The sequence below is a fragment of the Variovorax sp. GW458-11-26-14-LB1 genome (assembly GCF_059423965.1).
The window spans coordinates 57672-115342 of the sequence record NZ_JBWKYW010000006.1 but is presented as its reverse complement, the minus strand read 5'-3'; the positions used below and the strand labels follow the sequence as shown (position 1 = coordinate 115342).

The following is a 57671-nucleotide window of genomic DNA, read 5'->3' as shown; positions in this document are numbered from 1 at the left end:
TGTCGTCCGCTGGGACGGCCACGTCGTAGTCCAAGTCCTTCGGGATCTCGAAGGTTTCGAACTCCGCGTTTCTGCGGGAGGCCTTTGATGTGGATTCCCACGCTCATTGGCCCCACTTTTCCATCGAACGCTGACCCGCTTCTGCGCACCGATGCGCAGAACCACAGGCGTGCGCGTTGGAATACAGGCGGTTCAAGCGTCAGCGAAAATGTGGGTCCACGCGTCGATGGCCGCACCGATGCCGCTAGATGCGCCGGTCACCAGCGCGCGCTTGCCGATGCGGGCGGTTGTGTATGAACTCAAGGTCGATCCCCTGGTCATGCAGAGCGGGTACAGAACGCCAAGGCCACCGGAGGCTTGCGCGTCGGCCGTGCGATGGCCTGAGTCGGCGGGGCAAGGGCCTGATCAAAGACGCTAGCGCAGGCAGGCGGCAGCTACACCACTTGCACCACGACCTTGCCCTTGGCGCGCCCACTGTCGACGTAGGCCAACGCTTTGTGGGTGTCCTGAAATGGGAACACTTTGTCGACGATCGGGCGGATGGCGCCTGACTCGATGAGGGCGGTGATCTCTCGCAACTGCGCCCCATCGGCCCGCATGAAGACGAAGGTGTAGTGGCCCCCGTTCTTCTTTGCCTTGTTCCTGATGCCGAAACTCAACAGGCGCAGCACTTGCCTGAGCGGCCAGACCAGTCCTCGCGCGATGGCGAACGCCGGGGTGGGCGGCCCCGAGATGGAGATGAGATGCCCGCCCGGCTTGAGAACCTGGAGGGATTTGTTCAGCTCGCCGTTGCCGAGGCTGTTCAACACCACGTCGTAGTCGCGGAGCACCGTGGCGAAATCCTGCTGCTTGTAATCGATGACGACGTCCGCGCCCAAGGCCTTCACCCAGGCGACGTTGGCCGTGCTGGTGGTCGTGGCCACGAATGCCCCGAGATGCTTGGCAAGCTGGATGGCGATGGTGCCGACGCCGCCGGAGCCGGCATGGATCAGGACCTTCTGCCCCTTTTTCAGCTTGGCGGTTTCGACCAGCACCTGCCAGGCGGTCAGGGCCACCAGAGGAACGGATGCGGCCTCGACCATGCTGAGATTCTTGGGCTTCAGCGCCAGCGACGATTCCTTGACGGCGATGAACTCAGCGAAGGTGCCGATGCGATCGTCGTCGGGGCGCGCATAGACCTCGTCGCCCGGTTTGAAGCTGCGAACGCGAGCGCCGACCCGCTCAACCGTACCGGCCAGGTCGTTGCCCAGGATCAGGGGGAAGTGGTAGGGAAGAATCAATTTGAATTCGCCGCTCTTGATCTTCGAGTCCAGGGCATTGATGCTCGCCGCGTGGATCTGGATTAGGACGTCATCGTCCCGCACCTCGGGCTCGGGCGTTTCGCCGATGCGGCCAACTTCATTCTTTCCGTAACGATCGATGATGAACGCTTTCATGGGCGACTTTTTTCCAGAGTGTTTGATTGAATGCGCTTCGGGCAGCCCCGCCCCACAGGGGGCGGTCGGGAAAGTCGGCCTGAAGCCGGTTGCAAAAGATGCCGTCGTTCAGTCATTGAGAAAGGCCAGCGCCTTGGGCACGAATTCGCCGTGATACTGGAAAATCCCGCCATGCCCAGCGTCTTTGTAGATGACCAGTTGTGAGCCTGGGATGCGACGCGCCATGTCGTGACTGTTCACGGTGGGAACCATGATGTCGTTGTCGCCATTGGCGATCAACACAGGGATGCGGATGCCGCCCAGATCCTGGGGCGCCTGCTGGCCCCAGGCCTTGATGGCCTTCAGCTGTCGCAGGAAGGCAGGGGGCATCGGTTCCTTGTCCCGATCCGCCTTGCGCTCCTTCAGTCGCTCCAGGAAGGCTTTCGCGGCTTGACGACCGTTGGCCGTGGAGGTGAAGAACAGAAAGGTCTTCGGATCCCGCAGCGTCAGCAGGCCTTTGACTATCAGCGGCCAGGAGACCGCTCCGACCCGTTCGATGCCTGTGCCGCCTGCCGGCCCTGTGCCGGTCAGGATGAGTCGGCGCACCAGGCCGGGGGCTTTCAGCACGATGTCCTGCGCCACGAATCCTCCGAGGGAGAAGCCAAGCAGATCAATCTTCTCGAAGCCCAGTGCGTGGACCAGCGCGATCGCATCCCGCGCCATCGCATCGATGGTCACAGGCGCTGTTCCGCCTGAAGCGCCGATCCCTCGGTAGTCGATGGCGATGATGCGATGCCTGCGGGCAAGTCCATCGACGATCCGCGGGTCGAAATTGTCGAGGACCGCGCCCCAGTGGTTGAGCAGGACCAGAGGCACGCCATCGCGCGGCCCCAGGTCGCGGTACGCGAATGCAGTCCCGTCGACATCGATCGAGAGGTTGGGAGCGTCGATGAAGGGCATGCGCGATCCGGTCAGGCGTTCACATCCACGATGGTGCGCCCCTGGACCTTCCCTGCGAGTACCTGGCTGGCAACGTCAGGAACCTCTGCCAATCCGATCACCTTGGTGGTCCGTGCCAGCTTGTCCAGGTCCAGGTCGCTGGCCAGACGCGACCACGCCTGCAGCCGCGCAGGCTGCGGCGCATTGACCGAGTCGATACCGGCGAGGGTGACGTTGCGCAGGATGAAGGGCAGGACGGATGCCGGCAGGTCCGCGCCCTGTGCGAGCCCGAAGGCCGCGACCACGCCGCGATACCGGGTCTGCGCCAGGACGTTTGCCAAGGTATGGCTGCCGACCGAATCGATGGCCCCGGCCCATCGCTCCTTGGCGATCGGTGCGCCCGCTTCGGACAGGGTGTGACGGTCGATGATGTCCGCCGCGCCCAGCGCACGCAGGTAATCGGATTCCTCGAGACGCCCGGTCGACGCGATCACGCGATAGCCCAGGCTCGACAGCAGCGCGATCGCCACGGAGCCGGCGCCGCCATTGGCGCCCGTCACCAGGATGTCGCCGTGCTCGGGCGTCAGGCCACCATGCTCGAGCGCGAGCACCGACAGCATGGCGGTGTACCCGGCGGTGCCGACGGCCATGGCATCCCGGGTCGAAAACACCTCGGGAACCTTGACCAGCCAATCACCGCTCACCCGCGCCTTTTGCGCAAAGCCGCCGTGGTGCGTCTGGCTCAGTCCCCAGCCGTTGGCCAGCACACGGTCGCCGGCTGCGATGCCGGGATAAGTCGACGACTCGACGACACCGGCAAAGTCGATGCCCGGAATCAGCGGAAACTGGCGAATGACCGGTGACCGGCCACTGAGCGCCATCGCGTCCTTGTAGTTCACCGTCGAGTACTCGACCGCGACGGTGACGTCGCCCGGCATCAGGTCCTCTTCCTTGAAGTCGACCAGGCTGCTTGAAATGGTGTCGCCGGTCTTGCTGGCGAGCAGTGCCTTGAATGTCATGTGCTGTTCCTTCCGTTCTGGCGTTCTTGCCGTTTCAGGCGGCGGTTCGATAGCGCTCCGCCACGTGCGCCTGCCGAATGTCCGCGACCAGGGCCTGACGTGCCGTGTTCAGCACTTCCCAGCGCGCGGCATCGTGCAACGGCGGGATGGTCACGAGTTCACGGCGGTCGAATCCGGTCAGCGCGGCATCCACCAGCTCTTCTACTCCCATCAGGTCGGGCATCGCACGGGTATCGATGCCCGCGCGCTCCCAGATCTCGGTGCGGGTGCCGGCCGGCAACACCGCCTGCACGTAGACGCCCTTGGGCGCGAGCTCCAGGCTCAACCCCTGGGACAGGAACAGCACGAAGGCCTTGGTCGCGCCGTAGACCGACATGCCGAACTCGGGCGCCAAGCCGACCACCGAGCCGATGTTGACGATCGCGCCTTTGCCGGCCTGCACCAGGCGCGGGGCGATGGCGCTCGCCAGCCTCACGAGTGCGGTGGTGTTGAGGCTGACCAAGCGGGCGACATCGTCTGTCGACTGGTCGATGAACGGGCCGGACAGTGCGGCCCCGGCGTTGTTGATCAGGGTCTCGATCCTGGCGTCCTCGCGCAGTCGCGTCTCGACGGCGGCCAGGTCGCCGGGTTGGGTCAGATCGGCCGCAAGGATATCGACGGCAGCGCCGGTTTCCTCACGCAGGCGCGCCGCGAGCGTTTCCAGCCGCGCCTTGTCGCGCGCCACCAGCACGAGGTCGTGGCCGCGGCGTGCGAAGCGGTCGGCATAGATGGCGCCAATGCCGGTCGAGGCGCCCGTGATGAGAACAGTGGAATGAGAGGTCATGTGTTTTGCTCGTGATCGAAAGGGTGAGTCCATGCCGCGATATGCAGCGTGGAAAAACGACTACCGGACGCTGGAATCAGCGAGGGTCGGATAGTCGATGTAGCCTTTGGCGCCACCGCCATACAGCGTGGTGGGGTCCAGCGCGGCGAGGGGTGCGCCGATCTCCAGCCTTTCGACCAGATCGGGGTTGCTGATGAAGGGGCGGCCGAAGACGAACAGGTCGGCCTTGTCCTCGATCAGGCGGGCGTTGGCCAGTTCGAGGTCATACCCGTTGTTGGCCAGGTAGGTGTTCTTGAAGCGAGTGCGCAAGGCGTCGAAATCGAACGGTGCGGCATCGCGCGGACCCCCGGTGGCGCCTTCGACCACATGCAGGTAGACGATGCCCATCGCATTGAGTTGCTCGGCGATGTAGTCGTACTGCGACTGCGGATCGCTGGACGAAATGGCGCCGGCCGACGACACCGGCGAGAGGCGCACACCGGTGCGCTCGGCACCGATTTCCTTCGCCACGGCGGCCGTGACTTCGAGCAACAGGCGCGCGCGGTTCTCGATGGAGCCGCCGTACGCGTCCGTCCGGGTGTTGGCACCGTCCTTGATGAACTGCTCCAGCAGGTAGCCGTTGGCACCGTGGACCTCGACGCCGTCGAACCCCGCAGTGATTGCATGGGCCGCAGCCTGGCGGAAATCCTCGACGATGCCTGGAATCTCATCCAGGGTCAGGGCACGTGGCTCAGAGACGTCATGAAAACCGTTGTTGACGAAGGTCTTGGTCGCGGCGCGGATGGGGGAGGGGGCCACCGGCGCGGTGCCACCAGGGCGCAGGTCGACGTGGGAGATACGGCCCACGTGCCACAACTGCACGAAGATCCGCCCGCCCTTGGCGTGAACGGCGTCGGTCACCTTGCGCCAGCCGTCGATCTGCTGCGGCGTGTACAGACCCGGGGTGTCCTGGTAGCCCTGGGCATCGGCCGAGATCTGGGTGGCCTCGGTGATGATCAGGCCCGCCGAGGCGCGCTGACCGTAGTAGGTGGCGGCGTACTCGCTGGGCACCAGACCCGCGCCTGCCCGATTGCGCGTCAGCGGCGCCATCACGATGCGGTTGGACAGTTGGAGTGAGCCAAGTGTGTAGGGCTCGAAGAGCGTCTTGTCAGTCATGCTTGTTTGCTGTGTCGTCGTTGATCGGGCGGGGACGGGATGCGCTACGGCATCACTCCTCGAGGAACTGGATCGCGTGTTGCAGGAAGCGCTCGGGATACTGGAACTGCGCGCCGTGTCCGGCGTCGGGATAGATCAACAGCTGCGCGTTGGGAATGTTCTGCGACAGATGCCAGGAGTTGATCGTGGGAATCATGATGTCGTCGACGCCGTTGAGCACCAGGGTCGGCTGCGTGACGGCGTTCAGGAAGGCATAGGGGTTCGCACCCGGCAGCGGCTGCAGGTAGGCGGCGTGCGCCTCGGCTTGGGCTTGAGCGACGGCCATCGAGCTGGGCGGGTCCTGGTCGGCGCGCTGGTGGCGGCGCTCCCAGAAGGCCAGACCCGCCTGCTTGGCAGCTTCCGAGCGGCCGAAGAACAGGTAGAGAAAGTCATCCGCGGTCGGCACGGGGTTCGGCGCGACCTCCAGCACCCTGGGCTCCATCTTCGGATCGCCGCCGCGCAGTCCGGTGCCGAGCAGGACGAGCTTTCGAACCAGTTGCGGGTGACGCAGCACGACCTCCTGCACCTGGAAGCCCCCGATCGAGAAACCAAGCAGATCGACCTGGGACAGACCCAGCGCCCGGATCACCAGGGCGATGTCGTCCGCCATGTCTTCGATCCGGTTGCGGGGCGTGCCGGTCGAGGAGGCAATGCCGCGACCGTTGTAAAGGATGACCTCGCGGCCTGCGGCCAGACCATCGGTCAACAGGGGATCCCAGTGGTCCAGGCCGCCGCGGAAATGCTGGACGAAGAACAGAGGGGGCTGTCCGCTGGAGGTGTTGCCCCAGCGGCGATGGGCGAATTTGTCGCCATCCACTTCGACGAAGCGGGTGGGTGCGGTCAGGTGGGTATCGCTCATTTTCGGAAGCCTTCCAAGGTAAGTTGGCCTAATGATGTCGATCATCATCTTTGATGTCAAGGACTTTGATGATGATCGACATCAATGTATATTCATGGCTTCACCGATGGCACATCTAGAGAGGTCCTGGACATGAAGGTCACCAAGGCGCAGGCACAGGCGAACCGGGCGCACATCGTCGAGACGGCCTCCACGCTGTTTCGCGAGCGTGGTTACGACGGGGTGGGGATTGCGGACTTGATGGCGTTCGCAGGCTTTACCCACGGCGGGTTCTATAAGCACTTCGAATCCAAGGCCGACCTGATGGCGCAAGCCGCGACTTGCGGTTTTGCGCAGACGGCCGCCAAGGCCGAAGGCGTCGATGCGATGGCATTTGTCCATCACTATCTGTCCCGTGAACACCGAGATGCACCGGGTGACGGTTGCACGATGGCCGCCCTGTGTGCAGATGCTGCGCGCCAACCGGAGTCGATCAAGACGGCGTTTGCGACCGGCATTGAAAACCTGCTGGTGACCCTGGGAAACCAGTTCGACGCGCCAGAGGAGGACGATCAGGGCGGCGACGCACGCGCCAGGCGGATCGACCTCATTGCGCAGGCAGTCGGTGCCATCGTGCTGTCGCGGGCGTGTCCTGACGACTCGCCACTGGCCGATGAAATTCTGGATGTCTGCCGCAGCGCCGTACTGTCGAGGCTTTCCTCGATGACGCCTGGCGCTTCCGGTTCCCAGAGCACCTAGTCGCACAATTTCCGCGACAGCCCACGACAGAGGTCGGCGGCATCTCATTGCTGCAGACGCTGCGGGTCCCCTGAGGCCGCATCCTGCACAGCGCGAAACGCGCTTATAAAGAGCTCGCCCCACCACTGATTCTTGAGCGAGTGCGTATGAAGTCTGCAGGCTTGAAGGGAACCGTGTCCATTGAACTGGTGCACGAGGCGATCCACGCCGCGGCGCTGAGAAACATGGACATCAGCAGCGTCCTCGAAAGCGCCAAGATTGATCGTGAGCTGTTGAACGCGCCGCGCGCGCGCATCTCGGCGGCGGCGTACTCGCAGATGTGGGTGGCGCTGGCCGACCTGATGGACGACGAGTTCTTCGGCCTGGACAGCCACGGGCTTCGCCGCGGCAGCTATGCGCTCATGACGCGCGCCGCCGTCAACGCCGACAACCTCGCGCACGCATTGCGCCGCATCCTGAGGTTCCTCCACGCCACGCTGGACGACTTCCGCGGCGAGCTGGTCTGCGATGGCGACGAGGCGCGCATCGTCCTGCATGACGGCGGCGTGCTGCGCCGGCTGTTCGGCTACGGCACCTGGTTCATCCTCGTTCATGGCCTGGCGTGCTGGCTCGTGCACCGGCGCATTCCCCTGCGCGAGATGCAGTTCCGGTGCCCGCCGCCCGGCGACGACAGCCACTACCGCACGCGCTTCTGCGAGAACGTGAAGTTCAACGGAGAGACTACGCACATCAGCTTCGCCAGCGATCTGCTGGACCTGAAGATCGCGGAGTTGCCCGCCACGGTCAACAACTTCCTGAGGGAAGCGCCGGCCAACCTGCTGGTCAAGTACCGCAACGATGCAAGCACCAGCGCCCAGGTGCGCAACAGGTTGCGCAGCCAGATGCCCGAGGCGTGGCCCGAACTCGAAAAGCTCGCACAGGAACTCTGCGTTTCCGGCACCACGCTGCAACGCCGCTTGCAGCAGGAGGGCGTGAGCTACCAGCGCGTGAAGGACGACCTGCGGCGCGACATCGCCATCGACCTCTTGTCGAGTGCGTCGCTGACGGTGGCCGAAGTCGCTGCCCGCACCGGCTTCCAGGAAACCAGCGCCTTCCATCGCGCCTTCAAGAAATGGACAGGCGTCAGCCCGGGCGCCTATCGCTCGTCCGCGCCCGCGCCGCAATAAGCCGAAGCTCCGGCGTCCGGCAGGGATGCCGACATGTCCGAACGCCCCATCCAGATCGAGACGCGCGGGCATGGAAGCGTGCCGCCTGCAGAACTAACCTCCCGTCGACATCGCATCTCGCGACAGATCAAACGACAGGAGACAAAAACATGCAGCAGGCCGGCAAGCAGGTCGATATTCACGCGTTGGCGGGGCACTCCCGGTTCAACGGCTTTCACGGGCTCGTGCTCTGGTGGTGCGTGTTGATCCTGGTCATCGACGGCTATGACCTGGCGGTCGTGGGTGCCGCGCTGCCATCGATCATGAAAGACATGGGCGTCGACGCCACGAGCGCCGGCGTCATGGCCGGGTCGGCGTTGTTCGGAACCATGCTGGGCGCGATCTTCCTGGGCACCTTGGCAGACCGCATCGGCCGCCCTCGCATGATCGCGGTGTGCGTGGCGCTCTTCAGTGTCTTCACGGCGCTGACCGGGCTGGCCACCGAACCCATCGGCTTCAGCGTCGCCCGCTTCATCGCGGGCCTCGGCATCGGCGGGGTGTTGCCCATCGTGACCGCGCAGATGGGCGAGTTCGCCCCGGTGAAGCTGCGCACGCGCCTGGTGACGATGGTTTTCGCGGGCTACTCCGTAGGCGGCATTCTGGTTGCGCTCACTGCCAAGCAGCTCATCGAGAGCCACGGATGGCAATGGGTGTTCTATGTGGCCGGCCTGCCCGTGCTACTGATTCCGCTCATCCTGAAAACGATGCCCGAATCGCTGTCGTTTCTTCTCAAGAAGGGTGACCAGCGGCAGCTCGGGGAGATCGCGGCCAAGCTCGCGCCGGAGCAGCCGAACGCAGCCGGCATCGTGTATGTCGGCGCGTCCACCGACTGCCTGCACGACGCGCCGGTGCGCACCCTGTTCGACGCCGGACGCGCGTTCAGCACCGTGATGATCTGGGTGGCTTTCATGACGGGGCTGTTCATGGTCTACGCGCTGAACTCCTGGCTGACCAAGCTCATGGCCATGGCGGGATACAGCCTGGGCTCGGCCCTGAACTTCGTGATCGTCTTCAACGTCGGTGCGATCGTGGGCGCGATCGGCGGCGGCTTGCTGAGCGACAAGTTCAACATCAAGCATGTGCTGGTGGCGTTCTACGTGGTCGGGGCTGCGTCGCTGGCCGCGCTCGCATACACGAAATCGACCGAGCTGCTGTTCGTTGCCGTGTTCGTGGTGGGGGCGTCCACGCTCGGAACGCAACTGCTGGCCTATGCCTACGCCGGCGATTTCTATCCACCGGCCGTGCGTTCGACGGGTGTCGGCTTTGCCTCGGGTGTCGGCCGTATCGGCGCCATTGCCGCGCCGATCCTGATCGGCTGGCTCGTGTCGCTGAGCCTGCCCATCGAGCAGAACTTCATGGCGATCGCCCTGGCCGGCGTCATCGGCGCGGCAGCGGTGTCGTTCGTGAACCAGTCGCGCGCCGCGTCGACCCAGGCCAAGGCCGCGCGCGCGGCCACCGGCGAAGTGGGCCGTGTGGACGGGGCGATTCGCCCGGCTTCGAAATAGCAAGGAAACCTCAATGAACCGAATGATGGCGCCACCGCTGGAGGCACACGCGCTGCAAGGAGCGGTCGACTGGGCCATTGCCACCCGGCGCAGCGTCAGGGCGTTCTTGCCCCGGCCGGTGCCCCGGGAAGAGGTCGAGGCGATCCTCTCGACGGCGCGCTACAGCGCCTCCGGCATGAACATGCAGCCCTGGCATGTGCATGTGCTGACGGGGCCTGCCAAGGCCCGTCTGTCGGCGGCGATTGCCGTGCTCGACGACGATCCCGGCCGGTCGGGCGAGCTGCTCGAGCCCTACGACTACTACCCGCGCGAATGGTGTTCTCCCTACCTGGAGCGGCGCCGCAAGGTCGGCTGGGACCTCTACGGATTGCTCGGCATCGCCAAGGGCGACAAGCAGCGCATGCACCTGCAGCACGGTCGCAACTACCGCTTCTTCGATGCGCCCGTGGGCCTGTTCTTCACGGTGGACCGCGAACTCGAGGAGGGCAGCCTGCTGGACTACGGCATGTTCCTGCAGAGCGTGATGGTGGCCGCGCGCGGCCGCAACCTCCACACCTGCCCGCAGGCCGCGTTCCTGAAATTCCATCGCCAGATCGCGGACCTGCTGGACATTCCCGCCGGCCAGATGCTGGTCTGCGGCATGAGCCTGGGCTACGCCGACACCTCGTCGGTCGAGAACTCGCTCGTCACCGAGCGCGAGCCAGTCTCCGCGTTTACGACCTTCCACGACACCTCCAAGGAGACCACCGCATGAGCGCGCCATCCTATGCACGGGGCCTCGAACGCTGCGCGGCAAATCATGTGCCGCTCACGCCGCTGGGCTTTCTCGACCGCGCGGCGCTCGCGCATCCGAACCGCGTGGCGGTGGTGCACGGCGAGCTGACGCGAACCTGGGCGCAGACGCGCGAGCGCTGCCATCGCCTGGCGTCCGCGCTGGCGATGCGAGGCATCGAACCGGGCGACACCGTCTCGGTGCTCGCGCCCAACACGCCGGCCATGCTGGAGGCCCACTTCGGCATTCCGCTGGCCGGCGCGGTGCTCAACGCAATCAACCATCGCCTGGATGCCGAAGGCATCGCGTTCATCCTGCGCCACGGCGAGTGCAAATTGCTGATGGTCGATCGCGAGTTCGCCGCCACGGTGGCCGCAGCGCTGAAGCTGCTCGACCGTGCGCCTGCGGTCATCGACATCAACGACCACCTCGCACCACCCGGCGAACCCATCGGCGAGACCGACTACGAATCGCTGCTGGCGAACGGAGACCCGGACTTTGCCGGTCGCTGGCCCAGCGACGAGTGGCAACCCATCGCCCTGAACTACACCTCCGGCACGACCGGAGACCCCAAGGGCGTGGTCGCCAGCCATCGCGGCACCTACCTCATGAGCCTGCTGCAGATCACGAACTGGGCGATGCCACGGGCGCCGAAGTACCTGTGGACCTTGCCCATGTTCCACGCGAACGGATGGTGCTTCACCTGGGCCGTGACTGCGGCGGCGGGCACCCATGTCTGCCTGCGCCGGGTGTCTGCCGACGCCGTGCTGGAGGCCATCGAGCGCCATCAGATCGATCACCTCTGCGCAGCGCCGGTCGTGATGGCGATGCTCGCGGACGCGGCGAAAGATACCCGGCTGCCGCGCCCCGTGCGCGTGCTCACGGCCGGCTCACCGCCGCCGCTCGCCGTGCTGAACGCGGTGCTGGCGATGGGCTTCGACGTGGAGCACGTCTTCGGAATCACGGAGGTTTCCGGCACGCCGGTGAGTTGCGTGTGGCAGGACGGCTGGGACGACCTAGCGCCCGCCGAGCAGGGGGCGCTGCGCGTGCGCCAGGGCGTGCGCGCCGCCATGTTCGAAGGCCTCATGGTCGGCGATGCCGACACCCTCGAACCCGTCGTGCCCGACGGCAAATCGGCGGGCGAGCTCATGTTGCGCGGCAACACCGTGATGATGGGCTACTTCAAGAACGAGGCGGCAACGCGCAAGGCGCTCGCCGACGGCTGGTTCCGCACCGGTGACGTCGCGGTCCTGCATGCCAACGGGTATGCGCAGATCACCGACCGGTCGAAGGACGTGATCATTTCGGGCGGCGAGAACATCTCGTCGGTCGAAATCGAAGACGTCATCCATGGACACCCGGCGGTGCTGCATGCCGCCGTGGTGGCGCAGCCCGACCCCAAGTGGGGCGAGGTGCCGTGCGTGTTCATCGAGCTGAAGGCCGGTGTCGCCGCGCCCAGCGAGCAGGAGATCATTGCGTTCTGCCGCGAGCGGCTGGCGCACTTCAAGTGTCCGCGCCGCGTGATCTTCACCCCCTTGCCGAAGACGGCCACGGGAAAGATCCAGAAGTTCCGCTTGCGCCAGCAGGCCGGAAGTCAGGACGCCATCACCCGGCTCGCGAGCCATGGCTGAGTGCGAAGCGGCCGCGGCCCTGGGGCCTGTCGGGCCCGGCTATCGCTTCTCGCGACCCCACACCTTCGACGAAGCGCAAGTGCGTGCCTTCGCGCTGGCCGCGGGAGACGAGAACCCGCTGCACCATGATGCCGCGTTTGCACAGGGCACGCGCTTCGGCGGCTTGATCGCCAGTGCGACCCACACCACCTCGCTGCTGATGGGGCTGACCGCCAGCCACTTCGCTACGAGGGGGAAGGTGCTGGGCATGAACTTCTCGGTCGACCTGCTGCGTCCCGTACGGGCGAGCGAGACGGTACTCATCGAGTGGCGCGTGACGTCGATGGCCGCGCATTCGAAGGGCGGCTGCGTTCTCGAATTGCAAGGTGCGATCAAGAGCGCAGACGACAGGACCAGCGTGCTCGCGCAGGGCACGGTGCTTTTCACGCCCGCCGCATGAGTGCTTTCCGCGCCAGCGTGCGCGTTCACGGGGGCATTGCCCCAACAAGGAGACAAAAGATGAAGATGGCCCCTCTCACATGCCGACGCAACACCCACCGGCGCATCACCTCGTGGTCCGTGGTGGCTGCTGCGGCGCTGCTTGCTTCCTGCGGCGGCAGCGGCAGCGGTGGTGGCAACTCGCCACCCGCGCTGTTCCCGTCCGCCGCCGGAAGCGCGCAGGCCGCGTGCAACAGCTTCCTGAGCCGGGCCTTCGAAGGCGCCACGATCACGCAGGCGACGCTGACGCCCCAGACAGACACCACGCCGGAGACCTGCACCGTGCGCGGCGAGATGCGGCCGGAACTCGCCTTCGAAGTCAAGCTGCCCAGCAGCTGGAACCAGCGTGTCCTGTTCATCGGCGGCGGCGGCTTCGACGGCGCCATCTACCCCAGCGCCTACAGCCCTGGCGTCGCGGAAAGCGGCTACGCGACCATCGCGACGAACCATGGACACGATGCGGCCAAGCATCCCAATGGCTCCTTCGCTATGGACCCCCAGTTGCTTCAGGACTACGCAGACGGTGCCGTGCCCAAGGTGCTTGCATCGGCGAAGGCCGTGCTCCGCTCGCGCTATGGCGAATCGGTCGGCCGCTCGAAGTTTGTCTACGAGGGCTGTTCGGGCGGTGGGCGTCAGGCGTTGATCCAGGCGCAACGGCATCCCGATCTGTTCGACGGCGTGATTGCGCGCGCCCCGGCCAATGCCTACACGGGCCAGTTCCTCTGGTATCAAAAAATACTCAAGCAGCTGGCCCAGCCCGAGGCGGGCCTGAGCATCCCGAAGGTCAAGACCCTCGCGAACTTCATGCAGTCCCAATGCGATGCACTCGACGGCCTGAAGGACGGCATCATCAGCCACCCCGAGGCCTGCAAGCCCGATCTGGCCAAGCTCCGATGCACGGGCGCCGACGCAGACTCTTGCCTGACCGACGCGCAGCTGGCGTCCGCCAAGGTCCTGTACGAGCCCACCGATGTGGCGGGTGGTCGCTACACATGGCCGGCCTTTCCCTATGTCGGCGGCGAGACCGCCGACGACGCATCGTGGCAGGCCATCGGAGGCACCACGTTTCAGATTCTCGGCGGCGACTACATGAAGTACTTCGTGGCGCAAGACCCGTCCGCAGACCCGCTGAACGTCGACCCGCTGCAGTACACGAACCGACTCGACCACCTCGCCCGATTGATCGATGCAGTCAACCCCGACCTGAGCGGGTTCCGGGCCCGCAACGGCAAGATGCTGCTCATGCACGGCACCACCGACTGGCTGATCACGCAGAACAACACCACGGACTACTACCGCAAGGTCGTCGCCGCAGCGGGCGGGCAGGCCGCGGCCGACCGGTTCGTCGAGTACTACGTGCTGGCAGGCAACGACCACTGCGCCGCCACGCCGGCAGGCGGCAAGGGCCCGGACAGCGTCGACCTCGTCACCCCGATGTTCGACTGGATCGAAACCGGCACCCATCCCAGCGCCCGCGAGATCGTGGCCACGCGCAGCGTCGAGCCGGGCAAGGGCATGCAGCGGCCGATGTGCAGGCACCCGCAGTTTCCAAAGTACAACGGCACCGGCGATCCCGAGGCGGCGTCCAGCTTCACCTGCACGTCACCTAGCTAGGCGTCGTGGCGCTGTGTACGCAGCAGTGTTGGCACAGGCTGATCTGTGAAGGCATTCGCGAAGAGAACGCGCGTCGCCCGTTCTGGGTGGCGCGGGAAGGATTCGACACGCGCTGATGCATTCAATGGATACAGTGTCCTCCTGCTGGTTTCTCGCACCCTCTGGCCGCCGAAGCGCGCAACTTCGGCGGGCGCCGAAGGCATGCGTCGGCGTACTGACCTTACCTACGAAGCCCGATCTGGACTGAGCCCCGCAGCGATTCACACTGCCTTGGTTGTCGGATATTGGCCTCGTTGCAGACATCGATTGTTCCGATCCCGACTACGGCAATCGCTGCATAGCTGTCCTTCGTGTACGCCCCCTCCAGACAGGTTGCTGTCAGTGTGGCCCGCTGAACGTCTGCTGTGCGTCGCAACCGAACCCTCCGATAACCGAAGCAACCAGTTGCTGGTGCGTCCCTCGCTGCAGACAACGCTCGATCCTTCCATTTATGCTGTCGGCGACTGCGCGAGCCTAGTGCCTATCGGCGGTGATCTGCCGTTGCCGCCCACAGCACAGGTGGCGCATCAGCAGGCGCAGCACCTGATTCGTCACCTGCCTGCTGCGCTTGAGTACTGCACGCAGGTGCCGGATTTCAGCCACACCGACTTCGGTGCCCTGGTTTCCTTGGCCGATTACGACGCCTATGGTTCGCTGGGAAAAACGGGCATGTTCAAAGGTGTGACCTTCAAAGGACGTTTGGCCCAGCTCAGCCACGTGCTGCTGTATCGGAGCCATCAGGCCAGGCTGCATGGCTTCGCTCGAGGCAGCCTGCTGTGGCTGGTGGACCTGCTGAATGCACGACTGCGCCCTTCAGTGCGATTGGACTAGATAGGAAATTCATAGGAAGCCGGAACCCGTGGGGCTGTGGTCTTGCTCGTTCCGCGGAGAAGACCGGCCCTTGGTCTGATCCCGCTGTGGCGCATCGGCGGCCTTGTTCGTCGCTCATGCATTCGCAAAACGATCGTTGTAAAAAATCATGTGATTTGCTAGTCTTTGACTTTTTGCTTTGAGTTGGGAGGTCGCGCCATGCAAGCATCAGACGGGAGATTCCACTGGGAGCGAAGCTGCCCTCGTCGAGGTCGCTTCACTTCGATAGTTGCCATGCAGGGGAGAAGGGGCATGCGGTGGGACCAAGAGAATGGGACATTGCCTCTTTGCAGAGGGATGAGATGCATCGATCGGCTGTTCGGCATGACCAGGAATGAGGCAGCATGAGCGCTGTCTTCCACCAAACCGATCCTTTAACTGCCGTCAGCCGCATTGATTTTGGCCGCGTCTCGGTTTTCTTCGGCGAGAAGAATGGCAAGTATCCCGATGGCAACCAAGTGCTCATACGTGGCACCGATACGCGCGCCGCTTTCGATACGCCGATCGTTGCCAACCACATCGGTCCCGAGTTCGACGCCACCGAGTTGGTGGTCATGGGGCATGTGCACGAAGACCACATGGCTGGGCTGCACCGTCTGCCCGCCGCGGCGGTGCATGTGCACGAAGCAGACTTGCCTGCGGCGCAAGGTTGGGACGGCATGCTCAAAGCCTTCGGCATGACCGATCCGGCCGTCATCCAAGACATGCTCGCCAAGTTCCAACGCGACTTCTTCTATGCTCCGCGACCTGATGCAAGAGGCTACGTGGACGGTGCGAGGTGGGACCTGGGCCGGACGGGCATCCGGGCCTTTCACATGCCCGGCCACACGGCCGGCCACACCGTGCTGCTGGTCGAGCCGGAGGGCGTTGCATTCATCGGCGACATCGACTTGACCGGCTTCGGTCCCTACTACGGCGACGCCGGCTCCAGCTTGCGGGATTTCCGCCGCAGTCTGGCGCGGCTGCCGGACATTCCGGCCAAGGTGTGGGTCACCTCGCACCACCGTGGCGTGTACACCGAGAGAGAGCGATTTCTGCGCGATCTCGCGGCCTTCGCCGCCAAGTTCGACGAGCGCGCGCAGCGGCTGCTGGACCTGCTGCGCGAATCGCCAAAGACGCTGGCGCAGCTGGCCCAGCATCGGATGCTGTATCCGCCGGGCTATGAAAGCCCCTGGGTGGTCGATGCGGAGACCCGCACCATCTCGCAACACCTGGTCGAGTTGCTGGCCGACGGGCAGGTGCAGGTCGACGGGCGGGGTGTCTATCGCACCGCTTGATGGCAGTCTTCGTGGTGCCCATGGGCGCCTACTAAACTGAGTACCGTGGGATCTTGGCCGACGAAACCGATCGCTTCGGTCCACGAGGAATGGATATGGATGTGCAAGTTGTTCGTGGATGACCTCAACGATGTCAGATAAGAAGACCAAGCCAGCGCACGGCGCCGGGGAGCGTGGGCAGACGCCGACAAGGGGGCGCCCCGCCGGCGACCCCGAAATCAAGCGCAAGGAGTTGCTCAGGGCTGCGGCATCGGTGATCGCACGGGAAGGCTATGCGAAGGCATCGCTGCGCACGGTCGCGCAGTACGCCGGGCACTCGACCGGTGCCGTGACGTACTACTTCGCAAACAAGGAGGAGCTCATCGTCGCGTTGCTGGAAAGCGCGTTCGATCGCTTCGATGCCATGCTGGAGTCGGTCCGGGAAAAGGGTGACATCCGGTTGCTCTTCGAACACTGGCTGCAGCTGAACGAGCGCAACACACGGTTCTGGCCTGCGACTTCTGAGTTGCTGGCGCAGGGGCGGTATGAGCCCGCATTCGCCGAGGTGATCGCCCGGCGCTATGCGCAATTTCGCAAAATCCAGACGTCGATCCTCAAGGAAGCGCAGGAGCAAGGGAGCGTTCGCTGCGACATTCCGGCCGACCTGCTTGCCGATCAACTCAGCGCGATGGGGGACGGCTGGATGCTGATGTATCCCGTCGAGCCCAAGCGCTTCACTTCCAAGCGGATCCGGGCGCTCATCGACGCTATAGGCGTCCTGATCGCTCCGGCATCTGGCGTGCAACCCGCACCCGGATCGCGCAGCGCGAACGCCGGCTAGGCCGCACTGTCATCTCTGCGCGCGCAGCGATGCTGCGCGTCGCTTCGGCGCCGGCCGCGATGGTGCCGTGGGGGCCGATTGCCCCTGATACCCGACACGAGAATTCGCAGCGACCCCTCGCTGCGGTGCAGTCGTGGCCGTCATGTTCTGGCAACAGCTTTCCTCGCGTCAGCTTCGTTTCCCCTTAGGGGGGTCTAAATATTACACAACGAGTGTCATGTAAATATGGGATTTCATTAACAGAACGACTGTTGTGTAAAATTGGATGGATGGCTACAGTGAGGCATCCAGGGCAAGGAAATTTCTGCTGCCCGATCACAAAGGAGCCTCACCATGCTGACCACCCCCGAGATGCGCGACCAGTTCCGCAACGACGGTGCCACCGTCTTCAAGAACTGTCTCGACGAAACCCAACTGGCCCGGTGCTACGACGCCTTCAAGTGGGACATGGCCAACCCCGGTCCCCACGTCTACCGGGGCCTGAACGGGACTGCGCTGGAGACCCATATCGACAATGCCAACCCCGAGGCCAAGGCCAAGCTGGACGAACTGGCAGCGTCGCTGCCCTTCGGGCAGATCTTCCAGGAGCTGTGGGGCTCGGAGAACGTCTGGTACTTCGCCGAGGAGATCTTCGCCAAGGAAGGAGGCAAGAGCGGTCGTGGTCCCTGGCATCAGGACACGGCCAATCTGCCCTGGGCCGGCCGCCACTGGGGCAACGCCTGGATCACCTTCCAGAAGATTCCCAAGAGGAACTCGCTGGAGATCGTGCGCGGTTCGCACCTGGGCATCCAGTACGACGGCGCCAGCTTCATGAGCGCCGACGATCCGACGGATCCGCTCTACGGCGACGGCACCTACCCCCGCCTGCCGCACATCGACAAGGACTTGGCGCGTGACCCTACGTCGTGGGACATCGTCTCCTTCGACATCGACCCCGGTGACATCGTGTTCCTGCACCCGCGTTCGCTGCACGGCGGCGCCCCGGTCGACGCCGGCTGCCCCACCCGTCACACCCTGGTGATGCGCTTCTTCGGCGATGACGCCACCTTTCGGGAACTGCCCACTTGCAAGCCGAGCTATGCCCGCGTCGGTCCGCTCTTTCGCAAGGAAATGGCTCATTTCAGCCAGGGCGATTCGTTCCGCTCGCCCATCTTCCGCCAGGTTGCCGGCATCTGACATCACCAGGAGTACCACCACCATGAAGCGACAAATGATCAACCCCGCGTCCGTCAAGGCGAAGCACTACGACCAGCTGCATTTCTCGTCGGCCACCCGTGTGGGCGACATGGTCTGGGTGTCCGGCCAGGTCGGTTTCGACGTGGCGACGGGCAAGCCCGGCCAGGGCATGGCCGCGCAGGCCCGGCTGGCATTCCAGAACCTCAAAGCCGTCCTCGAGGAGGCCGGCGCCACACTGGCCGATGTCGTCGAGATCATGACCTTCCACATGGACATGCAAGGCCCGGACATCCAGGCGTTCGCCAAGGTCAAGGACGAGTTCCTGCCCGACCGCTACCCGTCGTGGACCGGGGTGGGCGTGACCCAGTTGGCCCACCCGGCGTACCTGGTCGAGGTCCGCGCGGTCGCTGTGGTCGGCTGCGGCGCAGACTAGGCCCCGGCCTGCAGGCCGCGGGCATCAGCCGCGGCCTTTCCACGAAGAGCGCATCGCCCCGCATGCGGGGGATGGCTGCGTCCGCGTGTTCCGTGGGCGTGGCGGCACAGCACAAAACCAGACAACAGATGAAACGCTGATGGAGACAAATGATGAACCGTATTGACGAGACGAGGCCAACCTCTGCCGGAATCGCCCCTTCGTTCTTGCTGGCGCGATTCGACCGCCTGCCCACGATGCGGCTGCATTACGTCTGGGCCGCTCTGCTGGCGCTCAACATGATGCTGGAGTACTACGACAACGCCATCTTTGCCTATGCCAGTCCGACCATCAAGGCGCACACCGGCATGAGCACCGAGCAGATCGGCTTCATCAGCAGCGCCTTCTACGTAGGCATGGTGATCGGCGCGCTCGTCGGCGGCTGGCTCTCGGACAGATGGGGGCGTCGCCCGGTATTGGTGTGGGGCACGGTCATGTATTCGCTCGGCGTGGTGGCGACCGCCTTCGTGCCCGGGTACGAACTGATCCTGGGCTCCCGCTTCATCACCGGCCTCGGAGTGCAGGCGGCCACGTCGGTGCTGCTGGTCTACGTCTCCGAGATGTTTCCAAGCGGCGCGCGCGGGCGCTTCCTGTCGGTCGTGACGATGGGGCTCACTGCTGCGGCAGTGCTTGCGGCGGCGCTGGCCATGTTCTACCTGCCGACCGGCGGGCCGGACACCTGGCGTCACCTGTTCCTCGCAGGCGGCATCGGTCTGCTGATCGCCCCGCTGGTGCACTTCTGCCTGCCGGAGTCGGTGCGCTGGTGCGTGGCACGCGGACAAGTCGACCGCGCCGAGAAGATCGTCAGCCGGCTGGAAGCGCGTGCGCTGCGCCAGGGCCCGCTCGCCACGCCCCAGGTGTCGGCTGTACCGTACGCCGCAGCGCAGCCGACGTTGCGCGACCTGTTCCAGAACAGGTCCGTGTTACGCAACCTGGCCGTGCTCTTCGTTTCCTATTTCGGGGTCTACCTCGCGTACTACACCTGGGCGAACTGGAGCATCTACGCACTGGTGTACGACCTCAAGTACGCGCAGAAGGACGCGTATTTCATCCTGTTCATCTGGACCGTGGTCTACGGCGCCATGCCTTTCCTCGCCATGCGATTTCTGGATCGGTGGGAGCGCAAGAACACCATCCTCTTCATGTCCGTGTTCGCGGCGCTCACTCTGGCAGCTTTGGGCATGTCCACCGGCTACTGGGCTGTATCCATCATCGGCGGCATCCTCACCGTCTTCGCCGGATTCGTCCTCAATGCCTACTACACCTACATCCCCGAGACGATGCCCACGCAGTTGCGCGCCCTGGGCAACGGCATCGTGATGTCGGGGGCCCGGGTCGGCGGCGCGGTCTCCGGCGTGATGGGCGCGGCACTGGTGTCCGCAGGTGGCTTGAAGTATGTGACGTGGACGGCTGCCGCGATCTACATCGTCTTCGCCATCCCCGTGCTGCTGTTCGGCCCGCGCACCACTAACCGTTCGCTGGAAGCCGTGGCCGATGAAGAACTCGGCCGAGGGCAGGGCGAGGCGCCGCCGCCGCTGGCCTCCAGCCGGGCGGCAGCCTGAGTCCGCAGGAGCCGTTCATGCTGCCTGTCCAAGAGAACCGCGTGGTCTCCACGCACTGGGGCACCTATAGCGTGTCCGTGAACCAGGGGAGGGTGTCCGGCATCCGGTCCTGGTCGGGCGATCCCGCGCCGGCGCCGGTCTGGGAGGGCCTGGACGGCTCGCACACGGGGCCGAGGGTGGCCGCGCCCGCTGTCCGGCAATCGTTCCTCGAGAAGCAGCATCGTGCGAGCGGTGCGGGCCGCGGGCGCGAGCCCTTCGTCGAGGTCGACTGGAAGACCGCGCTCGACATGGCCGCCGCGCAGCTGGACAGGGTGCGCGCGACGCACGGCAATACGGCGATCTTCGGCGGCTCCTACGGGTGGGCCAGTGCCGGCCGGTTCAACCATGCGCAGAGCCAGATCCATCGCTTCCTGAACCTGCTAGGCGGCTATACGCGATCGATCAACTCCTATAGTTACGGCGCCGGGGAGGTGATCATCCCGCGCGTGGTCGGCTCGATGCACAGCCTCGCGGGTCGGCACACCTCGTTCAAGTCCATGATCGGCCACACCCGGCTGCTGGTCACCTTCGGGGGGCTGCCGGAAAAGAACGCGCAGGTGAATGCCGGTGGCGTCACACGGCATCGCTATCGCGACACGCTCGGGCAGCTCGCTCAGGCGGGTGTGCGCCTGGTCTCGATAAGCCCGATCCGGGACGACACAAGCGTGCCCTGCGAATGGGTGCCCATCCGTCCGCAAACCGATGTGGCGCTGATGCTGGGGCTGGCCTACGTGCTGGAAACCGAGAACCTCGCGAACCGGTCATTCCTGGCCCGGTACACGGTCGGCTACGACCAGTTCCGTGCCTACCTGCTGGGACTGTTCGACGGCATTGCGAAGACACCGCAGTGGGCATCATCCATCTGCCGCGTGCCGGCGCAGGAAATCGCGCAGCTGGCGCGCGATATGGCGCGGCACCGGACCATGATCACTATGTCGTGGTCTGTACAGCGGGCCGAGAACGGGGAGCAGCCGTACTGGATGACGGTCGTGCTGGCGTCGATGATCGGCCAGATCGGTCTGGAGGGCGGTGGATTCGGCTTCGGCTATGCCGCCGTCAACGGCATCGGTCTTGAGTCGATCACGGTGAAGATTCCCGCACTGCCGCAGGGCAGGAACCCCGTGTCTTCGTTTATCCCCGTGGCCCGGATCGCGGACATGCTGCTCAACAAGGGGCAGTCGTTTCGCTACAACGGCCAAACGCTCACTTACCCCGACACACGGCTGATCTATTGGGCGGGGGGTAACCCCTTTCATCACCATCAGGACTTGAACCGTCTTCGCAAGGCATGGGCGGTGCCGGAAACCATCATCGTCAACGAGCCCTGGTGGACGGCGACGGCCAAGCATGCAGACATCGTGTTTCCCACCACCGTGGCGTACGAGCGAAACGACATCGTGGGCACCAGCAGCGATCCTTTTGTCATCGCCTCCGCAGCGCATGCGAAACCCCATGCGGATGCGCGGAACGACTACGAGGTCTTCTCCGAGCTCGCCACCCGGCTGGGATGCCTCGAAGAATTCACGGGGGGGAAGACGGAGGAGGATTGGCTGCGCTCGTTCTATGCGCAGATCAAGGAGCAAGGCGACGAGCAGGGCCTGAAGCTTCCGACGTTCGATGAGTTCTGGGCGAAGGGAATGGTCGAGGTGCCGACGCAGGAGTCCGCGGCGGTCTTCTCGGAGTTCATCCATGACCCGGTTGGCAAGCCTTTGCGCACGCCGTCGGGCCGCATCGAACTCTTCTCGCAGACCATCCGCGACTTCGGCATCGAGGGGCAGCCGGGGCATCCGGTCTGGATCGAGCCGCAAGAATGGCTGGGCGCGACCCAGGCGCAGGCGTTTCCCTTGCACCTGCTGTCGAACCAGCCGAGCTCCAAGCTGCACAGCCAGTACGACCACGCGCCGCACAGCCGGAAGTTGAAGATCTCCGAGCGGGAGCCGATACGGATTCACCCGGTCGATGCGGCAAGCCGGAACATCGAGACCGGGATGATCGTCCGGGTGTTCAACACGCGAGGCAGCTGCCTTGCGGGGGCGGTGGTTTCCGATGCTGTGATCCCGGGTGTGCTGCAGATGGCCACCGGCGCCTGGCTGGACCTGTCGCCGGAAGACGGCGACGGCATCTCCCTCGACAAGCATGGCAACGCCAATGTACTCACGCGCGACTTCGGAACTTCGGAGATCGCGCAGGGCAGCACGGCCAATTCATGCCTCGTCGAGATCGAGCGCTTCGCCGGCGTACCGCCGGCGACGACCTGCTTCGATCCGCCGGCCATCATCCCCAAGACATAAAGAGAGTATCGACATGGTGAAAACAGCCCTGCCCGCCTGCCCGATCCAGCCCCTGCACGAGTACCTGCGCATGCATGCGCGAGAACGGCCCGATGCCGCTGCCCTGGTTTGGTACGGCACCGTGCTGAGTTGGTCCGACCTGGATCGTGCCAGCGATGCCTTCGCCGCCCGCCTGCAGGCCCTTGGCGTGAAGAAGGGCGATCCGGTGGTGCTGTTCCTCGGCAATTGCCCGCAGTACGTCGTAGCGCACTACGGCATTCAGAAGATCGGTGCCGTCGTGTGCCCCAACGGACCGCTGAACAAGGAGCATGAACTGGCCTATCAGGTGAACGACCTGAACGCGCGGGTGATCGTGGCGGCAGCGGCCCTCTTGCCGGTGGTGCAGAAGGTGAAGCCAGTGAGCACGCTGGCGCACGTGTTCATAGTGCACTATGCCGACCTGCTGCCCGCGCAGCCGACACTGGACCTGCCCGCCGAACTGAGTACGGCGCGTGAAGACGCGCGCGTTGTGCCGACGGACTGCGAAGACTTTCTGGCCGTGATGTCCGGCAGCGCCAGACCCGCCTCCGTCGAACTGGACATGGATGATCTGGCGCTGATGCTCTACACGTCAGGCACCACGGGGCTGCCCAAGGGCGCGATGCTCACCTATGGCAATGCGCTGTACAAGACGCGTACTTCGGCCTTCGCCATGGGGGTGGAGCGGGATGACACACAGCTATGCGTCGCACCGATGTACCACGTCGCCGGTATGTTGACCGGCGTGAACGTACCGGTGCTCTGCGGAGACACCGCCGTGCTGCTGCATCGTTTCGAGCCGCGTGCCACGCTGCAGGCCATCGACCGCTACCGAATCACGGCGTGGTACAGCATCGCACCCATGAACGCGGCCTGCATGCAGCAGCCCGATATCACCCGATTCGATCTGTCCAGCCTGAGCAAGAACACAGTCACCAGCTTCGGCATCGCCTTCACCGAAGCGCTGGCCCTGCAGTGGAAGAGCTTCGCTCCGAACGCCCATGCGCGCGAGGCTGCCTACGGTTTGTCGGAAACCCATAGCTGCGACACCTACATGCCGACCAACGCCATCCGTTGGGGCACGGTGGGCCTGGCGGTGCCGGGGGTGGTGATACGCATCCTCGACCCGGACACCGGCGATGCGCTGGCAGCGGGCGAGCAGGGAGAGATCGTGCTGACCAGTCCCGGCGTTTTTAAGGGCTACTTCAACAACCCCGAAGCTACCGCCGCCACGTTGCGCGACGGCTGGGTGCACACCGGCGACATGGGGCGCATGGACGCCGATGGCTATCTCACCTTCATGGGGCGCTTCAAGGAAATGATCAAGGTGTCGGGGTATCCGGTGTTCCCCGAGGAAGTCGAGACCATTCTGATCAAGCACCCGGCCATTTCCCAAGTGGCGGTGGTCGCACAGCCGGACGTGGACAAAGGCGAGGTAGTGAAAGCCTTTGTCGTGAAGAAGGCGGGAACCGAACTGGCCGCCGATGAGTTGATCGTCTGGTGCAGAGACAACATGGCACCGTACAAGGCGCCCAGGCATGTGCGTTTCCTGGATGCACTGCCGACCGCGGGAGCGGGGAAGGTGCTGCGACGTTTGCTGAAAGACGTCGAATGATGTCGTGAGTGTGTCTGCTCCAGAGCGTAGTCCGGCGCTCTGACATTCGGCCCTCATTGCCGCACCGCGCGCGAGATTGGTGCGGAAGGTGCCGACTTCTATCGGTGTCCGACGGACACTGAAGGGCTCAGTCTGCTGGTGCAGCGCATTGTCGAAACCCTACGGTTCGAACTTGGATGTCTTGTACAGACACGCGCCGCGGCGTCGATAGTGGCCGCGGCTAGAAACAGCCTACGATGCCTTTGGCGCGTGAAGTATCGGCGTTCGCTTCATCGACCTGAAGACATCGGGAGTCCCGCGTCGGCGGATGTGCTATCTCGGTGCTTGCCGCCTACAGGCCGGCTTGGCTCGCGGCCTCGAGCGCAGGCTTGACGCTTTCGATGGCCCCACCCCCATCGCAGGGGATCAGCGCACCCGAGATGTAGCTTGCATAGGGCGAAGCCAGGAATAGCGCGAGGTTGGCGATGTCATCGAGCGAGCCGAAGCGTTGCAGCGGCACGTGGCCGCGCGCGGCGGCGTGGTCTTCCGGCGTTGGCGCCATCAGCTTCCTGAAACCCTCCGTGCCTTCGATCGGGCCGGGCGAGATGGAGTTGACGCGAATACCTTCGCCGCCCCATTCCAGCGCCAGCACTCGCGTCAACTGATCAACGCCGGCCTTGGCTGCGCAGGCATGGGCCTGGTAGCGCATCGGAACGAAGGACTGCGGCGCGGTGATGTTGATCACTGCCGCGCCGGGCTTGCACAGGTGTGCGTGCGCTTGGCGCAGCACATGGAAGGTGCCGACGAGATCGATATCGACCACCGCGCGAAAGCCGTTCGACGACATGTCCCGCGCCGCGCACAGGAAGTTGCCGGCCGCTCCCGAGACGAGTACATCCACCGGCCCGAATCGTCCGACCGCGCTCTCGAACGCGCGGCCGACCGCGTCGAAATCGCGCACGTCGGCACACGCGCCATGTACCGGGCCACCGACGTCGGAAAGCGTTCGGCAGGCGTTGTCGACGTTCTCCTGCTTGCGGCTCGCGACGGTCACGGCGGCGCCCTGCCGTGCGAAGGCCTGCGCGATGCCGAAGTTGATGCCGGTGGTGCCACCGAAAACGAAGACATGGCGGCCGTGGAAATCGAGGTTCATTTGCATGGAGTATCTTTCAGCGATTGCGGAGAGCCGGACAGGCCGTCAGGTAAAGCGCGGGGCGCGCTTCTCCCGGAAAGCGGCAATGCCCTCGGCCACATGGACCGATGCGGCTGCCTCGACCATCAGCCGATGCTCCATGTCGAGTTGCTCCAGCAGCGACCGTTCGTTCGCTCCGTCGACCAGCCGCTTGATGCGCGCGAGCGCGCCCGTCGCGCCCTGCGAAAGAGTACGGGCGAGGCTTGTCGTGCGGGCCGCCAATTTTTCGTCCGGGACGATCTCGTCGACGATGCCGAACGCCAGGCATTGCTGTACCGACAGCGGGGCGTTCGTGAAAAAGATTTGTTTGGCGCGTGCTGCGCCGGCACGGCGCGCCAGTAGCCACGAGGAACCGGCGTCCGGTGTGAGCCCAAGGGCTGAGTAGCCGCCGCGCAGTTTCATCGATTCGGCGGCCAGCACGATGTCTGCGCACAGCGCGAGGCCGATGCCGCCGCCGCCGACCGGCCCGTTGACGGCACTGATCACCGGCACCGGCAGCGTCGCCAGCTTGTGGATGGCGGCGTGGAGCGGACCGATGAATTGCTCCAGCAGCGCCGGCAGCGCCGCGCCGGCCTGATCGAAGAACGCGATGCTGCCGCCGGCGCAGAAATGCCTGCCTGTAGCGCGCAGCACCACGGCGCGGACCGACGCATCGGCCGCCACCGTATCGATGCACCCGATCAACGCCTGCGCCGCGTCCGGGTCGATGGCGTTGGATTGTTCGGGACGGTTCAGCACGATGGCGGCCACATGGCCGTCGCGTTCGAGCACGACAGGAGCAGTCATTCGGGTTCTCTTTCTCTTCTCTTTCGGTTCGATCTCGGGTCAATCACGCCGCTGCAGGATGGCCACCGACACCGCCGTGCCCAATCCGCCGTTGTGCTGCAAGGCCAGGCGAGCGCCCTCGACCTGCCGCACGCCGGCCTGGCCGCGCAATTGCGTAGCGAGCTCGGTGATCTGCGCCAGCCCGGTTGCGCCGAGCGGATGGCCCTTGGACAGCAGCCCGCCCGACGGGCAGACCACCACTTGCCCACCATAGGTATTGCGCCCTTCTAGGACGAAGCCGGCCAGATCTTCTTCGGCACAAAAGCCCAGGCTCGCGCAACTGAGCAGTTCGTTACTGACGAAGCAATCGTGTACCTCCGCGACGTCGATGTCCGTTGGCGCCACCCCCGCGCGCGCGTAGGCACGATCCGCAACACGGCGCGTGGCGGCTCGGCTCAACGCATCGGGCACATTGGGCGGGTCAAGGTCGGTGGCGATGTCGCTGCCCATCTCATGAGCGAGGATCGACACCTCGGCGCGCAGGCCATGGCGCCGGGCGAAATCGGAGCTGCACAGGATCACCGCAGCGGCACCGCAGCTTGGTGCGCAGGCATACAGCTTGCGTAAGCGCCCCCACACGGTTGGGGCGGCCAGGACTTCATCCACGCTCAGCGGATCGCGGAAGATCGCGAAGGGATTGTGTTTCGCATGCGCGCGCGCCTTCACGGCCACGCGCGCGAACACCTCATCGGTCAGCTGCAATTCACGCGCAGCCCATTCGAGCTGAGAGCCGAACATCAGCAGCGCGGGCGGCAGTGCTTGCTCCTGCACGCTGAGTCCCATCGCAGCGATCACACTGGCGCGGTGGTGCTCGAGCGGGTCCGCATGCGTGGGAAAGATGCGGTCCAACGCGCCGGGCCGCATCTCCTCGAAGCCAACCGCCAGTGCGCACTCCGAGACACCTGACAAGATGGCCTGCCGTGCCAGGAACAGCGCCGACGAGCCCGACGCGCAATTGTTGTTCACGTTGGTGATCGGGATGCCGGTGATGCCGACGCGGTAGAGAGCGCGCTCGCCCGAGCACGAGTCGCCATAGACGAAACTTGCGAAGGCCTGCTCGACGAGGCCGTAGTCGATGCGGGCATCGGCCAGTGCCGCTTGCACGGCCTTTTGCGCCATCACGTCATAGGGTTCGCTGCGGCCAGGGCGCACAAAAGGCACCATGCCGACACCGGCGATGAGGGTTTCCTGGGTCATCGGTTGCTCGCTTTCCGCCTCGGCGGATCAGATGTTGCGGTCCTGCGCCGTCCAGTAGAGTGCGCGCAGATCTTTTTTCAGGACCTTGCCGTTGGCACTGCGCGGCAGCGAGGCCACGAAGTCCACCGACTTGGGCGCCTTCACACTGCCCAGCTTCAGCTTGCACAGGGCGATCAGCTCGCCGTCCGAGACCTGCATGCCGGGCGTCAGTTCGACGACGGCCTTCACCGCCTCGCCCCATGCGGCATCGGGCACACCGATCACGGCGCAGTCCTGCACAGCGGGGTGAGCCCAGATCACCTGCTCGACCTCGCTCGGGTAGACGTTGAAGCCGCCGCTGATCACCATGTCCTTCTTGCGGTCGGTGATGCGCAGATACCCGTCGCGGTCCAGGTGCCCCACGTCGCCGGTGTGCAGCCAGCCGTCGACGACGGCGTCGGCTGTCTTCTCGGGCGCCTTGTAGTAGCCTTTCATGACGAGGTCACCGCGCACGCAGATCTCGCCGGTCTCGCCGACGCCAAGCGGTTCGTTGTTTTCCCCCATGATCGCCACGCGGGTGAGCGGGCTGGCACGGCCGCAGGACAGCAGGCGCGCATCGCTGGCGAGTTGCCCGCCGACGAAGTTCTCCTCCGGCCGCTTCATCGCGATTGCGCCGGGCGCCTCGGTCTGACCATAGGCCTCCATCATCACGGGCCCGAACACCGCGATGGCGCGGCGCAGTTTCTCGGCCGACATCGGCGCAGCGCCGCACAGGAAGTACTTCAGCGAGGAAAAGTCGCGCCCCTCGATGCCCGGCATGTCCAGCAATCGGTAGATGACCGTCGGCGGCAGGAAGAACTCGGTCACACGGTGCGTCTCGATGGCATCAAGGAGGGCGGTGGGATCGGGTTTGGTCAGCACTACCACCGTGCCGCCACGTGCCGTACACGGCAGCGACAAGACACCCGCGGTATGCGTCATCGGAGCTGCGGCAAGGTTGACGATCTTCTCGTCGGCCCGGTAGCTGCAGGCGATCATGAACTGGGCGCAGAAGGCCTGGAAGCTGCGGTGCGTGTTCATCACGCCCTTGGGCAGACCCGTGGTGCCCCCGGTCGGCATCACGGCCACCGTGTCGTCGGGCTGGTAGGTCACCTGCGGCCTGTTGCCCGAATGGCCTTCGATCCATTCGGAGAGTCCTAGCGCCCCCGGCACGGGGCCTTCGATGCAGACGAACAGCCGGATCTTCGGCAGATTGGGGCGCAATGCTTCCACGGCCGGTGCGAAGGCTTGCTGGAAGAACAGTACCTCGCAGTCGAAGGCATCGAGCAACTGACGATTTTCTTCGAGCGCTCCGCGCGGATTGACAGGCATCCACGCCATACCGGCACGCCACAGCCCCAGGGTGCAGGTCCATGGCACCGGATGGTTGGCGGCCCAGACCGCGCCGACCTTCTCTCGTCCCTGGCCCATCGCCAGCAGGGCGTTCGCGATGCGGCACGAGAGCGTGCCGACATCATCGAAGCTGTAGACCGCATCGTCCATCACGTAAGCAGGTGCTTGCGGATCGATCTCCCATCCGCGGTCGAAGAAGTCAATGATGGCCATGTTGGGTCTCCTGTAGGCGTCGTGTTTTTCTCGGTGGCATGAAGTCTGCCGACGCGCATGATTTCTTTCGCCCCTCGAATGGAGGGGAGTGCGAGGGTGCCAGGATGCGCGAAGGCCCCCTTCCGTGATAGGGGCGAAACCTGACACGCCCCCTATGCACTCATTCGGCCCAGACGACGGATTCGCCAAGGGTCGCCCAACGCTCGAAATGCGGTCCGAAGCGTGTTTCGAACACGTTGCGACGCAGCTTGAACGTCGGGGTCATGAGTCCGTTCTCGACGCTCCACGACTGCGCGGCGACGACCAGAAAATCGAGTCGCTCGTGTGGGTCCAGAGTCTGGTTGACAGCTTGCCGCAGCACATCGAGCGTTCGCGTGAGTTCGGGACTTCGCGTAGCGCCCGGCGCCAGCAGAACGACGGCAAACGGCTGCGGAAAGCCCACGCCAGTCACGCAGCAGGCCTCGACCAGCGGATCGCCGCACAGCGCATTCTCGATGGGTGTGGGCGCCACGTACTTGCCCTTGCTGGTCTTGAAGATCTCCTTGGCACGGCCAGTGAGCTTCAAGTAGCCCTCGGCATCGATGTCGCCGACGTCGCCGGTGCGCAGGAAGCCGTCCTCGGTCATGACCTCAGCGGTGCGCTGCGGATCGTTGAAGTAACCGCGCATATTGCCTGGGAAGCGGACCAAGATCTCGCCGTCGTCGGTACGCCGGACTTCGGCGCCAGGTCGCGGCTGACCCACGTAACCCACTCGTCCCTTTCCAGGGCGGCTCGCATGCGTGCCCATGTTCTCCGTCATGCCGTAGATCTCAAGCAGCTCCAGGCCCAGGTCGAGATACCACTGATGCAGTTCTTGCGACAGCGGCGCGGCACCCGACAGCGCATAGCGCGTCTCGGCCAAGCCCAGTTGCGCCAGCACCTGCCGGCGCACGGCCGGCCCTTTCTCGGGATCGGCCAGCATCGTCGTCAACTGCGCAGGTGGAATGCGCGTCAGCACGGCCTGGCGGAACTTGGCCCATAGCCGCGGCACTGCGATGAAGAAGGTGGGCCGGGTCTTCTGGAGATCGGAGACGAAGGTCTCGACACTTTCGTTGAAGGTCACGCTGCAGCCGCTTGCCAGCGACACCATCTCGGAAAACATCCGATCGGCGCTGTGCGCCAATGGCAGGTACGACAGCATGCGATCGTGCGGGCCGAAGCCATAGTCGTCCATCAGGATGCCCAGCGACGCCCCCAGCGTGCCGAAGGTGTGCATCACGCCCTTGGGAACGCCGGTGGTTCCCGAGGTGTAGACGATGGTGGCCAACTCGTCGACGCCGCGCGAGCGCTCGCCGGTCAGCGGCGGCGTGCGGGCGATCACGGTGTCCCAGTCGGCCACGGGCTGGTCGGGCAATTCCCCGTCCGCGCGCAGCGGAAACCGCACCACCGGCATCCCCGGGGGGATGCCGGCACGCATGGCGCCCCAATCGTCGGAATCGAGCTTGCCCAGAAACAATGCCTTGGCGCCCGAGTGATCGAGGACGTGGCGCACCGATGCTCCCGTGAGAGAAGGATAGATCGGCACCGAGACATGCCCGGCCAACATGATCGCGAAGTCGGCGAGGAACCACCAGGCGCAGTTCTTCGACATGATCGCGACCCGCGAACCAGGCTCCCAGCCGAAAGACGCGAGATGCGCGGCCATGCGCCGCGCTTCTTCTGAAGCCTGCGCCCAGGTGAAGTGGCGCTCCTGTCCGCCGCCCAGGGGCTGCGTGAGATAGCGCTGGTCGGGCCGTTCCTGCACGTGGCGTTGTAGCCAGGCGCTGGGGTTGATGGGGGCGTGGATGTGCGGCATGTCATGTCTCCTCTTGCTATAAGTGTTCAGGTGGCGTTTCGGCCTCTTGCCTCAGGTCGTCGGCCTGAAATAGCGGATATCCCAAATATTGCCGTGTCGCTCTTCAGCCAGCACGGCGCGCACGCGCATGCCGACCTTCACCGCCTCGGGCGCGACTTCGCCGAGGTAGTGAACGAGTGCGGTGTCTGCGCCGTCGAGCTTGACCAGACCGACCACATAGGGAAGGGGCATTTGCTGGAGCATGCCGGGCTCGCGCACGATGGTGAAGGCCGTGAGCGTGCCGGTATCACCTGCATCCACCCATTCGTCCAACTCGGCGAAACATTCGGGGCAGCTCATGCGTGGTGGCAGGTAGCTACGGGCGCAGGCCGTGCAGCGGGTGGCCGTGATGCGGCCCTCGTCGCGCAGCGCGGCGAAGAACCGGCCGTTGATCCGGCCCACGTCGTAGTTGATGTCGCAGTACAGCACCGGCTGGCGCAGGACCATGGGCTCGGCGGCTTCGAGTTCAGCTGGATACATTGTCATTCTCCTGTCGGCACCCAATGCAGGATGTCGGTCATCAGACCCTTGCGTTCGTCACGCGGACGGTAGATCGCGCGCACGCGCATGCCGTTGCGTAACTGGCTGGCGTCGGCCTCGCCGATGAAATGCCAGAGGAAGCCGCTGGTGCGGCCTGGTGAATCGACCATCAGCTGGCCGACCGTGTAGTGGCCCTTTTGCACCGAAAGGTCGTTGGTGTCGATGAAGGGCATGTTGAAGGTCATGAAGCCGGCGACTGTCGCTTCGGGCCCCATCTCCACCCAGTTGGGGTCCTTGATGTTCTCGCCGTGGCAGACCGTGCATACCGCCTGGGGCGGCAGCATGCTGAAGCCGCAGTGGCGACAGACGATGCCGATCAGCCGGCCGTTGTCGCGCATCTCGCGCGCGAAGCGGCCATTGAACAGGCCCACCGGGTAGTCCATCGAGAAGTACGTGCGCAACCGCGTCGGTGGCACAGGCTTGTGCGTGGTATCGCTCATGGCTTGTCCTTGGAGAGAAGTAGCAGCGGGGTCCAGCCGGTGCCGCCGAACCCGGTGGCGATGCCCAGCCGGGGCTCGCGCGGCACCTGGTGCGCGCCGGCGTCGCCGCGGATCTGCAGCGCCAGTTCGCCGAAGCGCTGGGTCGTGGAGGGCACGCCACCGTTGGTGCAGGTGACGCCGCCGGAGGGATTGATCGGCAGCACGCCATCGATGGCTGTGGCGCCGCTGGCGGCCATCCGCCATGCCTGATTGGGCTCCGCCAGACCCATGGTTTCCATCCACACCAGCTCGGCCCAGGTGCAGGGCTCGTACATCTCGACCACGTCCAGCTGCTGAGCGGGTCTGGTGATGCCATTGCGCTTGTAGAGAATCTCGCAGGCCTTTTGCAGACTGGGCAGCACGCAGCGCTCCTTGGGTGCGATGAAGTCCTGCAGGGCAGACCAATGCTGCGCGGAATGGATGCTCACGACGTCCTGCACCCAGACCGGCTTGTCGGTGATCTGGTCCACCACATCCTCGCTGGCGAAGATGATCGAGGCTGAGCCTTCGGTGATCGGGCACATGTGCAGCTGGCGCATGGGCGCCGTCAGCATCGGGGATTGCATCACCTGCTCGACGCTGAGGCGCTCGCGCAGATGGGCATAGGGGTTCCGAGCGGCGTTTTCGGAGGCCTTGACGCGCGCGATGGCCACCGCTTCCTCGGGGCAGCCCGAGAGCTTGGCGTAGGCCGCGGCCATCAACGACAGCGTGCCGACCGCGCCGATGGCACACCATTTCTCGGTGAGCGCGTGCACGCCTGAGGAGATGCCAGCCTGCAGGAAGGGGCCGCGCGGCATCACGTCGCTCGGCGGGCCGACGAACTTCGAGGTGGTGGAGATCATGGCCACGTCGCAAGCGCCCGCAGCTACATGGTGGATGGCTGATATCGCAGCCGAGCCGCCGACGGTGCCGCCGGTTTCGATCTTGACCAGGGGTTTGCGGTAGTGGCCGACGAAATCGGCCAGCTCCATTTCCGATTCTGCAGTACCGGAAACCCAGTCGATGTCGCCGAGGACAATCTCTTCGACCTGCTTCATCGTGATCCGGGCATCCGCGAGCGCGCGGCGCACGGCCTGGTTGGCCAACTCCGCCTTTGTCAGCGGGCTGTGGGCGGTCATTTCGGTCTGGCCGAAGCCGACGATGGCGACGCGGCGCTTCATGGATTGACTCCCAGAATCATTACTTGGTGGAATTGCCCAGCGGGGCCGGAAGCGAGGTGTGCGAGGCCGGTGCGGGCACGGCCCACCTGGCGCTTGCCGGCTTCGCCGCGCAGTTGCAGCACAATTTCGGCGACCCGCGCCATGCCGATGGTGGTGTGGCTGGTGCCGGAGAGAGCACCGCCGGAGAGATTGACCGGCTGCAGCCCATCGTGGCCGCTGACGCCGGACTCCAGCCAGCGAGGACCTTCGCCCGCTGCGCACAGTCCCAGCCCCTCGTAGGCCATCAGTTCCTGGTAGGCAAACTCGTCGGTGACCTCCAGCAGGTCGATGTCGGTGCGCGGGTTGTCGATACCGGCCATACGGTAGGCCTTCTTGGCCGCCATGGTCAGCACTTCTGAGTCGGCGAGATCACGATCCCCCAGGAAATAGCCGTCGCAGCAGTTGGCCAGGCCCTTGATCCAGACCGGCTTGTCCGTCAACTGTCGGGCGCGCTGCTCATTGGCCAGCAGCATCACGATGGCGCTGTCGCCTTGCGGACGCGACTGCAGCGTGGTGATCGGGTCAGCCAGCATCCTCGCACCAAGCACATCGGCGATGCTGAAGTCGCCCTCGCGCAAGGCCAGGGGATTGTTGCGGGCGTTGCCGAGATTCTTGACCGAGATCGCGGCGAGCTGCTCCGGCGTGATGCCGTACTTGTGCGCATAGCGCTGTACCTGGAGCGCGGCGGCCTGTACGTTGTCCAGGCCCAAGGGCCGGCAGAAGAAGGGGTCGAACACCTTGTTCTCGATGGCATTGCCACCACTGGCCGCCGTCGAATCCTGGCCGACCGCGACCACGAGCACGGTCTCGAATTCTCCCGAGGCGATTTGCCAGAAGGCTTCAAGTACGCCGACGGCACCGTCCTGGTCCACTTTCTCGTCAGGCCGAAGATTGGCACCCGCCACATCGACGATCAGCGACGCAGAGAACGGGCGTGCGATGCGCGAGTGCTCATGGCAGATCAGACTCGCGTCGATGCCACCCTTCTCGTAGGCCGGCAGGAAGCGCAGGCCGGTTTCCTGCAGCACCGGCCGGATTGCCCGGTAGGCCAGCTCTTCGGGTGAGTACGCCCGCTTCTCGCTGTAGTTGACTTGTGCCATCGACACGATGGCTACACGGTTGGACATGTTCATCCTCTCTGGGTTGATCGGGCCCGGCCCTCGACGAGACAGGTCACGGGCAGTCGGAAGGCGCAGGTGCGCCGGCGAAGCGGTCCGCCATCCAGTCCAGGGCGAGCGGATAGCCCAACAGCATCCCGGTCGCGTGCTCGGTGATGCCGATGGTTCGGAAGCTCACCTTCGCCCCGCCGGCGCACCATGCGGTGAAGGTCTTCTTCGTGTTCTCGTAGGGCACAAGCTCGTCGAGCAGGCCGGCGTAGACGAGCGCGGGCACCGCCGGCGTGGCGGTGCCGGTGCGCTGCTGCAGGAAGCGCGCCTTCCAGTCGGAACGCGTCGAGATGCCCGGCCCGTCGACGAGCACCGCATCTCCCAGTCCCGGATAGCTGGCCGCCATGGCGAGCAGGCACTTGTTATTGCGCGCCTCGGCGATGATCGAGCGGCCATAGGGAGTCAGGATGGTGTCGAGGCTCAGCTCGGGATAGGCAGCGTTCAGTCCGATCAGCAGGTACGGGATTGCACCGCCGAAGAGGCCGCCGTTGTTGGCCGCGTACAGGCCATCAATGCTCGACGGCCCGGCGCCCGAGGCCACACCCTTGACCTTCAACGCTGGCGCATAGCTCGGCTGCAGCTCGGCAGCGATGGCCGAGGCGTGCCCGCCCTGCGAGTAGCCGACGAGGCCGACCGGTGCCTGGGCCGACAAGTTCGCCCCGCCCAGTTGTTGGGCCGCGATCACTGCATCGAGCATGGCCCGACCCGCAGGCGCCGCGACGCCATAGGTGTGGTCGCCCGGCGTGCCGAGGCCCTGGTAGTCGGTCATGGCGATGGCCCAACCGCGGGCCAGCGTCCAGCCGATGGGGCCGGCGATCGCCTCGTACTCGGTGCCGACGGCGAGTTGGTGCGACGGGGCGCAGCGGTCCGCAATGCCCTGCGTGCCCGACGCCCATCCGACGATCGGTCGCGGCGAAGACTGGAACCATGGCAGCCACGGCACCATCACGTTCCCAGTGACGGCGACGGCGTTGCCGTTGACGTCGGTCGACTTGTACATGATCTGCCAACCCCAGGCGGGCAGTCCCAGCGGCACATAGGCGCGCGAACGGATGAGTGTGCCGTGCGGCCCCTCGGGCAACGGCGACGGCGGCGCGTAGAAGGGGTCACCCGCCGGGTCCTGCAGCGGGCCAGCTACTGCGGCGGCCGACGCACCCAGGCAGAGCATCAGCGCGGCCATCCATCGGCCCAGCATCCGGCCCAGCGACCGGACGCGTCGAACCACCGGCAGATTCATCAAGCGATTCATTCTTTGTCTCCTGTTGTGTTGTTCTTCAGTGCCAAGGGCCGGCGAGTGGCGGGCCTCAGACGCCCCGGAAGGCCGGCGCGCGCTTCTCGCCATAGGCGGCGAGCCCTTCGCTAAAATCATGGGAGCGTGTGTGCTGCAGGCATTCGAGCAACTCGTCGCGCAACGCCAAGTCGAGCGGCTGATCCAGGGCGCGCTCGGCGATGGTCTTCATGCGGCGCAGAACCAGAGGGCTCTTGCCGGCCATGCGGGCCGCCAGAGCGGCAACCGCCGGCTGCAGCTCAGAATCGGCCACCACCTCGTTCAACAAACCCCAGGCCTGCATCTGCGCGGCACTCATCAAGTCGCCGGTGAATAACAACTGTTTTGCACGTGGCAGGCCGATCCGGCGCGGGAGGACCGCCGCACCTCCGCCGCCGGGGAACACACCGTAGTTCGCGTGGCCGTCGCCGATCTTCGCGCTCGCCGCGCCCACGAGAAAGTCGCAGCACATCGCCAGCTCGAGACCCCCGGCGACCGTCAGGCCGTTCATCGCGCCGATGACCGGCTTGGGCATATTGCGTAACTGCGAGAGCGTGGACAGGGTCAGGTCGGAGAAGTTCGGCTCGCCCGGGGCGGCATCGATGGCGCCGCGCAGGGCCTTCAGATCGGCGCCGGCGCAGAAGGCCCGGCCTGCGCCAGTCAGCACGAGCACCTTCTGCGAAGCGTCGGCCGCGACCTCCGTCAGCGCCGCCGACAGCTCCTGCAGCATTCGCAAGTTCACCGAATTGAGTTCAGCGGGACGGTTGAGCGTGATCCATGCGACGGACTCCCGCTGCTCGTGGATGATGGTCTGGTAGGTCATTGCGGTCTGTCTCCTTGCATGGACGCGTCGCAATGGTGCGGCGCCCCCCTCCCGGGCGCACCCCTCGTGTTGAGGGGGCGGGTTGCAGCGGAGAGCGTTCCGAGGAGGCGCTCCCTAAAATCCCTCGTGCAAGGAGCCCGCCTTTTGCCGCTCGACCACCTTCTCATTCCGACCAAGTTCGCGCCGCCGCGCATCAGCCCGCAATCGACCGCGCGGACCCGCCTGCTGGCGCGGCTTCGCGAAGCGCGCGACTGCCGGCTTGCGCTGGTGTGCGGCAGCGCGGGCTTCGGCAAGACAACGCTGCTGGCGCAGTGGCGCCAGGAACTGCTGAAAGCCGGCGAGCAGGTGTCGTGGCTCTCGCTGTCGCAGGAGGAGCAGCAATTTCCACAGTTCCGCGCCTACCTCCTGGGCGCGCTGCAGCAGGCCGGCTTGGCCGTTGAAGACAGCACCGCCCTGCCTTCCGAGGCACGCGCCGAGCTGCCAGTGGCGCAGACCGTCGCCACCATCGTCGATGCGGCCTGTCAGTCGAGCAAGGCCCTCTACCTCTTCATCGACGACTACCACCATGTCGACGACCCGCTGACGCATGCGTTGATACAGGGCCTGCTGGACCACTGTCCCGAGGAGATGCACCTGGTCCTCGCATCGCGCACCTCGCCGCCGCTTGCTGTGAGTCGCATGCGCCTCACCGGCGAGCTGAGCGAAATCGCCCTCGCAGACCTGCCATTCGATTTCCATGAGACGCAGGACTTTCTGGCCAAGCAGCTCGGCGAAGTTACGCCCGACGACGCGCGCCTGATCCACGACATCACTGACGGCTGGCCCCTGTGCGTGCAGATGATCTGCATCCGACTCAAGCGCGCGTCGGGCAACCGCGCGCTGCTATCACAACTGGTGCACCACCGCGGCGACCTGCAACGCTACCTGTCGGAGGACGTGGTGCGCGACCTGGCGCCCGAACTCGTTGACTTCATCGAGAAAATCTCGATCTGCCGGCGCTTCAATGCCGACCTGGTCCACTACGTCACGGAGAGCCCGCAGGCCCGGGCTCTGCTTGATCAGTTGGAGCGCGAAAACCTCTTGCTCCTACCCGTCGAGATCGACAGTCCCACGCCGTGGTATCGCCTGCATCCGCTGTTCGCCAGCTTCCTGCAGGAGCGCCTTTCAGCGCGCGATCCGCAGCAGGTGCGCGCGGCTCATGCGCGCGCGAGCCATTGGTTCGAGGCACACGGCTCGTTGATCGAGGCCCTGCGGCACGCCTACCACGCGGACGATCTCGAGGCCGCAGCTCGGCTGGTGGAGCGCGCTGACCTGCCGGTGCGCAGCATGAGCTTCATCAGCACGCTGCAACGCTGGATGAGTCAGCTCTCGGCCGAGGTGCTGATGGCCCACCCCCGGCTGCTCGTGCTCGGTTGCTGGGCGCTTGTCGCCACTTGCCGATGGAGAGATGCGCAGGCCTGGCTCGATCGGCTGCAGCAAGGTCAAGCAATGCTGGCCCCCGAGTTCGCCCTGCACGCACGCTACCTGCGCGCCAGTATCGCGCTTCAGCGCGATGACACCAGTGCCGCGTTGGCGCTGATCGCGCCTTCGGACTTCGATGCCTTGCAGGAACGGTTCCTGCGCCAGGCCCACCTAGCCATACTCAGCTTTGCGTATTGTGCGGAAGGCCGCTACGCCGACGCACGGAGCCTGCACCGCAACCTCGCACGCCTGTCGCGTGCAGAGTTGTTGGACGACATGGCGCTAGTGGCCGAGTCGACCTTGCTACTTAGCCATCTACTGGAGGGCTCCAACACGGAGGCGATCCGGATTGCCGGGCCGCTGGTTGTGCGCTCCGAGGACGCGCACGGCCGCCGCTCGGTGTCTGCCGTGAACTGCGCGGCTTTCGCCGCCGATGCGTACTACGAAGCTGATCGCCTCGCCGAGGCGCGCGACGTGCTCGCCCACCGCCTCGATCTGCTGCGCTTCTCGTCCCCGGAGCCGATGGTGCGCGCCCTCATCGCGCGTAACCGGCTGGCGGGCTTGCAACTGTCACCACTAGAAACGCTCCAGGGTCTGGCCGAAGACGAATCCCAATATCGCGACCAAGCGCTCGATCGCCCATTGGCGTATGTGCTGGCCGAGCAGGCGCGCCTACATCTGCGGCTTGGCCGCCAGGAGATCGCGCAGCAGATACAGGCCGAGCTCGATGCGCTGGCTGAACGCCATCGCGGCGCCGCGGGTTTCCTTGCCGAAATCGACGCCATTGCCGCGCTGGCGGCGGCGCGCCTCGCTCTAGCCGAAGGCCACGGGGACGCGGCATTGCCTGCGCTCGGGCGCCTGCGGCAGCACGGCGTCACGTTCGCCCGCCAAAAGAGCGTGGTGCTGGCCGACCTACTGTCAGGCTGCGCCTTCGATCAGATGGGGCGCGAGGCGGAATCGAGACACGGGCTGATGGTCGGCATTGAGGCCGCGCTGCGTCTGGGTCTGGTGCGCACCGTGTTGGACGAAGGCGAAGCCCTGCATGTTCTACTCAGGAAACTGGTGACGACGCTGGAGGCCGGCGACACCCGGGATTACCTCGCCGACCTGCTGCAGCGAGCCGACGCCGCGCGCACATCCCGACTACCCTTGCGAGAGGCTGCGGTGCAGGACCAAAACATGAAGCCGCGCGAGATCGAGATCCTGCAACTGCTCGGTCAATCGATGTCCAACAAGCGGATCGCGCTGACCCTGAATATCACGCTCGAAACCGTAAAGTGGAACCTGAAGAGCATCTTCGGCAAGCTTGGCGTCCCGAGCCGGTACGACGCGGTGATGGTGGCACGCAAGCGCGGACTGATCGACTGAGTCGTTTGCCGCAGGCTCCACTCGAAAAGAGGGGTGATCGCTTTTCTGGCGCACACCAGAATCTTCGTCGCAGTCCAGAGGTCGGACTGCTCCACACGAAAGATGTCGTATGGCAGAAGAAGAGCGCGCTGTGCCTGCCCCCGAAATGCTGCCGAGCGACGAAGAGCGGGAGATGTTGCGCGAAAGCCTGCGCCGTCTGCTTGAACGGCTCTGGCCCGCCGAGCGCGCCATAGCGCTGGCTGCCGACACGCAAGCGATTGCGTCGATCTGGCACGCACTGGCGGAACAGGGCGTGGCAAGCCTGGGCCGCGATCCGCTCGAAGGCGGTCTGCGCGAGATTACAGTGGCGCTGGAAGAACTAGGGCGTGCGGGCTGTCCCGCGCCGCTGGTCGGCGCCGTGCTTGTGAATATGGTGCTTTCGCCGCTGCGAAGCAGTTCGCAGGAAACGGATGATTTGCTGGACGCGCTCCATCGGGGCGACGCCACCATCGCCTTCGCACTAGGTAGCTTTGACGGCGATCCGTGCGCTGGCACGCTTCGGTGGAACAGTGATCGGTTGCAAGGGTGCGTGGACTTTGCCGAGGGCTGTGCGACAGCCACTCACGTGCTCGTGCTGGCCGACCAAGGTCCATTGCTGGTAGTTGTGCCGCGCGGTGCACCGGGTCTGGCCATCGAGGAAACGCCGGGTCTGGCGATCCCGCCCTTGGCTCGGCTGACCTTCGACTGCGTGGCCGCAGTCCCTTTGGCCATTTCGCAGCAACTGGCCGAGGATCTCCACCAGATCGCAGGGCTGGCCTTGCTGGCGCGCAGTCTAGGTGCTGCACAGCGCGGCTTCGACATGGCGGTCGAATATGCGAAGGAGCGCCGTCAGTTCGGCCAACCGATCGGCCGCTTCCAGGCACTTCAGCACAAGCTCGCGAACGCTCTGATGAGCCTGGAGGCTGCGAGGCTATTGCTGAACAACGCGGCCCGCAGCTACGACTTCGGCATGGACAACTGGCGTGTGCTCGGCGCGAGCGCGCGCGCTTTTGCCGGCCCTGCTCTGCGCCGGGTGGCGCTGGAGGTGCACCACACCTTCGGTGCCGTCGGCTACTCGGAAGAACATGAGGCACCTCGGCATTTCCGGCGAATTCATGCCGACCTGGCACGCCTGGGTGGGGTGCGCCGTGCCCGGGAGCAATTGGCCCAGGCGCTGCTCGACCAGGGGCAGGCACTTCCAGAACAGGATCTGGGGACTGCGGGCAATGCATTTCGCGTGGAAGTGCGCGACTGGCTGAAGGACAACTGGGTGCCCGAAAGCCGGGAAGACGAGATTGACCGACCGTACGAAGAATGGGGCTACGACACCAGGTTCACCGCATTGCTGGGCCGCAAAGGATGGAACAGTCTGAGTTGGCCCAGCGCCTACGGCGGCGAAGGCCGCACGCCCCGCGAGCAATTGGCTTTCATGGAAGAAATTCAGCGCGTCGGCGCGCCGATGGGTGGCCGTGGGGACATCCAGGCTCATGCCCTGATGTCGTTCGGCACGCCAGCGCAGAAGGCTGAGTTCCTTCCCAAGCTCGCTCGCGGGGAAATCACCTTCTGCCTAGGCTACAGCGAACCCGGCTCGGGCTCCGACCTCGCCTCGATGCAGACCACCGCCGAGCGCGACGGCGACGAATGGGTGATCAATGGACAGAAAATCTGGACCACGGCCGCAGAGAAAGCCGACTACATGTGGCTAGCGGCGCGCACCGATCGGACTGCGCAGCGGCCGCACGCCGGCATCAGCCTCTTCATCGTGCCAATGAAGACTCCGGGTCTCACGGTGCGCCCGTCGATGGCCATGTACGGGCACACTTTCTGCGAAGAATTCCTCGACAACGTGCGAGTATCTGCACATGCGCTTGTCGGTGAGGTCAACCAAGGTTGGACGATCCTCACCTCCGCATTGGCCACCGAGCGAATGATGATGGGCAGTTTCATCGCTAACGCGCGTGCCGAATTCGAATGCTTGGTCCGATGCGTGCGCGAGGTCGACGACAGCCTGCAATCAGGCCGTACCGATGGTGCCGTTCGTGATCGCATTGGAGCGCTCGCCGCCCAGGTCGAGGCCGGACGGCAGTTGTTCATGAACAGTATTGAAATGGCGGAGAAAGGCAAGGCCCCGATCCATGAAGCCGCCATGAGCAAGGCGTACACCGGCGAACTGATGGAGCAGTTGGGGCAAGTCTCGCTCGATATTCTGGGCGCTGCGGCGACGCTATCCAAGGGGGCGCATGGCGCGGTCGCCGCGGGCCGGTTCGAGCAACTGCTGCGTTTTTCGATCGTGACCGTGATCGGCGGTGGCACGGCGGAGATTCAGCGGAACTTGATCGCTCTGCATGGGTTGGGATTGCCGCGCTCCTGATCGGGGCTCGCTACTCTTGGGAAAAAAAAAGACCATTACGGATCTACCCGTCTTCCCCCCGAGCTGCACGCGGTTGAGAAAGCGACCACTTGATTGGGACCCCACCGAGGCAAGGTGTTTCTGAGAGAGAGAGAGAAAATTCGCCCTCATCTAGCTTTCATAAGAGAAGCGCACAGGCCGCCCACGGGCAAAGATGTGATCAATCCGAAACTTCATTCGGCGGCTCCCAAGAATGAGCGCTTACTAGCGGCCTATGCACTTTCCGTGAACTTCCGTTCCTGGTTGATAGTACCCGTCGAGCGAGGCCGAGGGATGCCGGCAGCCGCTGCATACCTGCCTCTCGCAGTGATGAACTATTGACCTGAGTGCAGCACGTTTTTACTGGTTGCTTTGCGCTCTCAACTTCCGATAACCGGGCGTTTATGTGCCTATCGTTATCGTCGGTTGGGCAATAGGCTCGTCGTTGGCGCGAAAGCGGTTTCTATCAGCGGTGCCCTGATGGGACAGGGCATGGTCCAACAGGCCGAAATACGGAGCGTCGCACGCGTTGGGCGGCTGCTTCAGACTGGTTGCTGCCGTTCGATGCGGCTGGCCAGAGGGGCACTATCGGCCAATAGCCGACTTTCATTACACCGTCCAGTTCGCTAGCACCTTCAAAGTCGGCGGGCAGCACATACCGGTCGAGGCCCGGGGTCGAGCTCGTCCCTCATGGAGGCAGCTCAAGCTTGAGACTGGCCTGCTTCGTTCAATTTCCAATGCGCGCGCGGCCCCCTGAAGGTGTAGCGTTCCCGGTAGCTACGCGGGCTGATGCCTGTCGCGCGCGCAAACATCCGGCAGAAGGCACTGGTGTCCGAATAGCCGCACTCATGAGCGATCTCCTCGACCGAACGCCAGGTGCCTTCGAGCCACATCTCGGCGCGCTGCACGCGCAGCTCCTGCAGGTACTTCAGAGGCGTCTTGCCGAGATGCTGGCGGAATATCCGGGAAAGGGTCCGCTCACTGACCGAGGCCGCCGCTGCCACTTCTGCCAGCGTCAATGCGCGCCCCGCGTTGGCCTGGATCCAGGTCTGCGCGCGATAGAGCGGCGTGTCTCGTGACTGTCCTAGCACTTCCTTGCTTGTCATGCTGGCCGACAGCGCCTGGCGCTCGGCGTTGAGCAGAACCTTTTCGGCGCAGGCATGCGCCAGATCGGCCAGCCCGGCGTAGGTGGTCAGGTGAAGCACCAGCGCATGCGTCAATGAAGGGGCTGCCGCGCAAACCATTCCGTGCTGCACCACGATCGGCTCACGCGCCTCGATCCTCACGTTCGGAAACTGGACCTCGAAGCCCGACTGGTAGAGCCACTGGATGGGCGCGAGCAGGAGCCGCCCCGACTGCGCGAGGAGCCAAATGCTGGTGCCGCAAGCGCCGATGAGATGGCCCGCGTCGAGGCGCTCGCGAACCTTCTCGACCAAGCCCGCGTTGCGGGACACCAACCGTCGCAGCGCCGGCATTGAGCGCATCTCGAGCGGCGGGAGAAGCATCACGCGTGGTCCTGGCCGGGGCTTGCGAGCGTACAGGCGCTCCTCGTCGTCGATGCACGCCTGCGCATGCCATTTGTGCGTACGGCCCCGCGCATCGACCAGGCGCCACGCCACGACCGGCTCGCGGCTGCGGGGGGCGCGCGTGCGCGCAAGTGCATTGAGTTCTCGAAGGACGTCGATCACCACCCACAGCGCGCCGGGAGCGCCGCCTTCGGCGAGCACAAGATCGAAATGAACCATAAAAATCTGGTTGGCTGGATCAGCACAGCAAATGGCGAGATTGAACATTGTCGCAGCGGATGCCCGAACCTACCATTCGCCGCACTGTTCAAGCCCAGGAGCCGTTCGCCGTGAATTCGTCCCAGATCAAGAAGTCGCGTGTCGCGTTCTTTTGCGACGCTGTCCTGGCCGGACATGCAGCCACAGCAGGATGTGTCTCCAAGCCAGCGAAGCTGCTCGTTCCGTATCCGGCGGGTGGTCTGTTGGAAGGCGCAGAAATCGGATCGCGCCCATCCGTTGGCCTGTACAAGATGCGGGCCATGGTCCCGATCCGAAATCACTCCGATGCCGCGCCCATCGCCGGAACCGGCAAAAGCTCCCTGGTCTGCGGCAATCACCCCGGTTTGCTGCTTCATCGAGCAGGTCTTCGCCGAAATGATTGATGAAGAGCATTTTCACGATCCATCCGACTACAGATACCAATCAAGGACTACGAGCATGGCACTCCCCCACACGAAGCGATTTCCCACGGCATTGGCAGCGCTCGTTCTGCTTGCTGCCGCAACAGCAGGCTCGGTCCATGCGGAGGGCGCACCATATCCTGCAAAACCTGTCCGCGTCGTGGTGCATTCTGGAGCGGGAGGGCCACCAGACCTCCTCATTCGTGTCGTGGTCCCCGAAATGGCACGTCGACTCGGACAGCCACTTTTCGTGGATAACAAACCTGGCGCAGCTGGAGCGATCGGCATCGGCGAGGTTGCACGTGCAGCACCCGACGGATACACCATTGGATTCGCCAACGCCACTACGCTGGCGATCAATCAGTCCCTTTACTCCAAGCTGCCCTACGACGCAGAGCGACAGCTAGCTCCGATTGGACTCATTGGCTTCGTGTCCAACGCTCTTGTCGTGAGATCCCGTAGCTCATTTCGCTCCATTGACGACCTGCTTAACTATGCAAAAAAGAACCCAGGCAAGCTGTCGATGGGGTCATCGGGCAATGGAGGAACGGGGCATCTGAGCGGAGAGCTCTTCAAGGCGAAGGCTGGGATCAGTATGTTGCATGTGCCCTACCGAGGAAGCGCAGCGGCGGTTCAGGACTTGGTGGGTGGAATGGTCGACCTGATGTTCGAGAACATTTCGATGGTTCTTCCCCAGATCCAATCAGGCCAGCTGCGTGCACTCGCGGTCACTTCCAAAGAAAGATCGCCACTGCTGCCAGCGGTCCCAACAGTGATGGAGGCTGGTCTGCCTAGCTATGAGATGGTTGCATGGGGTGGTCTGGTCGCACCGGCGGGCACTTCGCCAGACATCATCGCGACGCTCAATAGGGCACTCAATCAATCACTCGACGATCCAGTGGTGAAAAAGCGTCTTTCGGAACTGGGAACCGAGACGTCGACGGGCGAGCCCGAACGCCTATTTACTCTGGCGCGAAAAGAGCGGCCGATTTGGGCCGAGATCGTGAAATTTTCCAACGCAAAAATGGACTGATATGACGTTCGACTACATTTTCAAGGACGCGACCGTCATTGACGGCACAGGCGCACCGCGATACCGTGCGGATGTCGGTGTCGTCGCAGAGTTGATCGCGGAAATCGGAGACCTGAGCAAGGCAAGCGCCAAACAGGTCATCGATGCAAGTGGACAGGTTATCGCGCCAGGCTTCATTGACACCCATGCGCATGACGATGCCGCAATCTTCGATCGCTCGGAAATCTATCCGAAACTAGCGCAGGGCGTTACCACCATCATCAACGGCAACTGCGGTTGTTCTCTGGCCCCAATGGCATTGAGACCTGGTGAACGCCCTCCAACGCCTCTTGATCAGCTCAGTCGTGACGGCGTTCACTTCAGGACCTTTGCCGAGTATCTCGATGCGGTGAGCTTGTCGCGACCTGCCATCAACGGCGCGTTCCTGGTTGGGCACTCCACCTTGCGATTTCGGCACATGGCTGATCTGCAAAGGCCGGCGAACGAATCAGAAATCTCTGCCATGCAATTGGACTTGCATGAAGCCCTGGACGCCGGCGCACTGGGAATGTCCACCGGCGTTTTCTATGGACCGGCGCAAGCCACAACCACAGATGAACTCATCGCTGTGGGCCGCCCCCTTTCCGACAGGGGCGGACTGATTGCGATGCATGTTCGAAATGAGGCGGACCAGATCGAACCCGCTTTGCATGAAGCCTTTGCTGTCAGCAGCACGCTCCACGTTCCGTTGGTCGTCTCGCACCACAAACTGTTTGGAAAGGAAAATCACGGTCGATCGACGCATACGCTTGCCATGCTCAAAAAGCAGGCGCGCCTGTCGCCCGTTTGCTTCGACTGCTATCCCTATACGGCTTCATCGTCTACCTTGCTTCCTTCTCGCATCAAGGATTCGTCGCGCATTCAGATTACCTGGTCGAAGACTCACCCTGAGCACGCTGGCCGAGACCTCAAGGACATCGCTGAGGAAATGGGAGTCGATCAAGAGGAGGCGATGCGCCGCCTGGAACCCGGAGGTGCGGTCTACTTTGCACTGTCGGAAGATGACGTGCAGCGAATCCTTGCTTCGCCGAACGCGATGATCGGCTCCGATGGGGTGCCTTTTCAAGAGGTTCCGCATCCACGCATGTGGGGCACGTTTCCGCGGGTCTTGGGCCACTATTCACGAGACTTGCGCTTGTTTCCGCTGGAGGCGGCACTTCACAAGATGACCGGGTTGCCAGCGGAACGATTCGGGCTCGTCGGCCGAGGAAGGGTGGCAACGGGCTTCGCTGCGGACCTGACCGTTTTCGACGCGGAGCAGATTGCCGACATGGCCACGTTCGACACGCCCAAACAAGCCCCCAAGGGAATTTCCCATGTCATGGTCAACGGACGCATGGCCGTAGTGGGTGGCGAGGTCGTGGACTGGCATGCAGGCCAGGTGTTGCGTCGTGGCCAGTGAGCTTCGGATGCCATCTCGGTACAAAGTCAAGGCATCAATGAAACAACAGACTTCATTCTTCATCGACAACGTGATCGCGGATGCGGACAGGCCGTGGAATATCCCGCCGGCAGTACCAGGGATGCCGATTGCAGAAGTCGACACCCCGGCGTTGATTCTTGATCTTGATGCGCTCGAGTTCAACATGAACAAGGTTCATGAACGGCTGCACGCGGCGGGTCTTCGCGTCCGCCCGCATGGGAAGGCCCACAAGAGTGCCGATATCGCGAGATTGCAGATCGCGTCCGGCGCGATTGGAATCTGCTGCCAAAAGATCAGCGAAGCTGAGGCATTTGTGGCAGGCGGAGTCGCAGACGTATTGGTGACCAATCAGATTGTGGGGGCCATCAAAACCAGGCGCGCCGCACAACTGGCGAGGCGATGTGCGCTGTCTGTCTGTGTGGATCATCAAGTCCAGATCGATCAGTTGGCAGAAGCGACTCGGGACGCCGCATCAAGAATTGGCGTTCTGGTGGAGGTTGATATCGGGCACGGTCGATGCGGCGTTTCGTCGGTCAATGCAGTCGTCGAGCTGGCGAAGCTCATCACACGGCACTCTCCGCAGCTCTCATTTGCCGGTCTTCATGCTTTCAGGGGCTCAGCTCAACATTTGCGGACATATGAGGAGCGTGAGGCCGCGGTGGATCAGGCCGTGGCAATGCTGCGAGACGTTGTCGAAGCCTTGAGCCGGGAGGGCCTGGAATGCCCGACCATCACCGGCGGTGGAACCGGGACGTACGCCTTGGAAGCAGCTTCGGGTCTCTACACGGAAGTCCAACCGGGGTCCTATGTGCTCATGGATGCTGACTACGCTGAGAATATCCAAGGAGAAAACGATGACGTCCTGCGCCACGCACTCTTCGTGATGTGCTCCGTCATTAGTGCGCAGAGCCACCACGCGGTACTGGATGGTGGGTTGAAGGCATTTGCCATGGATCGTGGCGTACCCAAGATGGTCGACTGCGATTCGACTGTGCGATCAGTCTCTGATGAGCATGCTGTGATTGAACCTGGGGAGTCGCGGCAGCTGCCACGAATCGGGGAGAAGGTTCGTCTGATTCCAGGCCATTGCGATCCAACAGTCAATCTCCACGACTGGATCGTTGCTTTCCGCGGTTCCCATGTCAGCCACGTGTGGCCTGTCACGGCGAGAGGCGCAATGTTCTAGGGCGACGCTGAGTTTGCTGTCGCCGAGTGTCCCGCATGGCCCGCTGACGCGAGCACGCACGCTCTGGTCGCCGTGTGGACGTCGGCGCCAGCCAGGCTTCACCACCCGCACGCGACTCTTCCTTTAACTGACTCGGATGAGGAACACCGGCGCTTGTTGGGGACGCAGGCGGCTGTGCAGCGGCTGCTGACGTAGCGTCTTCTCGAAAGCAGACCTCAAGATGCCGGCCATCTACCTGTTTTCGGGTATTGCCCCTCGGTAGCGAGTTGCATAGGATCGCCGCCTTACAAAATGTAACCAGGGTGATCATGGGGAGCATTACTGCAAGGGCGCGATTGCTCCGCGCTCAATCCGTTTGGCTTTGGCTAATGGCCCTGTGGCTGGGCTGCCTCGTGGCCTTGTCCGGCTGCGGCGGCGGCTCGGGCGGCGCGAGCTTCGTCGGCTTCGGGCTCAACCTCACGCAGCCGCCCGCGGGCTTGAGCTATGCCATGACCTCCGCGGTCTACGAGGTCGGGCAGGCCATCGTGCCGAATCGGCCCACCGCCAGCGGCGGCGCCGTCGAGCGCTATGCCGTGGCGCCGCCGTTGCCGGCGGGCCTGGCGCTCGACGCGGGCACGGGCGTCATCAGCGGAGCGCCCACCGCCGTTGCCGCATCCGCCGTGTACGTGGTGACCGCCGAGAACGCGGGCGGCAGCGCGACGGCCCGCGTGCAGATCGAGGTGCGCAGCACGCCTGCCGCGCCGTCCGGGCTGACCTACCGTGAAAGCGCCGCGATCTACACCGTGGGCCAGGCCATCGCGGCCAACGCGCCCGCCAGCAGCGGCGGTCCGATCACCGGCTACAGCATCGCGCCGGCCTTGCCCGCGGGGCTGCTGCTCGACCCGCAGACCGGCGTGATCAGCGGAACACCCACCGCCGCCGCGGCGGACGCGGCCTACACCGTCACCGGCACCAACGCGGCCGGATCGGCCGAGGTCACGTTGCAGCTGGCAGTCCAGGCGCCGCTGGCGGCGCCTGCCAGCGTGGCGTATGCCACGCCGCGCGCGCTCTACGCCACGGCGCAAGTCATCGTTCCCAACACAGCGCTGGTGATCGGCGGCACGCCCTCGGCGTTCTCGGTGATGCCGGCGCTGCCCGGCGGCCTGAGCCTCAACGCGCTGACCGGTGCGATCACCGGCACGCCGGCGGCCATCCAACCGCTGACGACATACACGGTCACGGCCAGCAACAGCGCGGGCTCGGCGCAGGCGCAGGTGCGGATTGCGGTCACCGGAAGTGGCAGCTGGGTTTCGCAAGCGGTTCTGCCGACCGGACGTCACTACGCGCCGGTCGTGCGCCTGCAAAGCGGCAAAGCGCTGGTCATCGGCGGGTTCACGGCCTCCGGCGTGACCGCGTCGGTCCTCGTCTACGACCCGGCGGGCAACAGCTGGACCGCGGCCGCGCCCATGTTGACGCCTCGCTCCGACGGATCGGCGACCGTGCTGCCCGACGGACGCGTGCTGGTCGCCGGCGGCGACGGTGCGGGCATCTCCCCCGTTGCGGCCGCCGAAATCTACGACCCGGTCGCCGATACCTGGCAGCTCGCCGCGAGCATGGCCGAGGCGCGCACGCGGGCCACAAGCACACTGCTGCCCAATGGCAAGGTCCTTGTCATCGGTGGCTACAGCCGGATTCCCAGTTTGACCTTTTCGCAGACGGCCGAGCTGTATGACCCGGCTTTCAACACCTGGACCTCCATGGCCACGCCGTTGTCGTCCCCACGCGCTCAGCATGCCGCGCAGCTGCTGCCGGGCGGCAATGAAGTGCTGGTGATCGGCGGCGTCAACCGAAACGGGTTCGTGACCTCCGCCGAACGGTTCCCTGTCAACGACAACGGTGCCACCACGCCTGTTGCTGGCACCGTGCCCGCCGCCAACGTATACACCTCCGTGCTGCTGGCGGACGGCGACGTGCTTGCGATGGGCGATGGCAGCAGCACCGCGATGCGCTTCGACGTCGCCACGTCGGGCTGGACGGCGAGCGTTTTTTCCAGCACGCGCTCCCTTCCGACGATGACGACGCTGGCCGATGGCCGCGTGTTGCTCGCGGGCGGTACTGGCAGTGGCGGCGTTCGCCTGGCCACCGCAGAAATCTACAACCCCGACTTCGACGTCTGGACGTCGGCGAGTTCGATGTCCACCGGGCGCAGTGCCGCCTCCGCGGTCTTGCTCAGCGATGGCTCCGTCCTGGTTGTCGGCGGGTTCTCCAACCCTGCCGGCGAAGTCGACGCGGTGGAGCGCTTCCTGCCCTAGGCCTTGCCGTGTCACAAGCGAACGGCCGCTCTCCTGGCCTGCGAACGTCGGTTATCTGGCGATTTTGGGGAAGTGGTCGACCGTCCGGTTCTGGCCGATAGTGCCCATTCGCGCGGGGCCGAGGGATGTCGGCAATCGCTGCATAGCCGCCCTTGGGGTATGCCCCCCTTCAAATGAGTTGCCGACGTTCGAGAGGCTCGGCTTGAGAGGAGCTGTCCGTCAAAAACGAGCCGCTCCCCATTTGCGCGCGGCACGCCTGCCCATTGTTCCCGCGGTAGCGGGGGAGGACGATCAGGCCTCAGGCCCACACTTCGTCGATCACGGGGTTTTGCAGAATGCCTATGCCTTCGATCTCCACTTCGCAGACGTCGCCCGGCTTAAGCCAGACCTGCGGCGTGCGCGCCAGACCCACGCCCGAGGGCGTACCGGTGATGATCATGTCGCCCGGCTGCAATTCCATGCCTTCCGAGCACGCGGCAACGAGGGTCGCTACGTCGAAGATCATGTCGCGCGTGTTGGCGCTTTGCAGCACTTCGCCGTTCAGTCGGCAGGTCAGCTGCAGGCCGGTGGCGCCTGCCGGCAGTTCGTCCGCTGTGACGAATTCGGGGCCGAAGCCGCCGCTGCGATCGAAGTTCTTTCCCCACAGCCATTGGCCGGAGCGGAACTGGTAGTCGCGGATGGAACCCTCGTTGAAAATGGCGTAACCGGCCACGTGCGCCAGCGCATCCTCCTTGGCGATGTAGCGGCCTGCCTTACCGATGATGGCCACGAGTTCCGCCTCATAGTCGAACTGCGTGGAGACCCGCGGGCGCACCAGGGGCTCGCCGTGTGCGACCCATGAAGAGGGAAAGCGCTGGAACAGGACCGGGTGCTTGGGCGGCTCGAAGTTGCTTTCCGAGGCGTGATCGACGTAGTTCAGGCCGATGGCGAAGGCCTTGGAGGGGTTCTGAAGCGGCGGCAGCAGTTTCAGCTCGGCGAACGCCAGGTGCTGCGTCGCGCGGGCGGCGGCATCCTTCACTGCGCTCAGTCCGTCGGGGTGCTTGAGCAGCGCGTCCAGCGTCGACGGCAATCCGACTTCGGTGAGGTTGACGACCTGCGAACCGGTTCGCAGCCCCAAGGCGGGCAGGCCGTTGCTGGCGATAAAGGCGATGAGTCTCATGGTGTGGCTTTCAAGGCCGGCTTATGCCGGCTGCTCCAGGTTGGTGATGAAATCGGGGGGCAGCGAAGGCCCCCACACATACAGCGAGTCTTCTGGCGGATGGTCTGCCGCGGGCCACTCGCTGTCGGCCGGCACGTAGTCGATGTCGTGCGAATACTCGGCATAGCTGCCCCACGGATCGCGCACGTAGTAGAAGTAGTTCGACCCGAGCACGTGCCGCCCCACGCCCCAGCCTCGCCCATGGCCGGCATTGCGCATCTGCTCGGAGCCGCGCCCGACCTCGTCGATGCTGCCCACGTCCCAGCTCGAATGGTGCAGGCCGGCCGCGTGCGACTTTGCGAAGGCCACCAGATGGTGATCGGAGCCATGGGCTCCATGCAGGAAGGCGATCAAGTCGCCGGAATGATCGGACAACCGCAGGCCCAGGATTTCCTGCGAGAAGCGGATCATTCGCGGCACGTCGGGCGTGAAGAAAAGTACGTGCGACAGGTAACGGGGGCGAACCTGCAGCGCGCGGCTGCGCGCTGGCGCGGCGCCATGGCCCGGTGCGACGGGCGGTGTCACGACCGGGCGGGACTTGTGCGAGGGCGACACCTTCGACGCTGCCACGAGCTGCAGGTGTGTGCCGTCCGGGTTGCGCAGCCAGACGCCCTCGGCATCGCCCAGCGGGTGCGGCTGTGCCTCGAGGCCAGCCGTGACAATGCGTTCCCGCAAGGCATCCAGCTGATGCGCATGCACGCCATAGCGCACGTACTCGAGCTGCTTCGACCGGCCCGATGCATGGACCCAGGCCCAGCAATGCGGATGGCCGAAGGTGTGCAGCGCCAGGCGGTTGCCTTCGCGGCGCACGTCCAGGCCGAAGGCGCGGTAGAACTGCTCGGCCTCATGCAGGTCGGGCACGCTGAACACGAAGCGGTCGACCGAATGGACCGACGCATGGGGGGCTTGATTCATACCTCAGCCTCCTTTGTGTCGTCGGGGCGGGCACGCAGGGTCGCTGCGAAGCAGCTGCAGATTTCGTCATTGGCGCGCCGTGCAGCCTCTGAGACCTCGAAGAACCCGAAGAAGGGATGGAACATGTCTTCGTAGCGCAGCACCTGCGTGGCAATGCCAGCCGCCTGCAGCCGCGCCGCATAGGCCAGCCCCTCGTTGTACAGGGGGTCGCACCCTGCCACGGCGATGACCGTGGCGGGCAAGTCGCCCAAGTCTGCGCAGTGCAGGGGAGACGGAGGAAAGTCCGTCGCACGGTCCGCTGCCGTGCCCAGGTAGAGCCGCGCCACCTCCCGCAGGTCGTGCGGCGTGAGCATTGGATACGCACACCCATCGTTTCTCTCGAGCCTGACCGTGTCGCGTGCGAAATCGACGCCGGGCACGATGAGCAGCTGACCCGCGAGCGCAAAGCCGCGGTCGCGAACCTGGATAGCCGACGAGGCAGCGAGATTGCCGCCCGCGCTTTCCCCGGCCACGGCCACGCACGCGGGATCGCCACCGAGGGCCACGGCGTTGGCCAGCGCCCACAACGTGGCAGCCAGCGCGTCGTCGTGCGCGGCGGGAAAGGGATGCTCCGGCGCGAGTCGATAGTCCACGGACACCACCACCGCCTCGATGTCGCGACACAGCTTGCGCGCGATGTCGTCCATCAGCTCGACGCTTCCGAGCACGAAGCCGCCGCCGTGGAAGAAGACGACGGTCGGCAGCGACGGCCTGTGCGAATGCGGGCGGTACACGCGCACCGGAACGCGCACGTCTGCGTGCGCGGCAACGGTGTCCTCCGCAGACTGCACATCCGGCAATCCGGAGCGCTCGCGCGCGGCAAGGACCGCGGCGCGCATGCGACCGCGCGCCTCGTCCGGCGTGCCGCTGAACGGTGGGGGCGCACCGCGTGCCTGCAGGACAGCAACCACCACGGCGAGTTGGGGATCAAGCTGCGGCATGGCCGGCATCACATCTCCCCCAGCACGTGTCGTTGCGAGTCGAAGGCGCGGGCGCGCAGCGCGTCGACATCGATGTGCAGCATGCGGCCATTGCGCTTCACCGCGCGTCCGGCGACGTAGACGGAATCGACATTGCCTGGATGGGCGGCCAGCACGATGGCCCCGACGGCGTCGGACACGGGGGTGAGGTTCAGGTCGTCCTGCCGCACCAGAATGAGGTCGGCCTGCTTGCCCGGCGTCAGCGATCCCGTCTTGTGCGCCAGCCCCGTGGCCTTTGCACCGGCGATCGTGCCGAACTCGAGCACGTCACGCAAAGTGATGGTCGGTGGTGCGTTCGCGGCCTTCGAATGGCCGCCACCCATCCAGGAGCGGTAGTGCGCAAAGGCATGGCGCATCTGCGTGAACATGTCGCCAGCGCATTTCGTTTCGGTATCGCCGCTCAGGCTGGGACGGATCCCGGCGGCCAGCAACCGGTCGAATGGGATATCGCCGATTCCCTGCGCGTTCAGTTCGCAGTGCACGCCCAACGAGGCCGTCACGCCCGCGTCGGCCATCATGGCCAGTTCGTCGTCCCCGCAGAAGCAGCAATGAACGAAGGTAAGGTCGTCGCCCAGCACGCCGGCCTGGTGCATCTGGGCGATCGCGCGGACCGGTGCATTGCGCGCATACGCGCCCATGTGGATGGTGGAGCGAATGTCTAGTTCGCGCGCCAGGCGCAGGTCCTGCAGCCAGACCTCGCGGCGTGCCATTTCCGGGCCGCGCCCGGCCATCGCCAGCGTCAGCAACTGGTCGTCCGAAGAGAAGTACTGGCTGCGCAGCCTGCGGATGTCCTGCGGATGACCGCGTTCGCTGTCGAACATCCAGGAATGCCCCTCGACCAGCGGCCAGCCATGGGCGAAGACCCCCCGGATGCCGGCGTCGCGCAGGGCTAGGATGGCGGCGTCCGCATGCTCCGGTGTGTTCTGGACATGCGACCAGTCCAGCATCGTGGTCGTCCCGCTGTCCAGGGCCGACACCGCGCCCAGCAGGGTGCCGGCATAGACGTCCTCGGTGCGGAAAGCAGAGCCCTTGGCCCCGAGCATTTCCGCGAAGTAGATCTGAGGATCGATGTCCGCATAGCGATGCCGCACGCAGGTTTGCCAGGTGTGCCGATGGGTGTCGACGAAGCCCGGCATGACGATCATGCGTTGCGCGTCGATGCGCTCGGCCGCTTCGGTCTCGATGTGGGGTGCGACCGCGACGATGCGCTCGCCTTCGATCAGGACGTCGCCGCGGCGCAGGTCGCCGATGGTGGGGTCCATGCTCAGGACCCAGCCACCGGCCAGGAGGGTGCGGTGGGTGTTCACGGCTTGCTCCGCGTGAGCCAGTGGCCCAGTTGCGCCTCGACCTCACCGGCCCGTGCCAAGGCGCTGCTGGCCCAGGCGACGTAGCCGTCCGGGCGCACCAGGATGCCCGTCACGCCGTCCATCTCTGCCGGTACGCGGCCGACGCGGGCGCTGACGACGCTCAAGGGCAGGCCAGCGCGCTGCAGCGCTTCGAACTGGCGGCTCTGGCCTTCCAGGTCGAGCAGCAGGAACTTGCGATCGCGCAGGAGCTCGGCCGGCCGAAGCGACCGGCCGTCGAGCGTGAGGAGGTCGAAGTCGGGTAGGCGGCAACCGGTCAGCGCGTGGTTGCCTGCTTCGTGCGGATACGGCGCTTCCAGCCCGCACAACTCCAGCACCAGTTTGCGCTGCACGTCCGGCAGCGGAATGATCTGCTCGGCCATGCGCCGCTTGAGTGTGAGGCCGCTTTCGTCGAAGTTGAACTGCAGCACACACTGCGCCTTGACGCTCTCCAGCAGGGCGCGCATGACAGGCAGGCGCTCCGCGTCGTAGCTGTCCAGTGTCGACTCATCGGCATGGCCGTTGACCACGTTGGCCAGCTTCCACCCCAGGTTGAAGGCATCCTGCAGGCAGAAGTTCATGCCGACGCCGCTGGCTGGATAGTGGATGCGGGCCGACTCGCCCACCAGGAACACGCGACCCTTTCGCAGCGACGGCACCGAACGCATCTGGTCGTCGAAGCGCGATGCCCAGCGGTGGCTGGTGATGCCGTAGTCGGTGCCGTGCACGTCCGCGATGCATTTCAGCGCTTCTTCCAGGGTGACGGGTTCATCCTTCGGTGCCATGCGTCGGTCGCGATGGACGATGTTGAAACGGGTGATGCCTTCACCGAAGGCGTAACCGCGCACCCAGCCCATCTCGTTGTCGACGTTGATGCGTCCTCCGGGCCAGGGCGCATCCAGGTGCGCATCGATGACGATGCCGCGGAAGGTGCCGGAATGGCCATCGAACGGGATGCCGGCACCGGAGCGCACCGTGCTGCGGCCGCCGTCCGCGCCGACGAGGTAGCGCGCGCGCAGCGTCGCTGGTGCCCCCTGGGCATCGGTGACCGACACGGTCACGCCGCTGCCATCCTGCTCGAAGGACTGCAGTTCCGTGCCGCGGCGAATTTGCGCGCCGCTCTCGGTCGCCCATTGCCAGAGGATTTCTTCGGTGAAGTTCTGTGGCAATCCCAGTGTGAAGCCGAATCGGCTTTCCAGGTACTGCCAGCGAATCGGATGAAAGCCGGCCCATATGTGCGAAGGCCGAAACGGGTACGGCACGATCTCGCGCGTGCGCTCGATGAACCGATCCGCAATGCCACGCGCATCGAACAACTCGAGCACGCGCGGCAGGATGGTCCCCGCCCGCGACTGCACGCCCTCGGTCCTGCGTTCGAGCACCAGCGTCTTAGCGCCCGCACCCGCCAGTTCGGCGGCGAGCGTCAAGCCCGAAGGGCCACCCCCCACCACGATGACATCCCATGACTGCATGTTTGTTTGCTCCCTATTCAGGCTGGATGCCCGCTGCCTTGATGGCCGCTTCAACCATCGGGCGATCACTCGAAATCAGGCGCGCCAGGTCTTGCGGCGAGCCGCCCATGACGCGCCACTGTTCTTCCTCGATCTTCTTGCGCACCTCCGGCAGCTGAAGCGCCTGGGCGAATGCGGCGTTGAGCTTGCGCACGATCGGCTCCGGCGTGTTCGCCGGTGCGACGAAGCCCATCCAGTTGCCGAACGGGCGGAACGACGGGAACACTTCCGTCATCGTCGGAACGCCCGGCTGCGATGCCAGGCGCTTGTCCGACATGAAGGCCAGCACCCGCACCTGTCCCGCTTTCCATTGCCCCAGCACCGACCCGACGCTAAGCACCGTCACGTCCACGCGACCGCTGAGCAGTTCAGGGATGATGGGCGCGGCGCCCTGGTAGGGCACGTGGAGCATGTCCACGCCCGCCACCGCCTTGAACTGCTCCATCAGCAAGTGGTTGAAGGAGCCGATGCCGACGCTCGCATAGGGCTGCCCCGGCTGCTTCTTCAGCTGCTCTACGAGTGCGCGCAGGTCGGTCGCGGGCAGCCGCGAGCTGACGATCAGGCCCACCGGGATGTCAGCGACGGCAATGACCGGCGTGAAGCTGCGCACCGGGTCGTAGGGCAGGTCCTTGCGCTGCAGGCTGTTCAGGAGCAGGGCCGAGGTCGTCGTCAGTGCCAGCGTGTAGCCGTCCGGCTTGGCCCGGGCCACCTGGGTGGTTCCGAGGATGCCGTTGGCGCCGGCCTTGTTCTCGAAGACGATCGGTTGGCCGAGGATGCGCGAGGCGCGTTCCGAGACCAGGCGTCCCACCACTTCCAGCGAAGAGCCCGCAGGATAGGGAAACACGACATGGATGGGCTTGTTGGGATACGCCGTCTCTTGCGCGAAGGCTGGCGTGAGCGCCAGCTGTGCGGTGGCTGCGGCGCAGAAGGTCAGGAAGGCTCGTCTCATTGGGATTTCCTTTTTTCTTGAAGGGCCGCGTCAGAAGCTGTGGCGAACGCCGAGTTGCGTGCCCATGACGTCTTCGCCCTTGGCGAGAACGGGCAGCGCTGGATTCAGTGTTTCGGAGAAGCCCGCGCCATTGTTCAGGCGTGCGATGCCGGCAAAGACGGCCGTGCGCCGAGAGAGGAAGTGCATGTACTGGAGGGCGACTCTGGAGGCCTTGCTTGCCCCTTGCCGCTCGACCAGGTAGCTCGCGCGGATTTCACCGGCGCCGAGCGGCCAGTTTGTGCCGACCAATGCCGAGGAACGTCGGGGTTGGCCCGGATCGTTGCGCTGGATGTAGAAACCGGTCAGGCGTGGACCGCCGAACTTGTAGTCGCCGCCCACCATGAATTCCTTGCGATCGCCGGCGGGCACCGCGTTCTTCTGGATGGTGTAGGCCGCGTGCAGGTCGAAATTCGTGTCGTTGTAAGAGACGCCCAGGCCGGTGTATTGCGCACCCCTGACGCCTTCGCTGGCACTGGCAAGCGCACGCACTTGAAAGCCGCCCATGCGCGGGCTGAGGTACTTGACCGAATTGTTGATGCGCGGCGTGAAGAGGGTCATCGGCCAGGCTGCGCCGATGCCGGTGAAGTAGAAGGGATCGAGCGGCCCGGTGAGGTCGTCCATGGGGATGTAGTTGCGACCCAGCCGCAATTCGCCATAGGGCGTCACCAGCCCAACCATGGCCTCGCGGCCGAAGTAGATTCCGCCGAAACCCACAGTGCCGGTGTCTGCGTTGAAGCCATGATCGAGCTTGAACTTCGCGCCCCAGCCGCCACCCAGGTCCTCGACGCCTTCGAAGATCAGGCGCGACGA

46 protein-coding genes and 1 pseudogene (1 of these 47 only partly in view) are annotated in these 57671 nt (G+C 64.8%); 22 read left to right on the top strand and 25 right to left on the bottom strand.

Annotated elements, in window-relative coordinates:
- Positions 1-434 precede the first annotated feature (434 nt).
- The 6 genes from AC07YS_RS06530 to AC07YS_RS06505 all read right to left on the bottom strand — a co-directional run bounded on the left by AC07YS_RS06530 (position 435) and on the right by AC07YS_RS06505 (position 6249).
- Positions 435-1436, bottom strand: a complete 1002-nt coding sequence (locus AC07YS_RS06530; RefSeq protein WP_492736759.1) for an NADP-dependent oxidoreductase — start codon at positions 1434-1436, stop codon at positions 435-437.
- Positions 1437-1544: 108 nt separating this feature from the next.
- The gene (locus AC07YS_RS06525) at positions 1545-2375 is read right to left on the bottom strand and encodes an alpha/beta fold hydrolase (RefSeq protein ID WP_139701798.1); all 831 of its coding nucleotides are present in this window, start codon (positions 2373-2375) and stop codon (positions 1545-1547) included.
- Positions 2376-2386: 11 nt separating this feature from the next.
- Entirely contained in the window at positions 2387-3373 is a 987-nt protein-coding gene (gene acuI / locus AC07YS_RS06520) for an acrylyl-CoA reductase (NADPH) (protein ID WP_390344587.1), read from the bottom strand.
- A gap of 34 nt (positions 3374-3407) precedes the next feature.
- A complete protein-coding gene (locus tag AC07YS_RS06515; protein ID WP_070059257.1) occupies positions 3408-4196 on the bottom strand; it encodes an SDR family NAD(P)-dependent oxidoreductase in 789 nt (262 codons plus the stop codon).
- A 60-nt stretch (positions 4197-4256) separates the two neighbouring features.
- Positions 4257-5351, bottom strand: coding sequence for an alkene reductase (locus tag AC07YS_RS06510; RefSeq protein ID WP_139701796.1), 1095 nt, complete (start codon positions 5349-5351; stop codon positions 4257-4259).
- Positions 5352-5403: 52 nt separating this feature from the next.
- The gene (locus AC07YS_RS06505; RefSeq protein ID WP_139701795.1) at positions 5404-6249 is read right to left on the bottom strand and encodes an alpha/beta fold hydrolase; all 846 of its coding nucleotides are present in this window, start codon (positions 6247-6249) and stop codon (positions 5404-5406) included.
- A gap of 132 nt (positions 6250-6381) precedes the next feature.
- Here AC07YS_RS06505 and AC07YS_RS06500 point away from each other — a divergent pair, with 132 nt between their 5' ends.
- The 15 genes and pseudogenes from AC07YS_RS06500 to AC07YS_RS06430 all read left to right on the top strand — a co-directional run bounded on the left by AC07YS_RS06500 (position 6382) and on the right by AC07YS_RS06430 (position 24370).
- The gene (locus AC07YS_RS06500) at positions 6382-6987 is read left to right on the top strand and encodes a TetR/AcrR family transcriptional regulator (protein ID WP_095747520.1); all 606 of its coding nucleotides are present in this window, start codon (positions 6382-6384) and stop codon (positions 6985-6987) included.
- 146 nt (positions 6988-7133) lie between these two features.
- Complete coding sequence (locus tag AC07YS_RS06495) at positions 7134-8153, top strand: AraC family transcriptional regulator (RefSeq protein ID WP_495267535.1); 1020 nt, start codon at positions 7134-7136, stop codon at positions 8151-8153.
- 149 nt (positions 8154-8302) lie between these two features.
- Positions 8303-9697 carry an MFS transporter gene (locus AC07YS_RS06490; RefSeq protein WP_492736754.1) on the top strand — a complete coding sequence of 465 codons (1395 nt, stop codon included), beginning with the start codon at positions 8303-8305 and terminating at the stop codon, positions 9695-9697.
- A 13-nt stretch (positions 9698-9710) separates the two neighbouring features.
- Entirely contained in the window at positions 9711-10451 is a 741-nt protein-coding gene (locus AC07YS_RS06485) for a nitroreductase (RefSeq protein WP_159270788.1), read from the top strand.
- On the top strand, positions 10448-12100 hold the full coding sequence (locus AC07YS_RS06480) for an AMP-binding protein (RefSeq protein ID WP_492736752.1): 1653 nt from the start codon (positions 10448-10450) through the stop codon (positions 12098-12100). Before AC07YS_RS06485 ends, AC07YS_RS06480 begins: the two co-directional genes overlap by 4 nt.
- On the top strand, positions 12093-12539 hold the full coding sequence (locus AC07YS_RS06475; protein WP_070059255.1) for a MaoC family dehydratase: 447 nt from the start codon (positions 12093-12095) through the stop codon (positions 12537-12539). The genes AC07YS_RS06480 and AC07YS_RS06475 overlap by 8 nt, the downstream gene beginning before the upstream one ends.
- A gap of 59 nt (positions 12540-12598) precedes the next feature.
- On the top strand, positions 12599-14191 hold the full coding sequence (locus AC07YS_RS06470; RefSeq protein WP_492736750.1) for a tannase/feruloyl esterase family alpha/beta hydrolase: 1593 nt from the start codon (positions 12599-12601) through the stop codon (positions 14189-14191).
- A gap of 432 nt (positions 14192-14623) precedes the next feature.
- Positions 14624-15061 (top strand): annotated as a pseudogene (locus AC07YS_RS06465) (NAD(P)/FAD-dependent oxidoreductase); the annotation flags it as partial.
- A 383-nt stretch (positions 15062-15444) separates the two neighbouring features.
- Positions 15445-16377, top strand: coding sequence for an MBL fold metallo-hydrolase (locus tag AC07YS_RS06460; RefSeq protein WP_070064098.1), 933 nt, complete (start codon positions 15445-15447; stop codon positions 16375-16377).
- A 130-nt stretch (positions 16378-16507) separates the two neighbouring features.
- Entirely contained in the window at positions 16508-17197 is a 690-nt protein-coding gene (locus tag AC07YS_RS06455; protein WP_125948588.1) for a TetR/AcrR family transcriptional regulator, read from the top strand.
- 333 nt (positions 17198-17530) lie between these two features.
- Positions 17531-18373, top strand: a complete 843-nt coding sequence (locus AC07YS_RS06450) for a phytanoyl-CoA dioxygenase family protein (RefSeq protein ID WP_062469658.1) — start codon at positions 17531-17533, stop codon at positions 18371-18373.
- Positions 18374-18395: 22 nt separating this feature from the next.
- A complete protein-coding gene (locus AC07YS_RS06445; protein WP_062469655.1) occupies positions 18396-18806 on the top strand; it encodes a RidA family protein in 411 nt (136 codons plus the stop codon).
- 152 nt (positions 18807-18958) lie between these two features.
- Positions 18959-20407 (top strand): MFS transporter, encoded by a 1449-nt coding sequence (locus AC07YS_RS06440; protein ID WP_164546794.1) that lies wholly within the window; start codon positions 18959-18961, stop codon positions 20405-20407.
- A 17-nt stretch (positions 20408-20424) separates the two neighbouring features.
- Positions 20425-22737 carry a molybdopterin-dependent oxidoreductase gene (locus AC07YS_RS06435; protein ID WP_492736746.1) on the top strand — a complete coding sequence of 771 codons (2313 nt, stop codon included), beginning with the start codon at positions 20425-20427 and terminating at the stop codon, positions 22735-22737.
- Positions 22738-22750: 13 nt separating this feature from the next.
- Positions 22751-24370, top strand: coding sequence for an AMP-binding protein (locus tag AC07YS_RS06430; protein ID WP_125948591.1), 1620 nt, complete (start codon positions 22751-22753; stop codon positions 24368-24370).
- 331 nt (positions 24371-24701) lie between these two features.
- Here the strand turns inward: AC07YS_RS06430 and AC07YS_RS06425 are convergent, their stop codons facing one another.
- From AC07YS_RS06425 to AC07YS_RS06375, 11 genes are all read right to left on the bottom strand, one after another.
- Positions 24702-25508: an SDR family oxidoreductase gene (locus AC07YS_RS06425; RefSeq protein ID WP_492736744.1), complete on the bottom strand. Its 807-nt coding sequence runs from the start codon at positions 25506-25508 to the stop codon at positions 24702-24704.
- A 39-nt stretch (positions 25509-25547) separates the two neighbouring features.
- Positions 25548-26327: an enoyl-CoA hydratase/isomerase family protein gene (locus AC07YS_RS06420; protein ID WP_125948593.1), complete on the bottom strand. Its 780-nt coding sequence runs from the start codon at positions 26325-26327 to the stop codon at positions 25548-25550.
- A 39-nt stretch (positions 26328-26366) separates the two neighbouring features.
- Positions 26367-27563, bottom strand: a complete 1197-nt coding sequence (locus AC07YS_RS06415) for a thiolase C-terminal domain-containing protein (protein ID WP_070064105.1) — start codon at positions 27561-27563, stop codon at positions 26367-26369.
- 27 nt (positions 27564-27590) lie between these two features.
- The gene (locus AC07YS_RS06410) at positions 27591-29147 is read right to left on the bottom strand and encodes a class I adenylate-forming enzyme family protein (protein WP_369632464.1); all 1557 of its coding nucleotides are present in this window, start codon (positions 29145-29147) and stop codon (positions 27591-27593) included.
- Positions 29148-29307: 160 nt separating this feature from the next.
- On the bottom strand, positions 29308-30981 hold the full coding sequence (locus tag AC07YS_RS06405) for an AMP-binding protein (RefSeq protein WP_495267536.1): 1674 nt from the start codon (positions 30979-30981) through the stop codon (positions 29308-29310).
- Positions 30982-31032: 51 nt separating this feature from the next.
- Positions 31033-31500: a Zn-ribbon domain-containing OB-fold protein gene (locus tag AC07YS_RS06400; protein ID WP_125948597.1), complete on the bottom strand. Its 468-nt coding sequence runs from the start codon at positions 31498-31500 to the stop codon at positions 31033-31035.
- Positions 31501-31502: 2 nt separating this feature from the next.
- Positions 31503-32000, bottom strand: a complete 498-nt coding sequence (locus AC07YS_RS06395; protein WP_062469628.1) for a Zn-ribbon domain-containing OB-fold protein — start codon at positions 31998-32000, stop codon at positions 31503-31505.
- Complete coding sequence (locus AC07YS_RS06390; RefSeq protein ID WP_062469625.1) at positions 31997-33199, bottom strand: thiolase C-terminal domain-containing protein; 1203 nt, start codon at positions 33197-33199, stop codon at positions 31997-31999. The genes AC07YS_RS06395 and AC07YS_RS06390 overlap by 4 nt, the downstream gene beginning before the upstream one ends.
- Complete coding sequence (locus AC07YS_RS06385; RefSeq protein WP_223301496.1) at positions 33196-34365, bottom strand: thiolase family protein; 1170 nt, start codon at positions 34363-34365, stop codon at positions 33196-33198. The genes AC07YS_RS06390 and AC07YS_RS06385 overlap by 4 nt, the downstream gene beginning before the upstream one ends.
- Positions 34366-34411: 46 nt before the next feature.
- Positions 34412-35653 (bottom strand): lipase family protein, encoded by a 1242-nt coding sequence (locus tag AC07YS_RS06380; protein ID WP_492736738.1) that lies wholly within the window; start codon positions 35651-35653, stop codon positions 34412-34414.
- A gap of 55 nt (positions 35654-35708) precedes the next feature.
- Positions 35709-36494 (bottom strand): enoyl-CoA hydratase/isomerase family protein, encoded by a 786-nt coding sequence (locus AC07YS_RS06375; RefSeq protein ID WP_062469617.1) that lies wholly within the window; start codon positions 36492-36494, stop codon positions 35709-35711.
- Positions 36495-36638: 144 nt separating this feature from the next.
- On the opposite strand from AC07YS_RS06375, the gene AC07YS_RS06370 reads away from it, so the two are divergent.
- Positions 36639-39323, top strand: coding sequence for a winged helix-turn-helix domain-containing protein (locus tag AC07YS_RS06370; protein ID WP_369632468.1), 2685 nt, complete (start codon positions 36639-36641; stop codon positions 39321-39323).
- Between the two features lie 130 nt (positions 39324-39453).
- Positions 39454-41712, top strand: a complete 2259-nt coding sequence (locus tag AC07YS_RS06365; protein WP_495267537.1) for an acyl-CoA dehydrogenase family protein — start codon at positions 39454-39456, stop codon at positions 41710-41712.
- 719 nt (positions 41713-42431) lie between these two features.
- Here the strand turns inward: AC07YS_RS06365 and AC07YS_RS06360 are convergent.
- A complete protein-coding gene (locus AC07YS_RS06360) occupies positions 42432-43523 on the bottom strand; it encodes a helix-turn-helix domain-containing protein (protein ID WP_369632470.1) in 1092 nt (363 codons plus the stop codon).
- A gap of 62 nt (positions 43524-43585) precedes the next feature.
- Between AC07YS_RS06360 and AC07YS_RS06355 the strand changes: the two genes are divergently transcribed.
- From AC07YS_RS06355 to AC07YS_RS06335, 5 genes are all read left to right on the top strand, one after another.
- Positions 43586-43897 carry a hypothetical protein gene (locus AC07YS_RS06355; RefSeq protein WP_369632471.1) on the top strand — a complete coding sequence of 104 codons (312 nt, stop codon included), beginning with the start codon at positions 43586-43588 and terminating at the stop codon, positions 43895-43897.
- 55 nt (positions 43898-43952) lie between these two features.
- Positions 43953-44948, top strand: coding sequence for a Bug family tripartite tricarboxylate transporter substrate binding protein (locus tag AC07YS_RS06350; RefSeq protein WP_495267538.1), 996 nt, complete (start codon positions 43953-43955; stop codon positions 44946-44948).
- A gap of 1 nt (position 44949) precedes the next feature.
- The gene (locus tag AC07YS_RS06345; protein WP_369632473.1) at positions 44950-46389 is read left to right on the top strand and encodes an N-acyl-D-amino-acid deacylase family protein; all 1440 of its coding nucleotides are present in this window, start codon (positions 44950-44952) and stop codon (positions 46387-46389) included.
- 37 nt (positions 46390-46426) lie between these two features.
- Positions 46427-47596, top strand: a complete 1170-nt coding sequence (locus AC07YS_RS06340; protein WP_369632474.1) for a DSD1 family PLP-dependent enzyme — start codon at positions 46427-46429, stop codon at positions 47594-47596.
- A 368-nt stretch (positions 47597-47964) separates the two neighbouring features.
- On the top strand, positions 47965-49887 hold the full coding sequence (locus tag AC07YS_RS06335; protein WP_369632475.1) for a putative Ig domain-containing protein: 1923 nt from the start codon (positions 47965-47967) through the stop codon (positions 49885-49887).
- Positions 49888-50185: 298 nt separating this feature from the next.
- Here AC07YS_RS06335 and AC07YS_RS06330 read toward each other — a convergent pair whose 3' ends face one another.
- The 7 genes in view from AC07YS_RS06330 to AC07YS_RS06300 are tightly spaced (at most 30 nt apart) and all read right to left on the bottom strand, a layout consistent with a single transcriptional unit that may run on beyond the window.
- A complete protein-coding gene (locus tag AC07YS_RS06330) occupies positions 50186-51046 on the bottom strand; it encodes a fumarylacetoacetate hydrolase family protein (RefSeq protein WP_062472330.1) in 861 nt (286 codons plus the stop codon).
- 21 nt (positions 51047-51067) lie between these two features.
- The gene (locus AC07YS_RS06325) at positions 51068-52000 is read right to left on the bottom strand and encodes a VOC family protein (RefSeq protein WP_062472329.1); all 933 of its coding nucleotides are present in this window, start codon (positions 51998-52000) and stop codon (positions 51068-51070) included.
- On the bottom strand, positions 51997-52989 hold the full coding sequence (locus AC07YS_RS06320; protein ID WP_062472326.1) for an alpha/beta hydrolase: 993 nt from the start codon (positions 52987-52989) through the stop codon (positions 51997-51999). The genes AC07YS_RS06325 and AC07YS_RS06320 overlap by 4 nt, the downstream gene beginning before the upstream one ends.
- Positions 52989-54326: an amidohydrolase family protein gene (locus AC07YS_RS06315; RefSeq protein WP_369632476.1), complete on the bottom strand. Its 1338-nt coding sequence runs from the start codon at positions 54324-54326 to the stop codon at positions 52989-52991. Before AC07YS_RS06315 ends, AC07YS_RS06320 begins: the two co-directional genes overlap by 1 nt.
- Positions 54323-55834: an FAD-dependent monooxygenase gene (locus AC07YS_RS06310; RefSeq protein ID WP_369632477.1), complete on the bottom strand. Its 1512-nt coding sequence runs from the start codon at positions 55832-55834 to the stop codon at positions 54323-54325. Before AC07YS_RS06310 ends, AC07YS_RS06315 begins: the two co-directional genes overlap by 4 nt.
- A gap of 13 nt (positions 55835-55847) precedes the next feature.
- A complete protein-coding gene (locus tag AC07YS_RS06305) occupies positions 55848-56822 on the bottom strand; it encodes a Bug family tripartite tricarboxylate transporter substrate binding protein (RefSeq protein WP_495267539.1) in 975 nt (324 codons plus the stop codon).
- 30 nt (positions 56823-56852) lie between these two features.
- Positions 56853-57671, bottom strand: partial view of a porin gene (locus AC07YS_RS06300; protein WP_159277269.1) — the 3' portion only. It continues 225 nt past the right edge of the window; only the last 819 of its 1044 coding nucleotides appear in the window; its start codon lies off the right edge, out of view; it ends in the stop codon at positions 56853-56855.

Excerpts from the sequence above, each read along its gene's own strand:
- AC07YS_RS06395 (WP_062469628.1), bottom strand. The coding sequence starts at position 32,000 with ATGAGCGATACCACGCACAAGCCTGTGCCACCGACGCGGTTGCGCACG.
- AC07YS_RS06380 (WP_492736738.1), bottom strand. The coding sequence starts at position 35,653 with ATGAATCGCTTGATGAATCTGCCGGTGGTTCGACGCGTCCGGTCGCTG.
- AC07YS_RS06525 (WP_139701798.1), bottom strand. The coding sequence starts at position 2,375 with ATGCCCTTCATCGACGCTCCCAACCTCTCGATCGATGTCGACGGGACT.
- AC07YS_RS06415 (WP_070064105.1), bottom strand. The coding sequence starts at position 27,563 with ATGACCCAGGAAACCCTCATCGCCGGTGTCGGCATGGTGCCTTTTGTG.
- AC07YS_RS06325 (WP_062472329.1), bottom strand. The coding sequence starts at position 52,000 with ATGAATCAAGCCCCCCATGCGTCGGTCCATTCGGTCGACCGCTTCGTG.
- AC07YS_RS06455 (WP_125948588.1), top strand. The coding sequence starts at position 16,508 with ATGTCAGATAAGAAGACCAAGCCAGCGCACGGCGCCGGGGAGCGTGGG.
- acuI (WP_390344587.1), bottom strand. The coding sequence starts at position 3,373 with ATGACATTCAAGGCACTGCTCGCCAGCAAGACCGGCGACACCATTTCA.
- AC07YS_RS06400 (WP_125948597.1), bottom strand. The coding sequence starts at position 31,500 with ATGTATCCAGCTGAACTCGAAGCCGCCGAGCCCATGGTCCTGCGCCAG.
- AC07YS_RS06445 (WP_062469655.1), top strand. The coding sequence starts at position 18,396 with ATGAAGCGACAAATGATCAACCCCGCGTCCGTCAAGGCGAAGCACTAC.
- AC07YS_RS06360 (WP_369632470.1), bottom strand. The coding sequence starts at position 43,523 with ATGTTCAATCTCGCCATTTGCTGTGCTGATCCAGCCAACCAGATTTTT.
- AC07YS_RS06460 (WP_070064098.1), top strand. The coding sequence starts at position 15,445 with ATGAGCGCTGTCTTCCACCAAACCGATCCTTTAACTGCCGTCAGCCGC.
- AC07YS_RS06390 (WP_062469625.1), bottom strand. The coding sequence starts at position 33,199 with ATGAAGCGCCGCGTCGCCATCGTCGGCTTCGGCCAGACCGAAATGACC.
- AC07YS_RS06470 (WP_492736750.1), top strand. The coding sequence starts at position 12,599 with ATGAAGATGGCCCCTCTCACATGCCGACGCAACACCCACCGGCGCATC.
- AC07YS_RS06305 (WP_495267539.1), bottom strand. The coding sequence starts at position 56,822 with ATGAGACGAGCCTTCCTGACCTTCTGCGCCGCAGCCACCGCACAGCTG.
- AC07YS_RS06410 (WP_369632464.1), bottom strand. The coding sequence starts at position 29,147 with ATGGCCATCATTGACTTCTTCGACCGCGGATGGGAGATCGATCCGCAA.
- AC07YS_RS06435 (WP_492736746.1), top strand. The coding sequence starts at position 20,425 with ATGCTGCCTGTCCAAGAGAACCGCGTGGTCTCCACGCACTGGGGCACC.
- AC07YS_RS06530 (WP_492736759.1), bottom strand. The coding sequence starts at position 1,436 with ATGAAAGCGTTCATCATCGATCGTTACGGAAAGAATGAAGTTGGCCGC.
- AC07YS_RS06485 (WP_159270788.1), top strand. The coding sequence starts at position 9,711 with ATGAACCGAATGATGGCGCCACCGCTGGAGGCACACGCGCTGCAAGGA.
- AC07YS_RS06505 (WP_139701795.1), bottom strand. The coding sequence starts at position 6,249 with ATGAGCGATACCCACCTGACCGCACCCACCCGCTTCGTCGAAGTGGAT.
- AC07YS_RS06500 (WP_095747520.1), top strand. The coding sequence starts at position 6,382 with ATGAAGGTCACCAAGGCGCAGGCACAGGCGAACCGGGCGCACATCGTC.
- AC07YS_RS06310 (WP_369632477.1), bottom strand. The coding sequence starts at position 55,834 with ATGCAGTCATGGGATGTCATCGTGGTGGGGGGTGGCCCTTCGGGCTTG.
- AC07YS_RS06510 (WP_139701796.1), bottom strand. The coding sequence starts at position 5,351 with ATGACTGACAAGACGCTCTTCGAGCCCTACACACTTGGCTCACTCCAA.
- AC07YS_RS06475 (WP_070059255.1), top strand. The coding sequence starts at position 12,093 with ATGGCTGAGTGCGAAGCGGCCGCGGCCCTGGGGCCTGTCGGGCCCGGC.
- AC07YS_RS06495 (WP_495267535.1), top strand. The coding sequence starts at position 7,134 with ATGAAGTCTGCAGGCTTGAAGGGAACCGTGTCCATTGAACTGGTGCAC.
- AC07YS_RS06490 (WP_492736754.1), top strand. The coding sequence starts at position 8,303 with ATGCAGCAGGCCGGCAAGCAGGTCGATATTCACGCGTTGGCGGGGCAC.
- AC07YS_RS06440 (WP_164546794.1), top strand. The coding sequence starts at position 18,959 with ATGAACCGTATTGACGAGACGAGGCCAACCTCTGCCGGAATCGCCCCT.
- AC07YS_RS06480 (WP_492736752.1), top strand. The coding sequence starts at position 10,448 with ATGAGCGCGCCATCCTATGCACGGGGCCTCGAACGCTGCGCGGCAAAT.
- AC07YS_RS06430 (WP_125948591.1), top strand. The coding sequence starts at position 22,751 with ATGGTGAAAACAGCCCTGCCCGCCTGCCCGATCCAGCCCCTGCACGAG.
- AC07YS_RS06385 (WP_223301496.1), bottom strand. The coding sequence starts at position 34,365 with ATGTCCAACCGTGTAGCCATCGTGTCGATGGCACAAGTCAACTACAGC.
- AC07YS_RS06425 (WP_492736744.1), bottom strand. The coding sequence starts at position 25,508 with ATGCAAATGAACCTCGATTTCCACGGCCGCCATGTCTTCGTTTTCGGT.
- AC07YS_RS06320 (WP_062472326.1), bottom strand. The coding sequence starts at position 52,989 with ATGCCGGCCATGCCGCAGCTTGATCCCCAACTCGCCGTGGTGGTTGCT.
- AC07YS_RS06375 (WP_062469617.1), bottom strand. The coding sequence starts at position 36,494 with ATGACCTACCAGACCATCATCCACGAGCAGCGGGAGTCCGTCGCATGG.
- AC07YS_RS06340 (WP_369632474.1), top strand. The coding sequence starts at position 46,427 with ATGAAACAACAGACTTCATTCTTCATCGACAACGTGATCGCGGATGCG.
- AC07YS_RS06330 (WP_062472330.1), bottom strand. The coding sequence starts at position 51,046 with ATGAGACTCATCGCCTTTATCGCCAGCAACGGCCTGCCCGCCTTGGGG.
- AC07YS_RS06405 (WP_495267536.1), bottom strand. The coding sequence starts at position 30,981 with ATGCCGCACATCCACGCCCCCATCAACCCCAGCGCCTGGCTACAACGC.
- AC07YS_RS06335 (WP_369632475.1), top strand. The coding sequence starts at position 47,965 with ATGGCCCTGTGGCTGGGCTGCCTCGTGGCCTTGTCCGGCTGCGGCGGC.
- AC07YS_RS06515 (WP_070059257.1), bottom strand. The coding sequence starts at position 4,196 with ATGACCTCTCATTCCACTGTTCTCATCACGGGCGCCTCGACCGGCATT.
- AC07YS_RS06450 (WP_062469658.1), top strand. The coding sequence starts at position 17,531 with ATGCTGACCACCCCCGAGATGCGCGACCAGTTCCGCAACGACGGTGCC.
- AC07YS_RS06420 (WP_125948593.1), bottom strand. The coding sequence starts at position 26,327 with ATGACTGCTCCTGTCGTGCTCGAACGCGACGGCCATGTGGCCGCCATC.
- AC07YS_RS06350 (WP_495267538.1), top strand. The coding sequence starts at position 43,953 with ATGGCACTCCCCCACACGAAGCGATTTCCCACGGCATTGGCAGCGCTC.
- AC07YS_RS06345 (WP_369632473.1), top strand. The coding sequence starts at position 44,950 with ATGACGTTCGACTACATTTTCAAGGACGCGACCGTCATTGACGGCACA.